This window comes from Embleya sp. NPDC055664 (assembly GCF_053618075.1).
This window is the reverse complement of record NZ_JBSHGZ010000030.1, coordinates 93818-134954: the sequence shown is the minus strand read 5'-3', so window position 1 is coordinate 134954 and position 41137 is coordinate 93818. Positions and strand designations below refer to the sequence as shown.

Annotated in this window: 36 protein-coding genes (1 of these 36 only partly in view); 11 read left to right on the top strand and 25 right to left on the bottom strand. The window is 71.9% G+C overall.

Going from position 1 to position 41137, the window contains the following annotated elements:
- Positions 1-91: 91 nt before the first annotated feature.
- Together ACWGR4_RS35580 and ACWGR4_RS35575 are read right to left on the bottom strand one after the other, a co-directional pair.
- On the bottom strand, positions 92-1348 hold the full coding sequence (locus tag ACWGR4_RS35580) for a PrsW family intramembrane metalloprotease (RefSeq protein WP_452133215.1): 1257 nt from the start codon (positions 1346-1348) through the stop codon (positions 92-94).
- Positions 1345-1983, bottom strand: a complete 639-nt coding sequence (locus ACWGR4_RS35575; protein ID WP_380010071.1) for a hypothetical protein — start codon at positions 1981-1983, stop codon at positions 1345-1347. Before ACWGR4_RS35575 ends, ACWGR4_RS35580 begins: the two co-directional genes overlap by 4 nt.
- A gap of 243 nt (positions 1984-2226) precedes the next feature.
- On the opposite strand from ACWGR4_RS35575, the gene ACWGR4_RS35570 reads away from it, so the two are divergent.
- A complete protein-coding gene (locus ACWGR4_RS35570; RefSeq protein WP_380010074.1) occupies positions 2227-3255 on the top strand; it encodes an alpha/beta hydrolase in 1029 nt (342 codons plus the stop codon).
- A gap of 40 nt (positions 3256-3295) precedes the next feature.
- Positions 3296-4390: an alpha/beta hydrolase gene (locus ACWGR4_RS35565; protein WP_380010077.1), complete on the top strand. Its 1095-nt coding sequence runs from the start codon at positions 3296-3298 to the stop codon at positions 4388-4390.
- A gap of 174 nt (positions 4391-4564) precedes the next feature.
- Here ACWGR4_RS35565 and ACWGR4_RS35560 read toward each other — a convergent pair whose 3' ends face one another.
- The 3 genes from ACWGR4_RS35560 to ACWGR4_RS35550 all read right to left on the bottom strand — a co-directional run bounded on the left by ACWGR4_RS35560 (position 4565) and on the right by ACWGR4_RS35550 (position 7656).
- A complete protein-coding gene (locus ACWGR4_RS35560) occupies positions 4565-5374 on the bottom strand; it encodes a PaaX family transcriptional regulator (RefSeq protein ID WP_380010080.1) in 810 nt (269 codons plus the stop codon).
- Between the two features lie 37 nt (positions 5375-5411).
- The gene (locus ACWGR4_RS35555) at positions 5412-7064 is read right to left on the bottom strand and encodes an AMP-binding protein (protein ID WP_452133214.1); all 1653 of its coding nucleotides are present in this window, start codon (positions 7062-7064) and stop codon (positions 5412-5414) included.
- A gap of 139 nt (positions 7065-7203) precedes the next feature.
- Positions 7204-7656 (bottom strand): PaaI family thioesterase, encoded by a 453-nt coding sequence (locus ACWGR4_RS35550; RefSeq protein ID WP_452133213.1) that lies wholly within the window; start codon positions 7654-7656, stop codon positions 7204-7206.
- Positions 7657-7750: 94 nt separating this feature from the next.
- On the opposite strand from ACWGR4_RS35550, the gene ACWGR4_RS35545 reads away from it, so the two are divergent.
- On the top strand, positions 7751-8224 hold the full coding sequence (locus ACWGR4_RS35545) for a hypothetical protein (protein WP_380010089.1): 474 nt from the start codon (positions 7751-7753) through the stop codon (positions 8222-8224).
- Between the two features lie 159 nt (positions 8225-8383).
- Positions 8384-9475 carry a Gfo/Idh/MocA family protein gene (locus ACWGR4_RS35540; protein WP_452133212.1) on the top strand — a complete coding sequence of 364 codons (1092 nt, stop codon included), beginning with the start codon at positions 8384-8386 and terminating at the stop codon, positions 9473-9475.
- Between the two features lie 13 nt (positions 9476-9488).
- On the opposite strand, the gene ACWGR4_RS35535 is transcribed toward ACWGR4_RS35540, so the two are convergent.
- From ACWGR4_RS35535 to ACWGR4_RS35525, 3 genes are all read right to left on the bottom strand, one after another.
- Positions 9489-10070, bottom strand: a complete 582-nt coding sequence (locus ACWGR4_RS35535) for a hypothetical protein (RefSeq protein ID WP_452133211.1) — start codon at positions 10068-10070, stop codon at positions 9489-9491.
- Positions 10071-10258: 188 nt separating this feature from the next.
- Positions 10259-11269 (bottom strand): phosphotransferase family protein, encoded by a 1011-nt coding sequence (locus ACWGR4_RS35530; protein ID WP_452133210.1) that lies wholly within the window; start codon positions 11267-11269, stop codon positions 10259-10261.
- Between the two features lie 75 nt (positions 11270-11344).
- Positions 11345-13492 (bottom strand): heavy metal translocating P-type ATPase, encoded by a 2148-nt coding sequence (locus tag ACWGR4_RS35525; protein WP_452133209.1) that lies wholly within the window; start codon positions 13490-13492, stop codon positions 11345-11347.
- A 174-nt stretch (positions 13493-13666) separates the two neighbouring features.
- Between ACWGR4_RS35525 and ACWGR4_RS35520 the strand changes: the two genes are divergently transcribed.
- Entirely contained in the window at positions 13667-16396 is a 2730-nt protein-coding gene (locus ACWGR4_RS35520; protein ID WP_452133208.1) for a hypothetical protein, read from the top strand.
- A gap of 219 nt (positions 16397-16615) precedes the next feature.
- Here the strand turns inward: ACWGR4_RS35520 and ACWGR4_RS35515 are convergent, their stop codons facing one another.
- Entirely contained in the window at positions 16616-17044 is a 429-nt protein-coding gene (locus ACWGR4_RS35515; protein ID WP_452133207.1) for a DUF5709 domain-containing protein, read from the bottom strand.
- 341 nt (positions 17045-17385) lie between these two features.
- Here ACWGR4_RS35515 and ACWGR4_RS35510 point away from each other — a divergent pair, with 341 nt between their 5' ends.
- From ACWGR4_RS35510 to ACWGR4_RS35495, 4 genes are all read left to right on the top strand, one after another.
- Positions 17386-17664, top strand: coding sequence for a hypothetical protein (locus ACWGR4_RS35510; protein WP_452133206.1), 279 nt, complete (start codon positions 17386-17388; stop codon positions 17662-17664).
- Between the two features lie 80 nt (positions 17665-17744).
- Positions 17745-18407 carry a nitroreductase family protein gene (locus ACWGR4_RS35505; protein ID WP_380010113.1) on the top strand — a complete coding sequence of 221 codons (663 nt, stop codon included), beginning with the start codon at positions 17745-17747 and terminating at the stop codon, positions 18405-18407.
- A gap of 134 nt (positions 18408-18541) precedes the next feature.
- Entirely contained in the window at positions 18542-19069 is a 528-nt protein-coding gene (locus ACWGR4_RS35500) for a hypothetical protein (protein ID WP_380010116.1), read from the top strand.
- Positions 19070-19144: 75 nt separating this feature from the next.
- Entirely contained in the window at positions 19145-19375 is a 231-nt protein-coding gene (locus tag ACWGR4_RS35495; protein WP_452133205.1) for a hypothetical protein, read from the top strand.
- 247 nt (positions 19376-19622) lie between these two features.
- Here ACWGR4_RS35495 and metK read toward each other — a convergent pair whose 3' ends face one another.
- Together metK and coaBC are read right to left on the bottom strand one after the other, a co-directional pair.
- Positions 19623-20816: a methionine adenosyltransferase gene (gene metK / locus ACWGR4_RS35490; RefSeq protein WP_380010122.1), complete on the bottom strand. Its 1194-nt coding sequence runs from the start codon at positions 20814-20816 to the stop codon at positions 19623-19625.
- A gap of 236 nt (positions 20817-21052) precedes the next feature.
- Positions 21053-22261 carry a bifunctional phosphopantothenoylcysteine decarboxylase/phosphopantothenate--cysteine ligase CoaBC gene (gene coaBC, locus ACWGR4_RS35485; protein WP_452129840.1) on the bottom strand — a complete coding sequence of 403 codons (1209 nt, stop codon included), beginning with the start codon at positions 22259-22261 and terminating at the stop codon, positions 21053-21055.
- Between the two features lie 207 nt (positions 22262-22468).
- Here coaBC and ACWGR4_RS35480 point away from each other — a divergent pair, with 207 nt between their 5' ends.
- Positions 22469-25921 (top strand): SCO7613 C-terminal domain-containing membrane protein, encoded by a 3453-nt coding sequence (locus tag ACWGR4_RS35480; RefSeq protein ID WP_452129841.1) that lies wholly within the window; start codon positions 22469-22471, stop codon positions 25919-25921.
- Between the two features lie 28 nt (positions 25922-25949).
- On the opposite strand, the gene ACWGR4_RS35475 is transcribed toward ACWGR4_RS35480, so the two are convergent.
- From ACWGR4_RS35475 to pyrR, 13 genes are all read right to left on the bottom strand, one after another.
- Positions 25950-27008, bottom strand: a complete 1059-nt coding sequence (locus ACWGR4_RS35475; protein ID WP_452129842.1) for a TIGR03617 family F420-dependent LLM class oxidoreductase — start codon at positions 27006-27008, stop codon at positions 25950-25952.
- A gap of 102 nt (positions 27009-27110) precedes the next feature.
- Positions 27111-27374, bottom strand: coding sequence for a DNA-directed RNA polymerase subunit omega (gene rpoZ, locus ACWGR4_RS35470; protein ID WP_020551792.1), 264 nt, complete (start codon positions 27372-27374; stop codon positions 27111-27113).
- Between the two features lie 91 nt (positions 27375-27465).
- Positions 27466-28023 carry a guanylate kinase gene (gene gmk / locus ACWGR4_RS35465; RefSeq protein WP_380010407.1) on the bottom strand — a complete coding sequence of 186 codons (558 nt, stop codon included), beginning with the start codon at positions 28021-28023 and terminating at the stop codon, positions 27466-27468.
- Positions 28024-28051: 28 nt separating this feature from the next.
- Positions 28052-28375 carry an integration host factor, actinobacterial type gene (mihF, locus tag ACWGR4_RS35460; protein WP_026218483.1) on the bottom strand — a complete coding sequence of 108 codons (324 nt, stop codon included), beginning with the start codon at positions 28373-28375 and terminating at the stop codon, positions 28052-28054.
- A 986-nt stretch (positions 28376-29361) separates the two neighbouring features.
- Entirely contained in the window at positions 29362-30057 is a 696-nt protein-coding gene (gene pyrF, locus ACWGR4_RS35455) for an orotidine-5'-phosphate decarboxylase (RefSeq protein ID WP_452129843.1), read from the bottom strand.
- Between the two features lie 148 nt (positions 30058-30205).
- On the bottom strand, positions 30206-31243 hold the full coding sequence (locus tag ACWGR4_RS35450; protein ID WP_380010137.1) for a dihydroorotate dehydrogenase: 1038 nt from the start codon (positions 31241-31243) through the stop codon (positions 30206-30208).
- Positions 31243-32094 carry a dihydroorotate dehydrogenase electron transfer subunit gene (locus ACWGR4_RS35445; protein ID WP_452129844.1) on the bottom strand — a complete coding sequence of 284 codons (852 nt, stop codon included), beginning with the start codon at positions 32092-32094 and terminating at the stop codon, positions 31243-31245. Before ACWGR4_RS35445 ends, ACWGR4_RS35450 begins: the two co-directional genes overlap by 1 nt.
- A gap of 8 nt (positions 32095-32102) precedes the next feature.
- Complete coding sequence (gene carB / locus ACWGR4_RS35440) at positions 32103-35414, bottom strand: carbamoyl-phosphate synthase large subunit (protein ID WP_452129845.1); 3312 nt, start codon at positions 35412-35414, stop codon at positions 32103-32105.
- Positions 35407-36540, bottom strand: a complete 1134-nt coding sequence (carA, locus tag ACWGR4_RS35435; RefSeq protein WP_452129861.1) for a glutamine-hydrolyzing carbamoyl-phosphate synthase small subunit — start codon at positions 36538-36540, stop codon at positions 35407-35409. Before carA ends, carB begins: the two co-directional genes overlap by 8 nt.
- Before the next feature lie 5 nt (positions 36541-36545).
- On the bottom strand, positions 36546-37169 hold the full coding sequence (locus ACWGR4_RS35430) for a PH-like domain-containing protein (protein ID WP_380010146.1): 624 nt from the start codon (positions 37167-37169) through the stop codon (positions 36546-36548).
- Entirely contained in the window at positions 37166-38452 is a 1287-nt protein-coding gene (locus ACWGR4_RS35425; protein ID WP_452129846.1) for a dihydroorotase, read from the bottom strand. Before ACWGR4_RS35425 ends, ACWGR4_RS35430 begins: the two co-directional genes overlap by 4 nt.
- On the bottom strand, positions 38449-39483 hold the full coding sequence (locus ACWGR4_RS35420) for an aspartate carbamoyltransferase catalytic subunit (protein ID WP_380010152.1): 1035 nt from the start codon (positions 39481-39483) through the stop codon (positions 38449-38451). Before ACWGR4_RS35420 ends, ACWGR4_RS35425 begins: the two co-directional genes overlap by 4 nt.
- A gap of 3 nt (positions 39484-39486) precedes the next feature.
- A complete protein-coding gene (gene pyrR, locus ACWGR4_RS35415; protein ID WP_452129847.1) occupies positions 39487-40122 on the bottom strand; it encodes a bifunctional pyr operon transcriptional regulator/uracil phosphoribosyltransferase PyrR in 636 nt (211 codons plus the stop codon).
- Positions 40123-40508: 386 nt separating this feature from the next.
- On the opposite strand from pyrR, the gene bldD reads away from it, so the two are divergent.
- The gene (gene bldD / locus ACWGR4_RS35410; RefSeq protein ID WP_126643439.1) at positions 40509-41012 is read left to right on the top strand and encodes a transcriptional regulator BldD; all 504 of its coding nucleotides are present in this window, start codon (positions 40509-40511) and stop codon (positions 41010-41012) included.
- Positions 41013-41123: 111 nt separating this feature from the next.
- On the opposite strand, the gene ACWGR4_RS35405 is transcribed toward bldD, so the two are convergent.
- Positions 41124-41137: the final stretch of a LacI family DNA-binding transcriptional regulator gene (locus ACWGR4_RS35405; RefSeq protein WP_380010158.1), read on the bottom strand. Its footprint extends 1003 nt past the window's final position; 14 of the gene's 1017 nt are visible here — the last part of the coding sequence; its start codon lies beyond the right edge, outside the window; it ends in the stop codon at positions 41124-41126.

Genomic DNA, 41137 nt, shown 5'->3' with positions numbered 1-41137 from the left:
AGCTACCTCGCCGCCCTCCATCTTCGCGCCGCGATGATCTGGCTCAACGCCCTCACCCACACCACTCATTGATCACGACTGGATACGCGGCCTAGGGCACCTCCGGCAGCTCCGGTGGCTCCGGGGGTGTCTCGGGTCGGGTCTTGGCCCGGCCGGTCGGGGCGTTCGGCGGCGGTTCCGCGTCGGCGGCCACCACCTGGGCCCGGGCCCGGTCGATCCGCCGATGCCAACGCGCCACCCCGGGGTCGTGGACCGGGTCGGTGGAGCGGGACAGCGCCACCCCGTAGCCCAGTTGCGCGCGCTGGAGCCGACTACGTGCCCGGGCCGCCTTGCGCCCGTGCTCGCGCCGGGCCGCCTCCACCGCGTCCTTGCGGGTCTTGTTCGACGCGAGCGCGGCCAACTCGCGCAGCGGCAACAACTCCGGCTCGTCGCCCACCGCGCGGGCGAACCGCCGGAACTCCTGCCGGGCCGCGAGCCGGTAGACGTAGCTCGCCACGGCCAGTACGACCAAGCCGTTGAGCACGATCTGCACGATGGTCAGGTACCAGTCGGTGCGCCGCAGCACGATCTCCGCGAGCGGCGAGTTGTTCACGAAGTGCAGGCCCCAGGCGACCACGTACAGCGCGATCGCGGCGGCCACGCGCACCGGCAGCGGCCGACGCACGCCGACCAGCACGTACGCCACGCCCGCGCCGGTCATCGCGGTGAACGCCGCGTGGCTCCACAACCCGTTGACGACGGCCCGGACGAAGAAGCTGGCCACGACGCCGCCGGTCCAGATCTCGCCGGACTGGATCGCCGCGTTCAGCCCGTACAGGATGTTCTCCACGACCTGGAAGCCCAGGCCGACCAGCGCGCCGATCACGAAGCCGTCGAGCACGCTCTCGAAAACCCGGCGGTTGATCAGGATCAGCGTCACCACGCCGAGCAGTTTCAGCGTCTCCTCGACGATCGGCGCCGAGATGGAGGCGCCCCAGTCGGTGGAGAACTCCGGATCCAGCTTGGCCAGATAGCTGAGCAGGTTGTCGTTGGCCACCAGGGCGAATCCGGTCGCCACCAGGCCGCCCCACAACACCGCCGCCACACAGAACGACAGCGGCTCGCGCTCGAACAGGTCCAGGTGGGTGATCACCGCGAGTGCCGGGATCAGCCACAGCGTGTTGATCACCACGCTCAGCACCAGCGCACCCGACGGAGCCGCCGAGGACAGCCGGACGAAGTTGGGCACCACGCTCGCCGCACCGAGCGCGAGCACGATCGGATACAGCCAGAACGCCGCCCGCGTGGGCTGCACGATGCCGCCCGCGTCCCGGCGACCGCGGCGGTCGGTCAGCGGAGCCACACTCACGACGCGGTCACCTCCACCGAGTCGAGCATGGTCACCACGTCGTCGGCGATCGCGGCGGTCAGCGGCGCGGTGTGCCGGGCGGTGAGCGACACGCCCAGTCCCTGGCCGCCGGCGACCAGGACGGTCAGTGTGCCGGCCACCGTGTGTCCGGTGATCGGCGCGACCAGGCCGGTGAGGCCGCGCGCGGTGGTCACCTTGGCGGGGTCGCCGCCGACCCGCCCGCGCCCGGTCGCCGCGTGACGGCGCGCCGCCGCCCGGAACGCGCCCGCCGCCGAGGACTGCCGGCCCAGCGGGGTCAGCCGATACGTGGTCGCCCCCTTGACCAGCACGCTGACCAGATCGGCCTGGGACGCGCCCCGGTCGACCTGCCAGCCGAGCGCGGGCTGGTACCGGAAGGTGCCCAGCGTGACCACCTGCCCGGCCCGCACCGGCGCGGCGCCGACCACAGAGCGGTTGAGCAGGTAGGGAACCGCGATCAGGATCACCATCACGACGGCGACGACGAACGTCGCCCGCAGCCCGTGCGGCCCCCGCATCAGGCGTGACCACAACCTGCCGGGATCCGGTTTCGAGGAGTTCGACGAGTTCGCGGAGTCGGGGGAGGGCGGTCGCGGGACCGGTGCTGTGACGGACAAGCGCGGCTCCTGTCGGTGGGAAACCTGCGGGGGCAGGGTCTGCGCCGGTACCCGCGCCACTTCGGAAAGTCACTCCGCCATCGGCCGAAGGGGTGATCCGGTCACGGGGAAATCACGAAAACGCTGTTTACGTCCCGCCGATTGATGGACGGCTGTTACAGAGCAGCCCGATCACCGTTTCACCGCCCGGTTAAGGTCGTTTTTGTCAACAGCACCCCCCTGACGCCTGCCGGAGCTCTTCCCTTGAACCCCCTTTCCGCACGCCGTCCTCGCGCGACGGCGCTGCTCGGCGCCGTACTGCTCGCGGTGACCGCGGTCGCGTGCGGCTCCTCGTCCGGCGACTCCACGGTCGACCACGCCAAGAGCACGGCCACGCCCCGGCAGTCCGGCGGGCAGTCCTCCGGTCAGCCCGCGAAGCCCCCCGCCCCCAGCAAGGTCGTCATGCCGACCGGGCCCACGACGAACTTCACCACGGCGACGACCACCGCCGTCGGGCCGATCATGATGACCAGCTACACCGGTCCCAAGTCGGGCGTCACCGGCAAGGTGTGGGTGTGGCTGCCGCCGGAGTACAACGACCCGGCCTTCGCCAAGCACGGCTTCCCGGTCCTGACGCTCTACGCCGGCGGACAGAGCAATGGCTACAACACCTGGACCGACAACCAACTGCCGATCCAACAGATGGCCGTAGCCGAGAAGAAGGCGGGCAAGACCCACCCCTTCATCATGGTGATGCCGGTGCAAAACCTGGAGAAGGACGAGAAGCGCAGCCTGGAGTGCAGCGACATCCCGGGGCAGCCGAAGATGGGCACGTGGATGTCACAGGACATCCCCGACCTGGTCAAGGCCAACTTCCGCACCCTGCGCGACCCGGCGGGCTGGGGTCTGATGGGCGCCTCCACGGGCGCGTTCTGCAGCGTGAAACTCGCGCTCCAACACCCCGAGCAGTTCAAGGTCGCGGTGCCGATCGACGGCTACTTCAACCCGGACAGCCCGCTGTGGAAGGGCCACGAGGCGGAGCGGCTGGCCAACAGCCCCGATCGCATGATCGCGGAAGGCAAGGCGAACATCGACGTGCTCGCGACCGCGGGCGGCGGGGACGCGGCCGAGGTACGCCTGGTCAAGGCCTTCGTCGCCAAGGCGGCGCCACCCGTTCGCATCGAGTACTACGAGCAGCCCGCCGGCAGGCATCTCACTTCGCACTTCAAGAAGATGATTCCCGACCTGCTCGGCTGGCTCGGCCGGCACATGCCCCCACCCACCGCCGACTGACCGTGTCCGGATCGTCGCTGAATCACCCTGGAAGACGACAGTGAGTCTGACCGGTACCCCCTTCTACATAACGACCATCGTGCTGGCGATAGCGGCCGTGGTGCTGGCGTTGTTCGCGTGGAACCACATCCCGGGCCCCAAGCCGGTGAAAATCATCGCCCGGCTGTTCATGCTGGTCACCTGCCAGTTCACCGCCATCCTGATGGTCTTCGTCATGGTCAACAACGCGAACAGCCTCTACGACACGTGGGACGACTTCCTCGGTACGGGCGGCAGCCACGTGGTCGAGGCGCGCGAGCCCGCTCCGCCGCCGGCGCCCGAGCAGAAGCTGCTCACCAAGTTCGATCCGGTCGGTGACGGCAAGATGGGCGAGGGCGTCCAGGAGACCACCCTCAAGGGCCCGCAGTCGGGGGTCGAGGCCGAGGTCTACGTGTGGCTGCCGCCGCAGTACAAGGACCCGGCGTTCGCGGACAAAAAGTTCCCGGTCGTCGAACTGCTGCCCGGCTACCCGGGTTCGGCCAAGGCCTGGTTCGGCACGCTGGACGTGAACAAGCAGCTCAAGAGCATGATGGCCAAGGGCGAGGTGGCCCCGTTCATCCTGGTCTCGCCGCGCACCAAGCTGCTCGCGGGCCAGGAGGACACCGGCTGCGCGGACGTCCCGGGCAAGGCCAACGCCGACACCTGGATCTCGGGCGACGTGCGGCGCATGGTGATCGACAACTTCCGCGCCGAGTCCGACCCCAAGCACTGGGCCATCGCGGGCTACTCGGCCGGCGCCCACTGCGCCACCCGAATGGCCCTCCTCCACCCGGACCGCTACGGCGCCGGGGTCAGCCTGTCCGGCTACAACGACCCCAAGGGCGAGTCCGACTCGGTCACCTCGAAGGACCCGGCCCTGCGAATCTCCTCCAACCCCCTGACGATCCTCAAAAACGCCCACCAACCCCCAAAGGTCGCCCTCTACATGGCCGGCGAAAAGGGCGACGGCTTCGGCGACGCCCAAGCCCTCAAGGCCGCCGCCAAGCCCTCCACAGCCATCACAGTCGCCGAAATCTCCGGCGGTGGCCACGGCACAGACGTCTGGCGCCGAATGGTCCCCGACGTCTTCCGCTGGCTGACCAAAACGATGGTCTGAACAAAGGCAACGTAAACTCAGCCCGGCCGGCGCTTGAGGCCAAACAGCCCGGCCGGCGCTTGAGGCCAAACAGCCCGGCCGGCGCTTGAGGCCAAACAGCCCGGCCGGCGCTTGAGGCCAAACAGCCCGGCCGGCGCCTGAGGCCAAACAGCCCGGCCGCATGGCGCGGGTGCGTTACACCTCGCGTACGTGGACTCCCGCCCCCTCCGCAAGGAGCGAGTGCAGGGACAGGAACACCTTCCGCGCCTCCACCGCGTTCCAGTCCGCCGGCAACAACTCCGCCGGCAACCCGGGGTCGAGATACGGCAACCGCCGCCACTGGGTGAGCATCGGCACATAGGCCCGAAACGCCTCCCCCGGCGAAATCACCGCCCGCCCCCCAAGCTCCGCCGCAACCGGCCCATACGCGTCCGTGAACAGCGCGTACTGCTCCTCGATCGCCTCGAAGTCCCACCACTCCCCGACCGCCTCGCCGAGCCGCGTCGCACTGGCCGCATCCCCCGTGAACAGGTGTACGTAGTCCGCCAGTTCAACCCGCTCCAGCGTCCGCCGAGCGTCCTCCAACAATCGCGCCGGCGCGATCCACACCCCCGGCGACACGTTGCCGAACCCCAGCCACGTCAACCGCGACCGCAACTGGTGCCGATGCGCCCGCTCCGACTCGGGCACCGAGAAGATCGCCAGCACCCACCCGTCCGACAGCCGCGCCGGCTCCAGATTGCCGAAGATCCGCCGATCGCCCTCGTCGAAGATCGACTCCATCGCCGGGCTCAGCCGATAGCCGGTTCCCTCCCGCCGCTCCTGGATGAGCGTGCCGCGCTTCTTCAGCCGCGAGATCGCCGACCGCACCGCCGGTGCGTCCACGCCGAGTTCGCCCATCAGCACGATCAGGTCGGCGATCGAGATCCACCCGCCGAGCCCGCGCACGAACGCGCCGTACACGGTGTTGATCAGGGAGCTGGGCCGGGCCGAGGTCTCCGCCATGGTCGCCTTCCTCGCGGAGTCTGGTTCGGCGGTGATCCTATCCGGGCGCGGGCCCCGCCCCGGCGACCGGCGTACCCTCGGCCGCGCGCCGCCGCAGCTCCCCGCGCCGCAGCTTGCCGGTGTTCGTACGCGGCAACTCGTCCACGAACTCCACCAGGCGCGGGTACTTGTACGGCGCCATCGTCTGCTTCACGAACCCCTGCAACGCCCGCGCCGTCGCCTCGTCCGCACTCACCCCCGGGTGCAGCACCACATACGCCTTGACCACCAGCCCCCTGCGCACATCCGGCGCCCCGACCACCCCGCACTCCGCGACGTCCGGATGCGTACCGAGCACCGCCTCGACCTCGGGACCGGCGATGTTGTACCCGGACGACACGATCATGTCGTCACTACGCGCCTGATACCAGAAATAGCCATCCTCATCCCGCACATACGTATCACCGGTGATATTCCACCCATCACACACATAGTCGACCTGCCGAGCGTCATCGAGATAGCGACATCCCGTCGGCCCCTTCACCGCCAACCGCCCCGGCGTCCCATCCGGCACGGGCAAACCGTCCGGCCCGAGCACCACGGCCCGAAAACCCGGTACCGGCAGCCCGGTCGCCCCTGGCCGGATCGCATCGTCGGCCGCGGAGACGAACACGTGCAGCAGTTCGGTCGCCCCGATCCCGTCGATGATCCGCGTCCCGATCGCGTCGTGGTACGCCTGCCACACCCCGACCGGCAACGCCTCCCCCGCCGACACGCACCGCCGCACGCCCGCGAGCAGGTCGACGAGCCCGGCGCCGAGGATGGCCCGATACGCGGTGGGCGCGGTGAACAGTACGGTGACCCGCCGCTCGGCCACCACGGCCGCCAGTTCCTCCGGCGTCGCCCGCTCCAGGAGCAGCGTGGCAGCGCCCACCCGCAGCGGGAACACCACCAGCCCACCGAGCCCGAAGGTGAAGCCCAGCGGTGGCGTCCCGGTGAACAGGTCGGTCGGCTCCGGCCGCAGCACATACGCGGAGAACGTGTCGGCGATCGCCAACACGTCCCGATGGAAGTGCATCGTCGCCTTGGGCCGCCCGGTCGTCCCGGACGTGAACGCGATCAGCGCCACGTCGTCGCACGCGGTGTCGACCGCCTCGAACACGGTGCTCTTCGCGGCGCAGCGAGCGGCCAACGTACCCTCACCCGCCCCGCCGTAGTCGACCACACGCAGCCCGGGGGTGTCGGCGGCCTCCAACTCGGCGGTGAAGCGGTGGTCGCACAGGGCTACAACCGGTTGGGCGATCCGGTGGATGGTGTCGAGCTCGTGCGCGCGCAGCAGCGGCATGGTGGTCACCACGACCGCGCCGGCCTTCAGCGCGCCGAACCAACTCGCGACCAGCCAGGGGTTGTTGGGGCCGCGCAGAAGGATCCGATGACCGGGCAGCACGCCCAGGTCCTCGGTCAGGACATGCGCGATCTGGTTGGCGCGGGTGAGCAGGTCGCCGTACGTCCAGGTCTGCGTCGCGGTGACCAGGCACCGCCGTTCGGCCCCGTGTCGGGCGATGGTGTCGTCGAGCAGGGCCGCGGCGCAGTTGAGCCGGTCGGGGTAGCGGACCTCCGGCACATCGAAGACCAGTTCGGGCCACTGCTCGACGGGCGGCAACCGGTCCCGGCAGAACGTGTCGACGTGCGCGGAGGGACGGAGCTGCATGAGGGCACCTCATCCTGTTGCCATCGTGACGACAGTCAACGGTACGCGACACCCGCACGGGATGACATCCCCTCGGCACACCCGCAGCCGACGCGGCCCACCGCCCCACCACCCGACGCCCCGACCACCCGCCGCCCCCTCAGGCCGACCCCCCGTTCACCACCAGCACCGTGCCGCGACCGATCGCGCAGACCGTCTCGGTGCCGTTCTCCGCGCGCATGACCAAGGTGCAATCGCACACCGCCTGCCGCCGCCCGGCATGTACCACGTGCGCCTCGGCCCGCAACATCACCCCCTGCGCCGGCCGCAGGTACTGGACCTGGACACTGCCGGTCAGCACCGCCGCCCCCAGCGTGCTGCCCGCGGCGAAGGTGATCGCGTTGTCCGCCGCATACGCCAGCACGCCGCCGTGCAAGTAGCCGTTCTGCTGCCGGAGTTCGTCCCGCACGTCGACCTCGAGGGTGGCCCGCCCGGCACCGAACTCGGTGACCCGGGCGCCGACGAGCCGGCTGAACGGCTGGGCCGCGAGCACCGTCTCGGCGAAGTCGAGCCCGAGGGGGCCGGTCGACGGGCCGTCGGGGGTGTCGGTCATGGCGCTACCACCGTTCGTTCGGGAGCCGGATGCCCGACCATCGATATCAGAGTCGGCCCGCCCGCCGCCGTGCGCCCTCGGGCACAATCGGGACGTGTTCGAACTGCTGCCGGGCGTGGGCGTGGTGCTGCCGCGCGGCGCCGGCGTGTTGCGTTTCGGGATGAGCGAGCAGCGGGCCCAGTGGACGTTGTCCACGGTTCTGGACGTACGCGCTTATTGGTCCTGCGCCGGCACCCGCTACCACGACGACGGCCACCGGAGGTTCTGGAGCTTCGGCGGCTCCCTGGGCGCCCTGCGCGTGGATGTGACCGGCTCCGAACACGGGTGCCGCACCATCGCCTTCGAGCGACTGCCGGGCACGACGACGGACCCGGTGGTGTGGCGGGACGTGGACCTGTTCGGGTATCCGGCCGACGAAGTCGAGGCGGCGCTGCCGGGGGCGGCGGAGCGCGAGCGGATCGGGCTGCTGCTGGACCCGCCCGCCGCCGGGCCGGCCGCGTCGACCGACGACCGGCCGACCCGGGTACGCCTGACCACCGAGGACGTGTCGGCGTACCGCCCCGGCTGATCACCCCCACCCGCCGGATGCGCTTCGTCACACGGCACCACGATGGCGAATTTGGACAGCTTCCCTTACCGTAGGCCCCCGTTTCGGCCCGGCCCACAGTCTGTCGGCCCTCGGCCTTCGGCTTGCCGGCCCTCGGCCCACAACAAGGAGAGCGACGTCATGGCGCGGGAAAAACTGGGTGTGGCGATCGTCGGGACCGGATTCGGGTGCATCACCCACCTGCCGGCGTTCCGGGACGCGGGCTTCGAGGTACGCGCCCTCGTCGGCCGCGACCCCGCCCGCACCGCCGAGCGCGCCGAGCGCTTCGGCGTCCCGCACGCGTACACCGACCTCGACGCGGCGCTCGCCCTCGACGGCGTGGACGCGGTGAGCGTGGTCACGCCCCCGCACACCCACGCCGAGATCGTGCTCGCCGCGATCGCGGCCGGGAAGCACGTGGTCTGCGAGAAGCCGTTCGCGAGCGACGCGGCCGAGGCGGCCCGGATGCTGGCCGCCGCCGAACAGGCGGGTGTGGTGCACCTGTTGGGCACCGAGTTCCGCTGGCAGTCGTCCCAGGCGCTGCTCGCCCGACTGATCGCCGCCGGCGCGATCGGCGAACCCCGGCTCGCCACCTGGCTGTTGCACATTCCGGTACTGACCGGCCCGGCCGCCGAGGTGCCCGCGTGGTGGGGCCGGGCCGAGGACGGCGGCGGCTGGCTCGGCGCTCACGCCTCGCACTGGATCGACCAGATCCGGCACACGCTGGGCGAGTTCGAAGGGGTCAGCGCCGGCCTGCCGCTGGTCGCGGATCGGCCGGGGCAGAGCGCGGAGGACACCTTCAATGTGCGCTTTCGCACGGTGAGCGGGGTGGAGGGCACGCTGCAGAGTTCGGCCGGCGTCTACGGTCCGCCGCTGATGACCACGCGTGTGGCGGGCACGCACGGCACGGCCTGGGTCGAGTTCGACGACGTGTGGCTCGGCGACGCCGCCGGCGACCGCCGGGTGGACGTCCCCGAGGACCTGGCCAACCCGGACCCGATCGCGCCGCCGTCCGACCTGATGCACACCGCGTACGACCTGCTGCACTCGATGGGCATCGACCGCGCGCCCTACGCCCGCCTGGCCGGCACCTTCGCCGCGCTGATCGCCGGCGACCCGATCCCCGACCACCCGCGTCCCGCCGACTTCGCCGACGGCGTGGCCGGCCAACGTGTCCTCGACGCGATCCGCGCCTCCGCCGCGACGGGCGGCGCGTGGGTGGCCTGCGGCTGAGCACGCCCGCGGCTCAATCGCCTCGGGTGTGCGAGTTCAGCGGGGTCGGGTGGGCGTGATGCAGCGCGGCCAGGCCGTACAGGACCCGTACGTCCGGCCAGTCGTCCTCGACCCGGTACCGGTTCTCGAAGTCGTCGTCGAAGAAGCGGAACACGTCCGCTCCACCGCGCGTCCACCGGGTCTTGATCGGCATCCGGGGAAACTCGCCGCCGAACAGGATGGCCGCCGCCATCACCGCCCACACCGGCGAGAACAACCACCACCAGCACCAACCGACCACCTCGCCCTTGACCGCGGACAGCGATCCCCCGTCGGGCAGTTCGACGTGCCACGAGGTCCGCCGCGGGGGCAGCACGCTCCCGCGGCGACGGGTGACCCGCCCCAACGACTCGCCCGCCGGGCCGGCGATGCGGTAGACGGCCCCGGTATCGTCGGCCGACTCCGTCTCGACCGTGATCGCGGCCGACTCGCGCCCGGGGTCGGCCCACAACGTCAGGTGCCGCCAGTCCTTGTGCCGCCCACCCCCGTCCGGCCGGGTGTCGTCGATGTACAGCAGGTCCTCGAAGCTGTCGTGCCGGTCGGAATCCCGCCGCATTCCCAGCGCCGGACCCCGCCAGACGTCCTCCGGCAACTTACGAAGCGCCGTCGAACCGTGCCGTCCCCGAATCCCGAACACGGCACCTTGCGCGACACCGACCGCAGACCTCATCCGCTCCCCCGAAAAGCCCCGGCGACCCGCGCCGACTCCATGGCGACTCCATGGCGCCAGACGGATGGTACGGCCTACGGAATCGTTCGTTCCGACCGGAGCGGGTGGTCGAACCGATCGAGCAGCAGGGCGAGATACTTCTCCAGCCGAGCACCCAACAGGTCGGATGTCAGGTCCGCCCGTCCCGCCTCCCGCCACGGCACCGCCACCTTCTCCGCGTCCGGGGCGAACGCGAGCGCGTCGAGCAGCCGCCAGTACAGGTGGTCCGCCGGATCGTCGGCGAGCCGACCGCCAGCCGCGAGGTAGGCGGCGGGGAAGCACATCCCGACGGCGGGCCCGTGCAGCAGGGCCAACGCGGTCGAGCAGTGCGCCACGTCCAGATCGGCCGGTCCCCACGAGGTCTCGACCCAGTCGACCACGCCGGAGATCCGCACCTCGGCGCCGTGCCCGGCGAACAGCACATTGCCCGGATGGAAGTCGCGGTGCAGGAAACACCCCTGGTACGCGGGCGGTTCCCGGCGGATCAGCTCCACCGCCCGACGCCAGACCCCGGCCCGGACGGGTGCGGCCGGCACGCTCACCCGCTCCGGCGCGGTCCAGGCCTGATAGTCCCGGGGCCGGGTCTCCTCGGTGACCGGCACCGCATGGATCGCCACCAACTGCCGGGCAAGCAGGCCGATCCGCACCGCCGCGCCCTCCTCACCCAGCCGAATCCCGCCCGGGAGCAGCGACATCAGCAGGGACGGATGGTCGCAGTACGCGCCACGCGCGTCCACCGCCAGGCAGCGCGCCACCGGGACGTCGATCGCGGCATCGACATCGGCGAGCAGTGCGAGGATCGCCGCCTCCCGAGCCAACAGCCCCTCGGCGTGCCGGAGAAAGAAAGGTTTCACGAACGACCGCAGTACCAGGGCCCGTTCCCCATCGCCCCCGACCACCCGCAGCCGCCGCATCACCGACGTCCACCCACCGATGAGCCGTTCGGCCGCCACCACCCGCTCGCCCGCCGGCAACGCTCGCTCGACCCACGCCCGCGTGGCCCGCCACTGCGCCGCGTCGTCGCCCGCATCCCCATCGCCGATCACGCCAGGGAGCCTAACGCCGCAGTCGCGAGCCGATCGCCCGACCGAAACGGCCACCGCGTCACACGGGCCGTGCGCTCACTCCTCCAACGCCTGCGGGCGCAGGTCCAACCGGCGCAACAGCTGGGCGTTGAGGGCGACCACGACCGTGGACAGGCTCATCAGGATGGCTCCCACCTCCATCGGGAGCACCACGCCCGCCCAGGCCAACACGCCGGCGGCGAGCGGGACGGTGACGATGTTGTAGCCCGCCGCCCAGACCAGGTTCTGCCGCATCTTGCGGTAGACGGCGGTGGACAATCGGCGTACGCCCAGCACCGCGCGGGGGTCGTCGGAGGCCAGCACCACGCCCGCCGACTGCACCGCGACGTCCGTGCCCGCACCGATCGCGATGCCGACGTCGGCCCGGGCCAGCGCCGGGGCGTCGTTGACACCGTCGCCGACCATGGCCACCCGCAGGCCCCGGGACTGGAGTTCGGCCACCTTGGCGTCCTTGTCGCCGGGCAACACCTCGGCGAAGACCTCGTCCACCCCGAGTTCCCGGCCCACCCGGGCGGCCACCTGGCGCGCGTCCCCGGTGAGCATCCCCACCCGTACCCCGGCCGCATGCAACTCCCGCACCGCGTCCCGGGATTCGGGCCTGATCTCGTCCTCCAGGGCCAACGCCCCGACGACCTCGTCGTCGGCCGACACGTACAACACCGCCGCGCCGCGCCCGACCCACTCGTCGGTGGTCGCCGCCACCTCGTCGGGCACCCGGACACCCGTCTCCCGCAGCAGTGCGGGCCCGCCGACCCGAACCCGGACCCCGCCCACGTCCGCCTCCACCCCGCGCCCGGTCTTCGACCGGAACCCGGTCGCGGCATCCGGCCGCCCGTGCTCCTCGGCGGCCCGTATGATCGCCCGGGCAAGCGGATGTTCGCTCTCCCGCTCGGCCGCGCCGGCGAGCAGCAGCACCTTCGATTCGTGCCATCCGGGCGCCGCGACGGCCCCGGTCACCGCCGGCGCGCCGCGCGTGAGGGTGCCGGTCTTGTCGAACAGCACCACGTCGACGTCACGCATCCGTTCCAGCGCGATCCGATCCTTGATCAGGATGCCCTGACGCGCCGAGAGTTCGGTGGAGATCGCGATCACCAGCGGGATGGCGAGGCCGAGCGCGTGCGGGCAGGCGATCACCAGGACGGTGACCGTACGCTCGATCGCCGATCCGCCCTCGCCGAGCAACGACCAGGCGAGCAGCGTCAGTACGGCCGCGCCCGCCGCGTAGTAGAACAGCAGCGCCGCCGCCCGATCGGCCAACGCCTGGGCGCGCGACCGGGATTGTTGCGCCTCGGCGACCAACCGCCGGATCCCGGCCAGTTGGGTGCCCTCACCGGTCGCGGTCACGGTGACCCGTACCGCGCTGTCCATCGCCACCGTACCGGCGACCACGGTGTCCCGCACTCCGCGCGGCACCGGCCGGGATTCGCCGGTGATCATCGACTCGTCGAACTCGGTGGCGCCTTCGGCGATCGTCCCGTCCGCCGGTACGCGCCCACCGGAACGCACGAGCACGGTGTCGCCGATGTCCAGTTCGGCCGCCGGGACGCGCTCGAACTCCCCGTCCGGGCACACCCGTTCCGCTTCGTCGGGGAGCAGCGCGGCAAGCGCGTCCAAGGCTCCCGAGGCGGCGCCGAGCGCCCGCATCTCCAACCAGTGGCCGAGCAGCATGATGTCGACCAGCAGGACCAGTTCCCACCAGAAGTCCAGGTCGTGCGAGGCGATCTCCAAAGTGGAGGCCCAGGACGCGCCGAACGCGACGGTGATCGCCATCGCGATCAGGGTCATCATCCCCGGCTGTCGCGCGGCCAGTTCGTCGCGGGCGCCGGTGAGGAACGGCCACCCGCCGTAACCGAACACGACGGTGCCGAGCAGCGGCGGAATCCAGGAGGATCCGGTGAACGAGGGCTCGTGGTAACCGAGTACGTCCGCGAGCATCGGGCTCAACACGAGCACCGGGACGGAAAGCAGCAGACTCAGCAGAAACTTCCGCCGAAACATCTCGGCGTGCCCGGCATGACCGGTGTGCCCGCCATGCCCTTCGTGCCCGCCATGCCCGGCGTGCTCGCCGTGCCCGCCACCATGCGTGCCGGGTGCCACCCGCCTCGCCCCGTCGGCGAGTTCCGCGTCGCTCGGATCCCCGTCCCGGCTCGCATGCTCGTCCCGGTCGATCCGCCCGCGCTCCATCGTGATCCCTTCCCTCGACTCCTCGGCCGCCGCAATCCATCACATATACCACCCAGGGGTATATACAACACCGACCGACCCGCGCTGATTCCTTGTGATTCCGACAGAACCGTCCGCATCTCGGGCCTGCGGCGGTATAACCAGAGACCAGCCCCTCTCCCCCGGGAGGCCAAAATGGTGCGTCAACCCCGGTCCCGCAGCGTCGACTGGTTGTGGTGGGCGACCTCGTCGGGCGAACTGCAGCCCTTCCTGGACCATCCGGACCACGATCAACAGGAGATAGCCCGGGAAAAGTCGGCGGTCGCCGTACAACTGGCCCGCCTCGGCGACCCACTCGTCGACTGTCTGGCGGCAATCGCCCCCGACGTCCTCGCCGACGCACTGTGGCGGTTGCCCAACCCCACCCGTACCGACACCCTGCGTGCCCTGCGGGTCCCGCCCGCCCGGCGCCCCACCCCCGCGATCGCGGAACACGCGCTCAAGCGGCTGCGCAAGCAGACCGCGAGCGTGCGCGGCTACACCGCCCAGGTCGTCACGCTGCCCGTACTGCGGGTGTTACTGCCGGCGACGCTGGACACCGACCCGGACGCCCTGGACGGCGAGATCCTGGAGAGCCTGAAGACCTCGGGGTTCACCCCCGACCTGGTCCGGCTCACCGCGCTCGCCGACTGGGGCTTCAGCTGCCAGGCCGCCGCGCTGCTGCGTCTCGTCCTCACCGAGGCCGATCTCGCGCTGCCCGGCTGGCCCGCCGACGTGATCACCGACATCGTGGCCGCCTGCCGCCGATTCGAGGAGTTCTGCCGCGACCGGATGTGTGGCGGCGAGGAACCCCCGTCCCCGCTGCGCTCGCTCGACGACGCGCTCGGCCGGGCCCGGGCCGCCGCCGACTCGATCACCGCCGCCGTCGCGGCCGGCCGGGCCCCGGAGGACGCCGACCTGACCATGCTCACGCTCGTGGGCCCGGCGGTGACCGAGGCCCGCGAGGCGGTCGGTGCGCTGGTCGGCGCCGAACCGGACACCCTGCCCGAGGACCGACCGGGCCTGGTCGCCACGATCACCGCGCACGAGGCCGCCGTACATGCTCGCGAACTCGCCGACGTGGACCGCTTCCGACGCCTGGACGGCCCACCCGCACACGAGCCGGCGATCAACGAACTCCGCGAGCTGGCCGCCGACCTGAGCGAGCGTCACGAAAACTGGGAACCGGACGACCGACGCCGCGTGTGCGCCCTGGCCGACCTCGGCGCGCTGATCGACGCGATCGCGGCGGACCGCGACGACGGCGTGGACGAGTTGGCCGAAACGGTCCGCCTTCACCTGCCCGACCCGACCATCGTCAACGCCGCGTTACGCGGCCGGTTGTCCTGGCACCGGACATCGGACCCCACCCCGAACACCGAGGCCGAAACCGAGGCCCCACCCGAACCGGCCGGCGATACCGAAGAGCCGCCGCAAGCTTCGTCCCCGGCAGCCGAAACCGCGTCACCCGAAACGGAGGACACCGGGGAGGACCGGGTCGACCCGGTCGAGCGCAACGAGAAGACCGCATCGGGCGCCGGCGCGGACGAGACGACGGCGCAACCCGAGGAACCCGAGCAGACCGAGGAGACCGGGCGCACCGGCCGAACCGAACCTGCCCGACAAAGCGACTCCGCCGACCCGGTGCCCCCGACCGCCCCCGACCGCGAATCCGTCGCCCTGCTCGGCGAGCTGATCGGTCGCGGCGACTACGCCTCCGCGCACGCCCACGGCGCCCACGATCCGGAACGCGTCTCCGCGCTGCGCGCCCTCGCCCTCGCCGACGGCGCGCGTTCGGACACCGGCGCGCTCGCGATGTCGCTACGGGACGAACTCGACGAGATGGCGATGCGCTCGCCCAGCCACGACCGCGCGACCCAGCTGCTGACCGTGGCCGCCGCCGCCCGCGCCGCCGTGTTGTGTGGGCACAGCACGTACGGCCTGCTCCAGGAGGCCGCCGCCGGCCTGAGCGACCTGCCCGCCGTGGCCGGCCTGGCCCGACACATCGCCACCGGCTCCGCCCAGGGCCTGCTCGGCGGCTCGCGCAACCTCGGCGCCCTGGCCGCCCTGGCAGAGGCCGAGGCGGGCGCCGCGACCTGTGCCGCCGACGCCGCCGAGGCCCTGCAACACCCGCGCCACCTGCGCTTCCCGCGCGCGACCTCGATCGCCCAGCTGTGGTGGCGTCCCGAGGACGGCCTGCTCGGTCGCATGTTGCGGCTCGCGGGCGGCAACGACCGGCGCGATCTGGAGGAGGTCGCCGAGACGTTGCGCCGGCTCACCAAGCATCACGAGCTGGAGAACCGGCTGTCCGCCATCGACGAGGAGTTCCGCAACGGCAAGGGCCACCGCCTGGAGGGCCCGGCCCGCCGGCGACTGCTCGAATACGCGCGTGAGTCGCTGGGCACGATCGGCCGCTGGGTGGACGCGATGCGACGGGTGGTCGAGACCGAGGCGGAAGCCGAATCCTGGATCGCCGGACCACTCACCGACCTGCGCCACACCCTGATCGCCGACCGCCCCGAGGCCGAACGCGAACTCGCCGACCTCGCCGCGCACACCGGCGACCCGGTCGTCGCCGGCGCCGCCCGAGCCGCCGCCGCCAGCCTGGCCGCAACCCTGGACCTCCTCGACGGGCGTCCACTCACCGGCCCCGAACCCGCCCCCGCATCGATCCTGGGCACCCCTCCGGAACCCGCCACGTCCGCGGACCACCCCACCGAGCCACCACCCACATCCGCGGCCCTCCCTCGAACAACCCTCGACCCCGGGCTCGACGAAACCCCGCCCACGGGACCGACCGCGGCCCGGATCCCACCCCGCCCCACCGACCCCCCACCACCCAACCCGACCGCCGCAACCCGCCTACTCCCCCCGAACGCCCACTGACCCACGAGAACGCCCGGTCCGACACCACACAGAGCAACGCACAACCCCGAGCCGCAGCACACCGGCACGCGCATCCGGGCCCGCGCCCACACCAGGCGCATCCACCCTGGGCCCACCACACCCGCACCATCCGCACGCAGCCACACCATCGGCCCCAGGGGTCCCGCCCGCCCTTGGCCCACCGACCCCGGACTCCGCGCGCAGCCGCCCACCGGCGGCCTACGGGACCTCTTCCTCCGGGATGACGTGCATCGCCGCCTCCTCGGCCCCGGCCGCGCCGCCGTCGATGCCGACATCGCGGGCGATCGCCTCCGACTCGGTGTCCTCGTGCGCGCCCTCGTCCGTCGCGACCAGCCGGCCCGCCCTGGGATCGGGGCCGCCCTCCCACTCGTCCGACACCGCGTCGTCGTCGGCGATGTCCGGCTCCTCTTCGGCCAGCAGCTGGTCGAGCGATTCTCCGCGTCGGGACTCCTCCGGGGTATTGCCGTACCGCTCCGCCGCCGACCAGCGGTCGGGCGGCACGATTCCGGTGTCGAGCGGGTCGTACGACAGGTCGTCGGTGGACAGTGTGTCCTCGGGGCCGAGGACGCCGTCGTCGCCGGGAGTGTCCGGGGAATCCTCGACCGGGTCCCACGTGTCGTCGCTCATGGCCTGCCACCTTCCCTGATGTGCTCGTGCCCGCGTGCCCGGGACACAACCCTGTCCCCGGCGATCCGAGTACGGTGCCCAGCGCCCGCCGGTTCATTCGGAGCGGTCCGGCGTGCCGACCCAACCCACACCCGTCCGGCCGGTTGGAGACGGGCCGCGAATCCATGGCTCACGGCCCACCCGGGCGCTCGTTCCAACGAAGTAGGCGGCTTCACCCGTCTCATGCCTGAGGCTGATTTTTCCTGACGGATTTGGACGATCTTTGACCGCCGGCGCAGGGTGGTCCAAGGGGTCAGGGACGGAAGGCCCGGTCCTGCACGGCCGGGGAGGGAGCGGACACGATGCACGAGGCAACGAACGGGATGCACGAGGCGCAGACGCGCGAGACGAACCGCGACGATTGGCGGACCCTGCACACCGGGACCCGGGAGTCGGCGGCGCGAGCGCTGCGTGCCGACCTGCTGCACGCGGGCATCACCGAGGCCGACCTGTCCCGACGGGTGACCGAGGCCTGGGCGGGCTCCGTGGTGACCGTCGCGAGCACCGGCCGGCAGTTCCGCGTCACCCGCACCGTCGCCGCCGCGCCGACCGTCTCGCTGAGCGACCGCGGATCGAACTGACCGGGCCGGACCACCCGAACCCGAGACGATCCGAGACGGGACCTTCCACCGCACCCCCGTGCCGTGCTGTGCTGTGCGCCATGGTCGATGAACCCACATACCCCACGGTTCCGCACCGGCACCGAGGCGTCCCCGCTCACGAGGCGGAAGCCCGCAGCCGTGCCTTCCACGACGTGATGGCCGAGCGTCGAACCGTCCGCGACTTCTCGTCCCAACCGATCCCGGACAACGTGGTCGAATGGGCGATCCGTACCGCCGGCACCGCGCCCAGCGGCGCGAACGTCCAGCCCTGGCGCTTCGTCGTACTCACCGATCCCGAGCGCAAGCGGCGGCTGCGCGAGGCCGCCGAGCAGGAGGAGCGCGAGTTCTACGCACATCGCGCGTCCGAGGAGTGGTTGGCCGCGCTCGCCCCGATCGGCACCGACTGGCACAAGCCGTTCCTGGAGGACGCGCCGGCGGTGATCGTGGTGTTCGAGGTGCACAAGGGACCCGACTCGCCGCGCCCGTACTACACGAAGGAATCGGTCGGCATTGCCGTCGGCCTGCTGCTCGCCTCGCTGCACCAGGCCGGGCTGGCCACGCTGACCCATACGCCGAGCCCGATGCGCTTCCTCAACGAGGTGTGCGACCGCCCTCCGGAGGAGCGCGCCGCGGTGGTCATCCCGGTCGGCTACCCGGCCGAGGATGCCCGCGTCCCCGACATCCACCGCAAGCCGCTGGACCAGGTCCTGGTCCGCCTCTGACCGCAGGCGCGGTCCGGTCCGAACCGTCCCCGGGAGCCCTCGGCGCGGCCCGAACACCTGCGCCGAGGGCCGCCCCTCTGCGATCCTGAACCGGCACGTTCGGGTCCGGATCAGCCGTACGAACGGGGGCGTTGATGAGTGTCGTCGCGGGGAAGATCATCGACGAATCGATCGTCGTGGCCGCCGACTCCCAGGTGACCTGGGGCCAGGCCAAGACCGAGGGCACCAAGCTGTACAAGATCGGCGAGAACCTGATCTTCGGCGGTGCCGGACTGTTGCGCGACATCAATCTGATGCGCCTGTTCCTGGACACGCACACCCCGTCGTCCGCCGAGGAGCGCGACGTCCTGGAGTTCTACGCCGAGTTCGTCGAGTGGGGCAAGCGCAAGCTGTCCAGCTTCGAGCCCAAGTCGGAGTTCATGTTCGCCTTCGACGGCAAGCTGTTCGAGACTGGCGGCGACTTCGACGTCTTCTACTACGACTACGGCGCGATCGGCTCGGGGTGGGAGTACGCCCGGGCCGCACTGCACCTGGGCCACACCCCCACGCAGGCGGTCGGCGTCGCATGCGACCTGACCATCTTCTGCATGCCGCCGGTGACCGAGTTCCGCATACCGCGCCATCCGCAACAATCCGCCGGCCGGGAGCACGAGGCCATCTGAGGACGATCTTCCGTGGGGTCCGTCGCAATCCGGAGCTAACCCTGTGTTTACGCGGACTCTCGTAAGCTCTTGCCCATGGCCGAACAGCCCATCCCGGCGGACCTGATCGAACTGCAACGCGCGCGTGACGCCGCTTACGAGGCGATCGCCCGATCCACGGGGCAGGTGTCCGAACACGAGCTGGCCCGCCTGTGGGCCACGGCCCACGACGCGGTCGCGGCCCTGCACGCCCATCCGGCGATGATCACCAACGCCGACCGCACCCACCTGATGACGCGCCTGCGCCGCGCCGCCCAGGCCGCCTGACCCACCGGCGCGCCCCTGGCCGCCGCCCGAGGACGCGGCCAAGCCGCCCTGGCCCTGGCCTGGTCGTGTGGCCCCCGCCCTGCTCGCCCGTCGACACGGCGCCCGGGCCGACTGCTCGGCGAACTCGCAGGCACCGACCGGCTCGCCGCGGCCCTCTCGTCCCCGACCCCACAAACGCCGCCGGCCGCGACGCCGACCCCCGAAAGGGTCGGTGTCGCGGCCGGCGACGTGCGAGAAATCCCCGGGCTCAGAGGCCCGCGGCGGCCTTGAGCGCGTCCACGCGGTCGGTGCGCTCCCAGGTGAAGTCCGGGAGGTCGCGGCCGAAGTGGCCGTAGGCCGCGGTCTGGGCGTAGATCGGGCGGAGCAGGTCCAGGTCGCGGATGATCGCGGCCGGGCGCAGGTCGAACACCGTCCCGACGGCGGCCTGGATGGTCTCCACCGGCACCGCCTCGGTGCCGAAGGTCTCCACGAACAGGCCGACCGGCGCCGCCTTGCCGATCGCGTACGCGACCTGCACCTCGCAGCGGCGCGCCAGCCCGGCGGCCACCACGTTCTTGGCCACCCAGCGCATCGCGTACGCGGCGGAGCGGTCCACCTTCGACGGGTCCTTGCCGGAGAACGCGCCGCCACCGTGACGGGCCATGCCGCCGTAGGTGTCGATGATGATCTTGCGGCCGGTCAGCCCCGCGTCACCCATCGGGCCGCCGATCTCGAACCGGCCCGTCGGGTTGACCAGGAGCCGGTAGCCCTCGGTCTCGATGCCCAGGCCGGTCAGCTCCGGCTCGACCACGTATTCGCGGATGTCCGGCGCCAGCAGCGAGTCCAGGTCGATGTCGGCCGCGTGCTGCGAGGAGACCACGACCGTGTCCAGGCGGATCGGCCGGTCGCCCTCGTACTCGATGGTGACCTGGGTCTTGCCGTCGGGGCGCAGGTAGGGGATGGTCCCGTTCTTGCGCACCTCGGCCAGGCGCTTGGACAGCCGGTGGGCGAGCGTGATCGGCAGCGGCATCAGCTCGGGCGTGTCGTCGCACGCGTAGCCGAACATCAGACCCTGGTCGCCCGCGCCCTGGCGGTCCAGCTCGTCCTCGTCGCCGTCGACCCGGTTCTCGTAGGCCGTGTCGACGCCCTGGGCGATGTCGGCCGACTGCGCGCCGATGGACACCGAGACACCACAGGAGGCGCCGTCGAAGCCCTTCTTCGAGCTGTCGTAGCCGATCTCCAGAACGCGCTCGCGCACGATCGTGGGGATGTCGGCGTAGCCCTGGGTGGTGACCTCTCCGGCCACATGCACCTGACCGGTGGTGATCAGCGTCTCGACGGCGACCCGACTCTTGGGGTCTTCCTTGAGGAGAGCGTCCAGGATGGAATCGCTGATCTGGTCGGCGATCTTGTCCGGGTGACCTTCGGTCACGGACTCAGAGGTGAACAGGCGGCGGGACACATCGCTCCCTGGGGTTGCAGCGGCTGCTGGCTCTGACAAGTGGGCCCGACCATCCCGACGAGTCCGCCACCGGAAGGGCACGGACGGGAAGGAACGGACGGGTCCACCGAAATGCTGGAGCCGAGTTTATCCCCCCGAGACCCGCAAGCGGGCGGGGTGCCCCCCGAGAACATGGGCGTGGCGTTGCTCACTTTGTGTCAAATTGCAGCCATCAAGCGTAGGGATCGACCGGCGAACTAGCCGAAACGGGACACGACGAGATCCCAGACGACCTCCGCCAAATCCTCCTTCGGGCCGTGCGGAACGGGTGTCTCGGTGCCGTCGGCGGCCAGGATCACCGCCTCGTTGACATCCGTGCCGAACGTCAATTCCTCGCCGACCCGGTTGACCACGAGCAGGTCGCAACCCTTGCGCGCGAGCTTGGCGCGCCCGTTGGCGAGTACGTCGTCGGTCTCCGCGGCGAAGCCGACCACCACCTGGCCGGCACGGGCCCGGTCCCGGGAGATTTCGGCGAGGATGTCGGGATTCTTCACCAGCGCGATCGGCTCCGGCTCCGCGTCGGTCTTCTTGATCTTGCCGCCCACCCGGTTCGCCGGGCGGAAGTCGGCGACCGCCGCGGCCATCACCACGCAGTCGGCGTTCTCGGCCGCCTTGGTCACGGCCTCGCGCAGATCCACGGCGGTGCCCACGTGCACCACGTCGGCGCCTGCCGGATCCGGCAGGCCGGTGTTGGCCTCGATCAGGGTGACCCGCGCGCCGCGGGCGATCGCGGTGCGGGCCAGCGCGTACCCCTGCTTGCCGGACGAGCGGTTGCCGAGGAAACGGACCGGGTCCAGCGGCTCGCGGGTGCCGCCGGCGCTGACCACCACGTGCCGACCGACCAGGTCGGGCGCGATGACGCCGCGGGCCAGGGCGCGCCGGACCACCTGGAAGATCTGCTCCGGGTCGGGCAGTCGGCCCTTGCCGGTGTCCTTGCCGGTCAATCGGCCCACCGCGGGCTCGATCACGATCGCCCCGCGCCGGCGCAGCGTCGCGACGTTGTCGACGGTGGCCGGGTGCTCCCACATCTCGGTGTGCATCGCAGGCGCGAACACCACCGGACATCGCGCGGTGAGCAGCGTGTTGGTGAGCAGGTCGTCGGCCAGCCCGTGGGCGGCCTTGGCGAGCAGGTCGGCGGTGGCGGGCGCGACCACGACGACGTCGGCGCTCTGGCCGATGCGTACGTGCGGGACCTCGTGCACCGCGTCCCAGACCCCGGTGGCCACCGGTTGCCCGGACAGCGCCGACCAGGTGGCCGCGCCGACGAAGTGCAGCGCGGACTCGGTCGGTACGACCCGGACCTCGTGGCCCGACTCGGTCAACCGGCGCAGGAGTTCGCACGCCTTGTACGCGGCGATGCCGCCGGCGACGCCGAGGACGACGCGGGGTCGGGGTCCGCTACTCATCGCTGCTCCTGCTCCTCCGACGCGACCGGCCCGGGTGCGACCGGCACGGCGAGCCTACGTCACGGCCCGGGACGGCCCGATCTCGCCTCGCGCGGACCGGTGTTGCGGCCGCGATGCCGGGCGGGATCCGAGTACGAGAGCGGATGTCCCGGCGGGAATGCGCTGCCAGCATCGGTGGCCACGAACCCATCGGGGGAGACGACGTCGATGCTGAACGAACAGGTCCTGGACGACCCGACACGGTGTCCCGGCTGTGTGGTGCACCTGGACGAGCCGCGCACCGAGCGCTGCCGGCAGTGCGCGATCCTGCTCACCGGACCGGCCGCCGATCAACTGTGGCAGATCAGCGTGTCGGCCGCACGGCTCCTGCGCCAACGCGAGGACCTGCTGACCCGGATGCGGGCGGAGGCGCGGCGGACGCGGTACACGCCGGCGCCGGCGTGGTCGACACCGGCGGGCGCGCCGACGGCCGTCGCCCCGGACCCGGCGCTCCCGGCCCAGCACACCCCGGCGCCCGCACCGGCGCCCGCATCGGGGCCCGCATCGGGGCCCGCATCGCCCGCCGTCGCGCCGGCGCCGGCTCCCACGCCCATCGGCCGGATCCGGGAGAGTGCCGAGGTCGGGCGTCGTCGGGTCGCCCGGATCGTGCTGGGCTCGGGTGTGCTGCTCGTGGTGCTGGCCGCGCTGGTGTTCGTGGCGGTCACCTGGAACCACACCGGGACGGCGGGTCGCGCGCTGGTGATGGGGCTGGCGCTGGTCCTGGCCGCGGCCGGTACCGGGCTCGCCGAGCAGCGCGAACTGCCCGCCACCGCCGAGGCGATGGCCGCGCTGACCGTGGCGATGGGCCTGCTCGACGGGTACGCGGCGTGGACCGCCGACCTCGCGGGTCTGCGCAGCGGGGACGCGCTGCTCGTGTCGGCCGGCACCCTGCTCGCGGTCGGCGGCGCGGCAGCTCTCGGCTCGCTGATCGCGCCGCTGCGGGCGTTGCGGATCTCCGCCGCGCTGCTGTTGCAGGGGCCACTGCCGCTGGTGATCGCCTGGTTCGGGGTGGAGCGCGGGTCGCTGCTGCCGCTCGCGATCGGGCTCGGGGCGCAGGCCGCGGTCGATGTCGCGCTGCTGCGCCGGACCTACTCCGACGCCGCGCGCGGGTTGCGGATCGTGGCCGAGGTCGGGGTGCTGTGCTACTGGCTGGCCGCGGTCGGGCTGACCCTGGGCGAGGGCGCCGGCGGGGCACCGGCGGGCACGATGCTGGCGCTGGCCGCGCTCGCCGGCGGGATCGCGTACACGCTGCGCGAGGCGCCGGTGGTACGGCATCTGGCGTCGGGGAGCGCGATGGTGGGCGCGCTGGCGGCGGCCGTGCTGCTGCTCGCGTCGCTGCCGGAGCGCGATTCGGGCGAGTCGGACACCCCGGTCGCGTGGGTGGGCGTGGCGCTGCTCGCGGTGGTCCTGGTCGCGATGGCGCCGCTGTTCGCGGTGCCGCGCGAGTTCCGGGTCGGGCCGCTCGCGGTGCTGGTGCCGCTCACCGTGGTGCCGGCGTTCTGGGTGGCCGCGGCGCCGCTGGTGGCCGTGTTCGGCCCGATGTCCTGGCTCGGCCGGCCCTGGAGCCTGTACCCGGTCGATGCGCACGCCCGGGACGCGCTCCTGTCCGGCACCGCCGGCTGGAGCTTCGGCGCGGCGCCGCTCGCGCTGCTGCCTTTGGCGGTGCTGACCGGGTTCACCGCGCTGACCCTCCTGCGCGGCCGGCCCGGTGCGACCACGACTCGCGTGATCGGCGCGATCGCCGTCGGGGCGCTGTCGGTGGTCGTGCCGCCGGCGCTGAACCTGCCGCTGTGGGCGGCGCTCGGCTGGCACGCGGCGGCCGCGATCGGGTGGGCCTGCGCGGGGCGGGTGCGGCTGTGGTTGCCGCTGCTCGCCCTGGGCCACGGCGGGCTCGCCCTCGTGTGGGCGACGGCGTACTGGCAGACGTCGATCGTGATCTGGGCCGTGGGCGCCGCCGGCCTCACTCTGGTCGCCGTCCTGTCGCCGGGACGCCGCGCGATCGAGCCGAACGCGGCGCCGGCACCGGCGGATTCCACGCCGACGAGTGAAACGAACAACTCGGATGAACCAGCCCATGTGGGCGTCAATTTCTACAAAGAACCACAAACAGTCCCATATGCCCCATCCTCCGGCACCCGCCCCTCCCCCGGCTCCGGCTCCGGTCCCGCCCTCGTCCTGCGCCTGCCCATGCGCCGGCTCGTCCGTCCGCTCGCGGCCGGGGCCGCGCTCGCCCTCGCCCTGTCCGACGTGGCGATGGCGACCGGGCACGCGGGCGCCCGGACCGCGCTGATCGCACTCGCCCCCGCCGTGCTCGGCGCCCTGGTCACGCTGATCGCGGTGGCGCTGCGGCCCACCGCGCGGACCACCCGGACGCTGACCCTGGTCGGCGGCGTCGGCTGGACCATCGGCAGCCTGGGCGCGGCCCGCGCCCCGGGCCCGTTGGCCGTCGCACTCGCCGCGGGCCTGGCCGCGTGCGTGGTCGGCGCGCTCCGCGACCGGCCGGCGCCGCGAACCGCCTGGGCCGCGGTCGCCGCGCTGTGCTGGGTCGGCGCGAGCGCGGCCGGCGCCACCGCCTTCGGCGCGGATCGACCCGCCGTCGCACTCGCCGCCGTGCTCGCCGCCGCCCTGCTGTTCCCGCTCGCCGCCACGTTTGCCGGCCCCCTCGCCTGCCCGTCCCCAATCGTGCTCGCCGTCGAGGCCGCGGCGGGCACGAGCCTGACGGTCGCGCTGTTGGCCGGCGCACCGACCTCGCCCATCGCGTTGGCCGTCGCGACGGCGGCGGCGCTGTGCGGCGCGCGGTTCGGCCACGCGGCGCTGCGGCCCGTCTGGCCGCCCGCCGCCGTCGTGCTGTTCACCGCGACGGTGCCGGCCGCGCTGTACCGGCTCGACGCGTCGAACGGCGCGACCGTCCTGGCCGCGGCCGGCACGGCGATGCTCCTGTACCTCGCCGGCGCCCGGCTCCCCCGCCTCGGCCCGGCCGTCCCGATCGCCGCCGCCGCGGCCGTGTGCGCCGCCGGCGCCGCGACGCTGTCCGTGGCCCCCGAGCTGATCTGGCTCGTCCTGGCCGGGGCCGGCCTCACCGCGTCGACCACGCCGGCCGGGCCGCTGCGTGGGCCGGCCCGGGTCGCCTCGGTGCCGCTGCTGTTCGTCGCCTACTGGGTCCGGCTCGCCCTGTTCGACGTGCCGCACCCGGAGGCGTACACCGTGCCGCTCGGCCTCGCCCTGCTGGTCGAGGGGCTGCGCCGGCGGCGGGCCAACCCGGACACCACCTCGTGGGCGGCCTACGGCGCTCCGCTGGCGGTGTTGCTGCTGCCGTCGTTGCCGCTCGCGGTGGGGCAGGGCGAGTCGATCCGGCCGAGCCTGCTCGGGATCGCCGCGATCGGCACGCTCCTGGTCGGCGCCCGATTCCGGCTCCGGGCGCCGCTGTTCCTGGGCGCGGGAGTGCCGGCCATCATCGGCCCGGTGCACCTGGTGCCGCATCTGGCGCCGGTGTACGACGCGGTGCCGCGCTGGGCGATCCTCGGCACGGCGGGGCTGCTGCTGATCGTGGTCGGCGCCGGCTACGAGCGCCGGGTCCGCGACCTCAAGCGGCTGCGCCGCGCGGTGGGCCGGCTCCGGTAGCCCGGCTCGTAGTAGTGCCTTGTCCGGCTCAGGTCCGGGCGCGCAGTTCGTCCAGGACCTCCGACACACACGCCGGGTCCGCCCGGTACGGCAGATAGAAGCCCAGTCGATCGGCGACCCCGTAGGCGCGCGAGGCCAGTTCGGCCGCGACGTCCTTGGGTTCGCCGATCGCCACCACCCGGCTCAGCAGCGTGTCGTCGACCGCGTACGGAATGTCCGACCAGCGGCCGGCCCGGATCAGCGCGTGCAGTTCGACCTGGAGCGCCCCGTATCCCTCGACGTCGAGCACCGGGCGATAGGCGGGCGTGGACGCGTAGAACGCGACCATGGCCCGCGCGCCCTTGATCGCGGCGCGCATCTCCTCCTCGGTGCGCCCGGCGGCGACGATCACGTCGAGCATCACCGAGAACCGCTCGCGGGTGCGCTGCGACAACACCAGGCCGTCGTTCACCGCGTCGGTGAGCGGGCCGCGCACGAACAGGTCGGTGTTGAGCGGGTGCACGAGCAGCCCGTCGGCGTGCTCGGCGACCGTGGTGATCATGCGCCGACCCACCCCGCCCGCGAGCAGCGGCGGCAGCCCGTACGGGTTCGGCCCGGGGCGCAGCGTCGGCGGCATCAGGGTCAGGTCGAAGAACTCGCCGTGGAAGTCCAGCGGCGTCTCCCGCTGCCAGCAGGTGAGCACCGCCCGCACCGCGCGCAGCGTCTCGGCCATCCGGGCCGCCGGGCGCGACCACTTGGCGCCGTAGCGGCGTTCGATGTGCGCCTTGATCTGGGTGCCCAGGCCGAGCCGGAAGCGGCCGTGCGAGGCCAGGTGCAGGTCGTACGCGGTGTGCGCGAGGTGGGTCGGGCTGCGCGGGAAGGCCACCGCGATGTTGGTCATGATGTCCACGCCCGCCGCGGCGGCGGGCACCAGGGGCAGGAAGACGTCGTTGGGGCCCTCGAAGGTGAAGACTCCGTCGAAGCCGGCCTCGCGCAATTCCCGGGCCCGATCGCCGGCGCGAGCCAACGGCGCGTCCAGGAGGGTGTCCACCGCCAGTCGGCGCGGGTTCGGTTGCGGCGTCGGCGTGTCGCCCTCGATCCGGTCCACCCTGCTCCCCCACCCTCCGGCTCACCCGCGTGTGCGGGCCGAAATACGCCGAGGGCCCGACGGTTTCCCGTCGAGCCCTCGGCGATGCGTCGCGTGACGCGCTCAGCCCTCGATGGGCTCGGCGGTCAGCATGCCCGAGTTGATCTCGCGAAGCGCGATCGACAGCGGCTTCTCGTGCACGTGCGTGTCGACGAGCGGACCCACGTATTCCAGCAGGCCCTCGCCGAGCTGCGAGTAGTAGGCGTTGATCTGCCGAGCACGCTTCGCCGCGTAGATGACGAGGCTGTACTTGGAGTCGGTCGCCTCCAGAAGCTCGTCGATGGGCGGGTTGATGATGCCCTCGGGTGCGGTGGAAGAAGCTGACAAGGCAGGGGCCCTTCGAAAAGCTGTGAAAGCTGTGGGTGAAAGTCGGGCTGCCTGGTGCCGTCTGGCGACTACTGCCGGGCAGCCCGAACGATCAAGATACGTTCATCAAGGCTAGCAGTTCGCGTACGACGTCTTCGACGGACGTGTTGACGAGCGTCATGTCGAATTCGGATTCCGCGGCCAGCTCGACCTTCGCGGCGGCCAGGCGCCGCTCGATGACCTCGGGGGATTCGGTCCCCCGGCCCACCAGACGGCGGACCAGTTCGTCCCACGAGGGCGGGGCGAGGAACACCAGGCGTGCCTCGGGCATCGCCTGCCGCACCTGCCGGGCGCCCTGCAGGTCGATTTCCAGCAGGGTCGGAACATCGGCGTCAAGCCGTTCGAGCACGGGCTGTCGCGGGGTTCCATAACGGTTCCCGGCGAATTCGGCCCATTCGAGCAATTCATCCGAGGCGATCAGTTTGTCGAACTGATCGCCGTCGGTGAAGTGGTACTCCACACCGTCGGTTTCCCCGGGACGGGGTCTACGTGTGGTCGCGGACACAGACAGCCAAACCTCGGGGTGACGGCGGCGCAGGTCGGCGACCACCGTGCTCTTGCCGACCCCGGAGGGGCCGGAGAGCACGATGAGTCGACGGGTGCCGTGCACGGTACGGGGATCGTTGCCGGCGCCCGCGTCAGGACGCGGAGCCACCGAATTCCCGTTCGAGTGCTGCGATCTGGTTCGTGCCGAGACCGCGGACGCGCCGGGTCTCGGAAATGTTCAGCTTCTCCATGAGCTGCTTGGCGCGCACCTTGCCGACGCCGGGGAGGGATTCCAGGAGGGCGGAGACCTTCATCTTGCCCACGACCGGATTGTCCTTGCCCTCCTTGATGACGTCGCTGAGCGAAGCACCGGAGTTCTTGAGCCGGTTCTTCACCTCGGCGCGCTCCCGCCGAGCCGCAGCGGCTTTGGCGAGCGCATCCGCGCGTTCTTCGGGGGTCAGGGGTGGGAGAGCCACGCCGTGTCACCTCGGACTTCGTTGCGATCCTCAAGGCCGCCCGGCTCGGACGGCCACCAACAAACAGTGGAACCTAGCTGGTCAGAGCGTCCGCGGCAACGCGCGACACTCCACCGGGCCGGCTCACGAGGGAGCCTAGTCGGCGAATCGGTCTGCGTCGCCCGAATCGATGGGAAAAGCCCGGCTACCTGCACCAAAACCCAAACCTGACGGAGCGTCGAACGAATCCGGGGTCGCCGGGAAGCACATCCACACCCTCACACCTCCTCCCGCCACCCTTGCGCTACGGCACCACCATCGACCCCATGCAACCGACGAGCCGTCCGGCCGGTCGGCCCGAAGCGGGTCAACGCGATCGGCGCACACGGAGCCGGTCGGCGCAGCGGAAGCGGACCGACGCGACCGACGCGCGAGCGGGACGGCGCGGCGGGCGCGGTGGGAGCAGGACGACGGGGACGGGGCCGGTCGGCATGGACGGGGGTCGGGAGCGGGGCCGCGCGAAGGGAGAAAACGGAGCCGGTCGGCACGGCCGGCGCAGGCGGCGGATGTCGACGCGGGCCCGCGCGGACGGATCGGCGCGAACAGGAACGGCGCAGGCGGAGCAGGTCGGCGCAGACAGAGCCGGTCGGCGCGGACGGCGGGCGCCGACGCGGGCGGCGGGCAGCACGGACGGCGAACATCGACACGGGCGGGGCGGCCGGCGCGCGGCGGCGCGGCCGGGCGCAGGGCGGCGCGGGGGTGCTTCGCGTCGAGGCGGGCGTGCTCGGCCGCCGCAGCCGTTCGGGGCGGCCCTCGGGGGCCCGGTGGCCGGGTTCGGTGGCCCGGGGGCCCGGAGGGGTGGGCGGGCTCCGCACGGCCGTCCCAGTGGCATCCGTGGGCCATCCCACGTTCGCGCCGTGTCCACCGGGCGCCGATAGGGGGCGACGAGTGCGACAAGCGGGACGAACGGGGCTGGTCGCCGCGGCCTCCGCCGCCCCGCCACGCCGCTATCGCGCGGCCAGGCCCGTCGCGATCGTGCGCGCCGCCTCGGCGACGTCCGCCGCGCCGGTGATCGGCCGGCCGATCACCAGCAGGTCCGCGCCGTCCGCCAACGCCTGCTCCGGCGTGGCCACCCGACTCTGGTCGCCGAGCGCCGCCCCGACCGGCCGTACGCCCGGCGTGATCAGCACGATGCCGGCCCCCACCTCGGCCCGCACCGCCGCCACCTCGCGCGGCGAACACACGATCGCCCGGGCGCCCGCCGCGACCGCGAGCCCGGCCAGCCGCCGGGCCGCCTCGATCGAGGGACCGGCCAGCCCGACCGCGGCCAGGTCGGCCTCGGCCATCGAGGTCAGCACGGTCACCGCGACGATGTTCACCTCGGGCGCCGCGTCCGCCGCGGCCCGGATCATCGCCGTCCCGCCGCTCGCATGCACCGTCAGGTAGGTCGGCGCCAGCCGGGCAACCGAACGCACCGCGCCCGCCACCGTGTTCGGGATGTCGTGCAGCTTCAGGTCCAGGAACACGTCCCGGCCGCCGCTGGCCTCCCGGGCGCCCGAGACCGCGTCCGCGCCGTCGCGCAGGAAGACCTCGAGGCCGACCTTGACCGTGCTCACGTAGGGGCCCGCGGCCTTGGCCCACGCGAGCGCGCGGTCCAGGTCCGGGGCATCCAGGGCCACCGCCACGGGTGCGACGTTGCTCATCGGAATCCCACTCTCCTCGACATCGAAAATTCGTCCGCCCACAGGCCCGGACACACTGCGCCCGGACACGAACCACGCCCCGGCCCGGACACGGCGATGCCGGCACGAACCCCGTCCGTACCGGCATCGCCCCGCCCAGATCTCGCGCTCAGCGGTGCGCGTACCCGATCGCCGCCTCCAGCGATCCGAAACCGCGGGCGATCAACGCCGCCCGCAACTCGTCCAGGATCCGCACCGGCGAGGACGGATCGTTGAAGATCACCGTGCCCACCGACACGGCCGCCGCACCGGCCAGGATGAACTCCAGCGCGTCCAAACCGGTGCGGATGCCGCCCATGCCCACGATCGGCACCTGCGCCATCTGCCCGTCCAGCATCGCCGCGTGCACCTGGTAGACACAGCGCACCGCGACCGGCCGCACCGCCGGGCCGGAGAGCCCGCCGGTGATGCCCGCGAGCACCGGCTTCATCGTGTCCGGGTCGATCGCCATGCCGAGCAGCGTGTTGATCATCGACAGCCCGTCGGCGCCCGCCTCGACGCACGCCCGGGCGATGTCCACGATCGACGTCACGTCCGGCGAGAGCTTGGCCAGTACCGGCACCTGCGGGTCCGCCACGTCGCGGACCGCCCGGATCACGTCGTAGGACGTGGCCGGGTTGCAGGCGAACACCTGGCCGCGGTTGGCCACGTTCGGACACGAGATGTTGGCCTCGATGCCGACCACGCCGGGCGCGCCCTTGAGCCGCTCGGCCAGCGCCACGAAGTCGTCCACGTGCCCGCCCGCGATGGAGACGATCGTGCGCCCGCCGCGCGCCGCCAGCCACGGCAGGTCGCGCTCGACGAAGGCGTCGATCCCGGGACCCTGGAGTCCGATCGAGTTGAGCATCCCGGACGGCGTCTCGGCCATCCTCGGGGTGGCCCGACCCGAACGCGGGTACGGCATGATCGTCTTGGTGACCACCGCGCCGATCGCGGCCGGCTCGAAGAACTTGGCCAACTCCTTGCCGTACCCGGCGCAGCCCGAAGCCGTGGTCACCGGGTTCGGCAGCAGCGTGGAGCCGATCCGGGTGGCCAGGTCGATCCCGCCGCCCGGCAGCATGATCGTGGACGGCGGCGCGTCGTCGAAGTCACCCGCGTCCTCGTTGTCGGCGAAATTGTCGGCGAAACCGCCGTAGCCGTCGGTCATCAGTGCGCTCCCATCGCCGCTGCGCCCTCGATGTCCGCCGGAATCGTGCCGGCGTCGTCCCAGCGCACCTTGGTGCCGTCGAAGCACGGGCCGTCCACACACGAGCGGACGAACCGGCTGACGCCGTCGTCGCCGACCACCGGGAGCACGCACGTCATGCATACCCCGACGCCGCACGCCATCGACTCCTCGACCGCGGTGAACACGCGCGCGTCGTGCGCGCTCGCCACCTCGGTGACCGCGCGCAGCATGCCCATCGGCCCGCACGCGTAGACGACGTCGGCCTCCACCGCGGTCAGCACCTCGGGCAGCGGCCCGGTGACGAAGCCGCGCACACCCTCCGAGCCGTCGTCGGTGGTGACCACCACGTCCTCGGTGATCGCCTGCGCCTGGTCCACGCCGTACAGCCGCTCCGTCGTCGCCGCGCCGAGCACGAAGGCGACCGAGCCGCCGTCGGCGACGATCCGCTCGGCGAGCGCGAACATCGGCGCGCTGCCGTAGCCGCCGGCCACCATCACCGCGCTGACCGGCTCGGCCGGCAGCGGGAACGGCGTGCCCAGCGGCGCGACCACGTTCACGCTGTCGCCCACCCGAAGCCGGGCCAACTCGCGGGTGCCGCGCCCGGCCTCGGCGAAGACCACGTCGATGGTCTCGGCGGCCGGGTCGGCGCGGTGGATGGAGAACGCGCGGCGCAGCAGCATCGCCGAGTCCACGCCGCCGATCGCCACGGCGACGAAGTGACCGGGTTCGACGCGGGCGGCGATCCCGGGGGCGCGCAGCACCAGGCGGTGGTACGCGCCCGCGGGTTCGCGGCCGACGATCTCCGCCTGCACCTGCAGGGGAAGTGCCATCGGTGTCGTCAGCCCTTTCGGTGGGACGTGATGTGGTCGGCGTGCTCCTGGAGCGAGCGGACCCCGATGTCGCCCGCGATCAGCGACTGGATGCCCTGGACCGCCGCGGCGAAGCCCTGCACCGTGGTGATGCTGGGGATGCCCCGGGTGACCGCGGCGGTGCGGATCTCGTAGCCGTCGAGTCGACCGCCCGTGCCGAACGGGGTGTTGACGATCAGCTCGACGTCGCCGTCGTGGATCAGCTGCACGATGGTCCGCTCGCCGGCCGGGCCCGGGCCCTCGCTGTGCTTGCGCACCACGGTGGCGGGTACGCCGTTGCGGCGCAGCACCTCGGCGGTGCCCTCGGTGGCCAGGATCTCGAAGCCCATGTCGTGCATGGCCTTGACCGGGAACACCATCGAGCGCTTGTCCCGGTTGGCGAAGGACACGAACGCGCGCCCCGTGAGCGGCAGCGAACCGTACGCGCCGGCCTGGGACTTGGCGTAGGCGGTGCCGAACACCGCGTCGATGCCCATCACCTCGCCGGTGGAGCGCATCTCGGGGCTGAGCACGGTGTCCACGCCGCGGCCCTTGGTGTCGCGGAAGCGGTTCCAGGGCAGGACCGCCTCCTTGACCGCGATCGGCGCGTCCATCGGCAGTGTGCCGCCGTCGCCCTCGGCCGGGAGCAGGCCCTCGGCGCGCAGTTCGGCGATCGTGGCGCCGAGCGAGACGCGCGCGGCGGCCTTGGCCAGCGGCACGGCGGTGGCCTTGGACACGAACGGCACGGTCCGCGAGGCGCGCGGGTTGGCCTCCAGGACGTAGAGGATGTCGCCGGAGAGCGCGAACTGGATGTTGATCAGGCCGCGGACCCCGACGCCGTGCGCGATGCCCAGGGTGGCGGCGCGCAGTCGCTTTATGTCGTGCGCGCCCAGCGTGATCGGCGGCAGCGCGCAGGCCGAGTCGCCGGAGTGGATGCCGGCCTCCTCGATGTGCTCCATCACGCCGCCGAGGTACAGGTCCTCGCCGTCGTAGAGCGCGTCCACGTCGATCTCGATGGCGTCGTCGAGGAAACGGTCGACCAGGACCGGGTGCTCGCTGACCAGGCCGGCGTTCTGCTCCAGGTAGGTCGCCAGGGAGGGTTCGTCGTAGACGATCTCCATGCCGCGCCCGCCGAGCACGTACGAGGGGCGCACCAGCACCGGGTAGCCGATCTCGGCGGCGATGGCGCTGGCCTCGCCGAAGGAGAACGCGGTGCCGTGCTTGGGCGCGAGCAGTCCGGCCTCGGCCAGCACCCGGCCGAACGCGCCGCGCTCCTCGGCGAGGTGGATCGCCTCGGGCGAGGTGCCCACGATCGGCACGCCCGCGTCCTTGAGCTTTTGCGCCAGGCCCAGCGGGGTCTGCCCGCCGAGCTGGACGAGCACGCCCGCGACCGGTCCGGCCTGGGTCTCGGCGTACACGATCTCCAGCACGTCCTCCAGGGTGAGCGGCTCGAAGTAGAGCCGGTCGGAGGTGTCGTAGTCGGTGGAGACGGTCTCCGGGTTGCAGTTGACCATCACGGTCTCGTAGCCCGCGTCGTGCAGCGCGAACGCGGCGTGCACGCACGAGTAGTCGAACTCGATGCCCTGCCCGATGCGGTTGGGCCCGGAGCCCAGGATGATCACGGCCGGCTTGGTGCGCGGCGCGACCTCCGTCTCCTCGTCGTAGGACGAGTAGTGGTACGGGGTGCGGGCGGCGAACTCGGCGGCGCAGGTGTCCACGGTCTTGTACACCGGCCGCACGCCGAGTGCCTGGCGCACCTCGCGCACGACCTCCTCGCGCATCCCGCGGATCGCCGCGATCTGCCCGTCGGACAGGCCGTGCCGCTTGGCCAGGCGCAGCACCTCGGGGGTGAGCTCCGCCGCGTCGCGGACCTCGCCGGCGATCTCGTGGATCAGGTACATCTGGTCCAGGAACCACGGGTCGATCCGGGTCGCTTCGAACAGCTCCTCGGGCGTGGCGCCGGCCCGGATGGCGTCCATGACCACGTTGATCCGGCCGTCGGTGGGCTTCTCGGCGGCGACCAGCAGCTCGTCCTTGGCGCCGACCTCGGAGACGAAGTCGAACTGCGAGCCCTTCTTCTCCAGCGAGCGCAGCGCCTTGTTCAGCGCCTCGGTGAAGTTGCGGCCGATCGCCATCGCCTCGCCGACCGACTTCATGGTCGTGGTCAGGCGGTCGTCGGCGGCCGGGAACTTCTCGAAGGCGAAGCGCGGGACCTTGACCACGACGTAGTCGAGCGTGGGCTCGAAGCTGGCCGGGGTCTCCTTGGTGATGTCGTTGGGGATCTCGTCGAGCGTGTAGCCGATGGCGAGGCGGGCGGCGATCTTGGCGATCGGGAAGCCGGTCGCCTTGGAGGCCAGCGCCGAGGAGCGGGAGACGCGCGGGTTCATCTCGATGACGATCACCCGGCCGTCGTCCGGGTTGACCGCGAACTGGATGTTGCAGCCGCCGGTGTCCACGCCGACCTCGCGGATGACCGCGATGCCGATGTCGCGCAGGTTCTGGTACTCGCGGTCGGTGAGCGTCATCGCCGGCGCCACGGTGATCGAGTCGCCGGTGTGCACGCCCATCGGGTCGAAGTTCTCGATGGAGCAGACGACCACGACGTTGTCGTGCTTGTCGCGCATCAGCTCCAGCTCGTATTCCTTCCAGCCGAGGATGGACTCCTCCAGGAGCACCTCGGTGGTCGGCGACAGGGTCAGGCCCTGGCCGGCGATCCGGCGCAGGTCGTCCTCGTCGTGCGCGAAGCCGGAGCCGGCGCCGCCCATGGTGAAGGAGGGGCGCACCACGACGGGGTAGCCGCCGAGGGTGTCCACGCCCGCGAGTACGTCCTCCATCGAGTGGCAGATCACCGAGCGGGCCGACTCGCCGTGTCCGATCTTCTCCCGCACCCGCTCGACCACGCCCTTGAACAGGTCGCGGTCCTCGCCCTTTTGGATCGAGTCGAGGTTGGCGCCGATCAGTTCGACGTTGTACTTCTCCAGCACGCCGTTCTCGCTGAGCGAGACCGCGATGTTGAGCGCGGTCTGCCCGCCGAGGGTGGGCAGCAGCGCGTCGGGGCGCTCCTTGGCGATGATCTTCTCGACGAACTCGGGGGTGATCGGCTCGACGTAGGTCGCGTCGGCGATCTCCGGGTCGGTCATGATCGTGGCCGGGTTGGAGTTGACCAGGATCACCCGCAGGCCCTCGGCCTTGAGGATGCGGCACGCCTGGGTGCCGGAGTAGTCGAACTCGGCGGCCTGGCCGATGACGATCGGGCCCGAGCCGACGACCAGGACGGACTTCAGGTCGTTGCGCTTAGGCACTCTTGGTCTCCATCAGCGTGACGAAACGGTCGAACAGGTAGGCGGAGTCGTGCGGTCCGGCCGCGGCCTCCGGGTGGTACTGCACGCTGAACGCGGGCCGGTCGAGCAGCCGCAGGCCCTCGACCACGTCGTCGTTGAGGCACACGTGGCTGACCTCGGCGCGCCCGTACGGGGTGTCCGAGACGGTGTCCAGCGGCGCGTCCACGGCGAAGCCGTGGTTGTGCGCGGTGACCTCGACCTTGCCGGTCGTGCGGTCCTGCACGGGCTGGTTGATGCCGCGGTGGCCGTACTTGAGCTTGTAGGTGCCGAAGCCGAGCGCGCGCCCGAGCAGCTGGTTGCCGAAGCAGATCCCGAAGAACGGGGTGCCCTGGTCCAGGACCGCGCGCAGCAGCTCGATCTGGTGGGTGGCGGTGGCCGGGTCGCCGGGGCCGTTGGAGAAGAACACCCCGTCGGGGGCGACGGCGTTGACCTCCTCCAGCGTCGCGGTCGCGGGCAGCACGTGCACCTCGATGCCGCGCTCGGCCATCCGGTGCGGGGTCATGCCCTTGATGCCCAGGTCGAGCGCGGCGACGGTGAAGCGCTTGGCGCCGATCGCGGGGACCACGTAGGCGGCGTCGGTGCTGACCTGTTCGGCGAGGTCGGCGCCGGCCATCTCGGGGCTGGTGCGCACCCGCTCGAGGAGTGCGGCCTCGTCGGCGTGCGCGGCGTCGCCGGAGAAGATGCCGACCCGCATCGCGCCGCGTTCGCGCAGGTGCCGGGTCAGCGCGCGGGTGTCGACACCGCTGATGCCGACCACGCCGTAGCGCGTCAGTTCGTCGTCGAGCGAGCGGCGCGAGCGGTGGTTGGAGGGCACCCGGGCGGGGTCGCGGACGACGTAGCCGGAGACCCAGATGCGCGACGACTCGGGGTCCTCGTCGTTGACGCCGGTGTTGCCGACGTGCGGGGCGGTCATCACCACGACCTGGCGGTGGTACGAGGGGTCGGTCAGGGTCTCCTGGTAGCCCGACATGCCGGTGGAGAACACCGCCTCGCCGAACGTCTCCCCCACCGCGCCGTAGGCGCTGCCGCGGAATGTGCGTCCGTCCTCGAGGACGAGCACCGCAGGCGTCGTGGCCCGTCCGGTCATTGCGGTCACGTGACCGATCCTTCCTGGTGGTTCATTACAGCCGTGCCGGCGGTCGCCGGCGGATCCCCGGCGATCAGCCGGGTGATGGTCTCGATCCACGCGTCGTGGTCGTCGGGGTGGTCGCCGCGAAAGCCGGAGTCGAGCGTGGTGTCGCCGTGCGTCCAGGTGATCACCAGCAGACCGCCCTCGGGCAGCACCTTCCCGGCGATGCCCTTCTCGTGCCGCACACCGGTGAGCGCGGCGGCGGGGACGAAGAAGTCGGTCGCGGCGGGTCGCTCGACCACCAGGCCGTCGGCGCGCAGGGTCAGCTCGACCGGGCTGCGGGTGCCCAGGCCGTGTGCGACGACCCGGTCCAGCCAGTCGCCGGCCGTGGTGCTGCCGAAGTAGCGGCCGACCAGCGGCGGCAGCAGCGGCGCGGCGCCGGACTCGGGCGCGGTGTGCAGTTCGGGCAGCGCGGCCTGGCGTTGACCGCGCTTCTTCCAGGCGCGCCACATCAGCAGGTAGATGCCGAGGACGAAGACGAGGCAAATGCCGATCCAAAGGATGCGACCGCCCCAGTCGGTCACCTCCGCCGACTTGCGGTCGGCGGCGAGCAGCAGCAGGTCGTGGTGGGCGTTGCCTGAGGTCACGCGAGCTTCCCGTCGATCACCGTGGGTACGCCGCGCAGGAACGTGGCGACCACCTTGCCGGGCAGGACCAGGCCGGCATAGGGGGTGTTACGGCTGCGCGAGGCGAGTTCGGACGGTTCGACCGTACGCCGTGCGCCCGGGTCGACCAGCACCAGGTTGGCGGGCTCGCCGACGGCGATCGGGCGACCGTGTCCGTCGAGCCGGCCGATGTCGGCGGGGCGGGTGGACATGCGGTCGGCCACGCCCGCCCAGTCGAGCAGGCCGGTGTCGACCATGGTCTCCTGCACGATCGACAGCGCCGTCTCCAGGCCGAGCATGCCCATCGCGGCGACCGCCCACTCGCAGTCCTTGTCCTCGCTGGGGTGCGGGGCGTGGTCGGTGGCGACCGCATCGATCGTGCCGTCGGCGAGGGCCTCGCGCAGCGCGGTGACGTCGGCGGCGGTGCGCAGCGGCGGGTTGACCTTGTAGACCGGGTCGTAGCTGCGCACGAGTTCGTCGGTGAGCAGCAGGTGGTGGGGGGTGACCTCGGCGGTGACGTTCCAGCCCTTGGACTTGGCCCAGCGCAGGATCTCCACGGAGCCGGCGGTGGAGACGTGGCACACGTGCAGGCGCGAGCCGACGTGCGCGGTGAGCAGCACGTCGCGGGCGATGATCGACTCCTCGGCGACGGCGGGCCAGCCGCGCAGGCCCAGTTCGCCGGAGACGGTGCCCTCGTTCATCTGGGCGCCCTCGGTCAGCCGGGGCTCCTGCGCGTGCTGGGCGACCACGCCGTCGAACGCCTTCACGTACTCCAGGGCGCGGCGCATGATGACCGCGTCGTCGACGCACTTGCCGTCGTCGGAGAACACCCGCACGCGGGCGGCGGAGTCGGCCATCGCGCCGAGTTCGGCCAGGCGCTTGCCCTCCAGGCCGACGGTGACCGCGCCGACCGGGTGCACGTCGCACCGGCCGCTCTCCTGGCCCAGCCGCCAGACCTGCTCGACGGTGCCGGCGGTGTCCGCGACGGGGTCGGTGTTGGCCATTGCGTGCACCGCTGTGAAGCCGCCCAGGGCCGCGGCGTTCGCGCCGGTGGCCACCGTCTCGGCATCCTCGCGGCCGGGCTCGCGCAGGTGGGTGTGCAGGTCGACCAGGCCCGGCAGGAGGATCTGCCCGGCGGCCTCGACGACGGTGGCATCCTCGGCGGTGAGGCCTGCGCCGATCCCGGCGATCAGGCCGTCGCGGATGAGCACGTCCTGCGCGTCGCCGCCGAGGACCTTGGCGTCCTTGATCAGGTAGGTGCTCACTGCGCGATCTCCTCGGTGCCGGTGCCGCCGTTCGACGCGCTCGCGGCGCCGGGGGTGCTGGGGGTGCTTGCGGTGACGCTGCTGGGGGTGCTCTGGGCGGGTTCGTTGCCGCCCAGGAGCAGGTACAGGACCGCCATGCGCACGCTGACGCCGTTGGTGACCTGCTCGACGATGGTCGAGCGGGTCGAGTCGGCGACCTCGGCGGCGATCTCCATGCCGCGGTTCATCGGGCCGGGGTGCATCACGATGGCGTGCTCGGGGAGCATCGCCATGCGGCGCAGGTCCAGGCCGTAGCGGCGGGAGTATTCGCGCTCGGTGGGGAAGAACGCGGCGTTCATCCGCTCGCGCTGCACGCGCAGCATCATCACCGCGTCGGACTTGGGCAGCGGCGCGTCCAGGTCGTAGGACACCGTGCAGGGCCAGGTCTCCACGCCGATCGGGAGCAGTGTGGGCGGCGCGACGAGGGTGACCTCGGCGCCGAGGGTGGCCAGCAGGAGCACGTTGGAGCGGGCCACGCGGCTGTGCAGGACGTCGCCCACGAGGGTGATCCGGCGGCCTTCGAGGTCGCCCCGGCCGCCGGCCAGCCTGCGGCGCATGGTGAACGCGTCGAGCAGGGCCTGGGTGGGGTGCTCGTGGGTGCCGTCGCCGGCGTTGACCACCGAGCCGCGCAGCCAGCCGGAGCCGGCCAGGCGGTGCGGCGCGCCGGAGGCGTGGTGGCGGATGACGACCGCGTCGGCGCCCATCGCCTGCAGGGTCAGCGCGGTGTCCTTGAGCGATTCGCCCTTGGAGACCGAGGAGCCCTTGGCGGAGAAGTTGATCACGTCGGCGGACAGGCGCTTGGCGGCGGCCTCGAAGGAGATCCGGGTGCGGGTGGAGTCCTCGAAGAACAGGTTGACCACGGTGCGGCCGCGCAGCGTCGGCAGCTTCTTGATCGGCCGCTCGGCGATGTGCGCGAGTTCTTCGGCGGTGTCGAGGATCAGGATGGCGTCGTCGCGGGTGAGGTCCGCGGCCGAGATCAGGTGGCGCTTCACTGGCTACTTCTCCGCGTCGGTGTGGGCGGCGGGGTCGGCCGCGCGGGTGCCGAGCAGGACCGCGTCGCGGCCGTCGTACTCGGCGAGGTGGACCTTGACGGTCTCGCGCTGTGAGGTGGGCAGGTTCTTGCCCACGTAGTCGGCGCGGATCGGGAGTTCGCGGTGGCCGCGGTCGACCAGGACGGCCAGTTGCACCGCGCGCGGGCGGCCGATGTCGTTGAGCGCGTCGAGCGCGGCGCGGATGGTGCGGCCGGAGTAGAGCACGTCGTCGACCAGGACCACGAGCTTGCCGTCGATGCCCTCGGCGGGGATCTCGGTGCGCTCTAGCGCGCGGGCCGGGCCCAGGCGCAGGTCGTCGCGGTACATGGTGATGTCGAGTGCGCCGACGGGGACCTTGGTGCCGTCCTCGATGGAGGCGAGTCGTTCGCCGAGCCGGCGGGCCAGGGCCACGCCGCGGGTCGGGATGCCCAGGAGCACCACGTCGTCGGCGCCCTTGGCGCGTTCGACGATCTCGTGGGCGATGCGGGTCAGTGCCCGGTTGATGTCGGAGGGATCCAGGACCGCACGGGCGGTGGCCGGGTCGAGGTCCTTCGGACGGGCGGCCGACGTGCCGCCAGGGGTGTTGCGGGGTGCTGTCATGGGAAACAGACCTCCTTCCCCGTCTCACAGGACGGGCTTTAAAGGACGCCGGGGTACGTCCCTCACAGTATCAGCCAACATCATCAGTCTTTCGGCCGCCCGGACCGGCGGATCGAGCCGGGGCATATGCCGTGGAAGCTCGCGTAAAGGTGCCTCTCACCTGCATGAATCCGGCTTTGTAGGCCGTTCGGCTTGACGGACGCAAATTACTCTGCGTAACCTCACAATGAGTCACCACCGGGCCAAACGCGACAGTCGCGACGTGCCGAACCTCGCAGCTTCGGGGAGAGTTCGAGGTACAGAAAGCCGGCCCGGAGGTAGCCACCCCATCGGTTCGGCCAACCACCGGTGGACCTTCACGGTCAGTCACCTGTTTTGGGAGCGAGATGTCCAGCGACTACGCCAAGCAGCTCGGGGCGAAGCTCCGCGCGATCCGGACCCAGCAGGGCCTGTCCCTGCACGGCGTCGAGGAGAAGTCCCAGGGCCGCTGGAAGGCCGTCGTCGTCGGTTCGTACGAACGCGGCGACCGTGCGGTAACCGTGCAGCGCCTGGCCGAGCTCGCCGACTTCTACGGCGTCCCCGTGCAGGAGCTGCTGCCCGGCGGCACTCCGAACGGCGCCGCCGAGCCGCCGCCGCGCCTGGTCCTCGACCTGGAGCGGCTGCAGACGGTCCCGTCGGACCAGGCCGGCCCGCTCCAGCGCTACGCGGCCACCATCCAGAGCCAGCGCGGCGACTACAACGGCAAGGTGCTGTCGATCCGCCAGGACGACCTGCGCACCCTGGCCGTGATCTACGACCAGTCCCCGAGCGTGCTGACCGAGCAGCTGATCGGGTGGGGCGTGCTCAACCCGGAGGCACGTCGGGCCGTGGAGCACCAGAGCAACGCGTGACCGCATGACGGCGGAGTGTGACTTCGCCGGGCGGAAAACCTCGCGGGAACCCCGAAGGGTCCCGGAGCCGATCGGCTCCGGGACCCTTCACCTTTTGTACGCTCGCCGCCCTCAGCCGGATTCGC

Coding starts and splice junctions, on each gene's coding strand:
- ACWGR4_RS35560 (WP_380010080.1), bottom strand. CDS start 5,374: ATGGCGGAGACCTCGGCCCGGCCCAGCTCCCTGATCAACACCGTGTAC.
- ACWGR4_RS35555 (WP_452133214.1), bottom strand. CDS start 7,064: ATGCAGCTCCGTCCCTCCGCGCACGTCGACACGTTCTGCCGGGACCGG.
- ACWGR4_RS35550 (WP_452133213.1), bottom strand. CDS start 7,656: ATGACCGACACCCCCGACGGCCCGTCGACCGGCCCCCTCGGGCTCGAC.
- ACWGR4_RS35540 (WP_452133212.1), top strand. CDS start 8,384: ATGGCGCGGGAAAAACTGGGTGTGGCGATCGTCGGGACCGGATTCGGG.
- ACWGR4_RS35535 (WP_452133211.1), bottom strand. CDS start 10,070: ATGCGGCGGGATTCCGACCGGCACGACAGCTTCGAGGACCTGCTGTAC.
- ACWGR4_RS35525 (WP_452133209.1), bottom strand. CDS start 13,492: ATGGAGCGCGGGCGGATCGACCGGGACGAGCATGCGAGCCGGGACGGG.
- ACWGR4_RS35520 (WP_452133208.1), top strand. CDS start 13,667: ATGGTGCGTCAACCCCGGTCCCGCAGCGTCGACTGGTTGTGGTGGGCG.
- ACWGR4_RS35515 (WP_452133207.1), bottom strand. CDS start 17,044: ATGAGCGACGACACGTGGGACCCGGTCGAGGATTCCCCGGACACTCCC.
- ACWGR4_RS35510 (WP_452133206.1), top strand. CDS start 17,386: ATGCACGAGGCAACGAACGGGATGCACGAGGCGCAGACGCGCGAGACG.
- ACWGR4_RS35505 (WP_380010113.1), top strand. CDS start 17,745: ATGGTCGATGAACCCACATACCCCACGGTTCCGCACCGGCACCGAGGC.
- ACWGR4_RS35500 (WP_380010116.1), top strand. CDS start 18,542: ATGAGTGTCGTCGCGGGGAAGATCATCGACGAATCGATCGTCGTGGCC.
- ACWGR4_RS35495 (WP_452133205.1), top strand. CDS start 19,145: ATGGCCGAACAGCCCATCCCGGCGGACCTGATCGAACTGCAACGCGCG.
- coaBC (WP_452129840.1), bottom strand. CDS start 22,261: ATGAGTAGCGGACCCCGACCCCGCGTCGTCCTCGGCGTCGCCGGCGGC.
- ACWGR4_RS35480 (WP_452129841.1), top strand. CDS start 22,469: ATGCTGAACGAACAGGTCCTGGACGACCCGACACGGTGTCCCGGCTGT.
- pyrF (WP_452129843.1), bottom strand. CDS start 30,057: ATGAGCAACGTCGCACCCGTGGCGGTGGCCCTGGATGCCCCGGACCTG.
- ACWGR4_RS35450 (WP_380010137.1), bottom strand. CDS start 31,243: ATGACCGACGGCTACGGCGGTTTCGCCGACAATTTCGCCGACAACGAG.
- ACWGR4_RS35445 (WP_452129844.1), bottom strand. CDS start 32,094: ATGGCACTTCCCCTGCAGGTGCAGGCGGAGATCGTCGGCCGCGAACCC.
- carA (WP_452129861.1), bottom strand. CDS start 36,540: ATGACCGGACGGGCCACGACGCCTGCGGTGCTCGTCCTCGAGGACGGA.
- pyrR (WP_452129847.1), bottom strand. CDS start 40,122: ATGACAGCACCCCGCAACACCCCTGGCGGCACGTCGGCCGCCCGTCCG.
- bldD (WP_126643439.1), top strand. CDS start 40,509: ATGTCCAGCGACTACGCCAAGCAGCTCGGGGCGAAGCTCCGCGCGATC.